This is a genomic window from Flavobacterium sp. 11, assembly GCF_002754315.1.
GTDB lineage: Bacteria > Bacteroidota > Bacteroidia > Flavobacteriales > Flavobacteriaceae > Flavobacterium > Flavobacterium algoritolerans.
In genome coordinates this window covers 3,287,272-3,344,942 of the sequence record NZ_PEFE01000001.1, presented here as the reverse complement: position 1 = coordinate 3,344,942, position 57,671 = coordinate 3,287,272, and the positions used below count along the sequence as shown (strand labels likewise).

Here is a 57,671-nt window from a genome sequence, read left to right as displayed (position 1 = left end):
ACCCGATTATTCGGAAATAAAAATACTACCAATAAACCTTGGGGAACCATTGAAGAAAATGGAGTAGGGAAGTTCAACGATTTTACGGATACAGCATTACGGGAAATAAAGGATTTGGGTGTTACTTATGTTTGGTATACCGGAGTTCCGCATCATGCTTTGATACGGGATTATTCGGATATTGGGATTTCCAATGATGACCCGGAAGTGGTAAAAGGGCGTGCAGGTTCTCCTTATGCCGTAAAAGATTACTACAATGTAAATCCAGATTTAGCCGTAAATCCTGCGAATCGTTTGCAAGAATTTGAAGCTTTGATTGCGCGAACTCACAAAGCGGGATTAAAAGTGATTATTGATATTGTTCCGAATCACATTGCACGTAAGTACGAAGGAAAAAGTAATCCGGCAGGTGTTAGAGATTTTGGAGCTGATGATGATACAACTGTTGAATACAAAAGAGATAATAACTTTTATTATATTCCAAATACGCACTTTGAAATTCCCGATACGGATAAACCGTTAAATGGAGAAAAGAATCCTTTAATTGATGGTAAATTTGAAGAAAGTCCCGCAAAATGGACTGGAAACGGTTCTCGTTTAGCCAAACCTGATAAGAATGACTGGTACGAAACCATAAAAGTAAATTACGGAATTCGTCCGGATGGCTCTAAAGATTTCCCGGAACTTCCGGCTGGTTTTGATACCAAATCGTATCAGGAACATTTCGATTTTTGGAAAGGAAAAGATGTTCCGGATTCTTGGGATAAATTCAAAGACATTGCTTTGTATTGGACCGCAAAAGGGGTTGACGGTTTTAGATTTGATATGGCCGAAATGGTTCCGTATGAATTTTGGAGTTATATGAATTCAGCCATTAAAGTAAATAATCCGGATGCTTTTTTATTAGCCGAAGTCTACAATCCTAAGGAATATAGAAATTACATTCATTTAGGTAAAATGGATTATTTATATGATAAAGTAGAAACCTATGATAAATTAAAAGATATTATTCAAGGAAGATCTTTACCTGATGGATTATCAGACATACAAAACGGAATGGCAGATATTGAGCATCATATGTTGCATTTTTTGGACAATCATGATGAACAGCGTTTGGCTAGCCCGGAATTTGCGGGAACACCGCAAAAAGGAAAACCTCTGATGGTGGTTTCAACAACCATAAGCACTTCGCCTACGATGGTTTATTTTGGTCAGGAAGTAGGAGAGGCCGGAAATGAGAATGCAGGATTTGGAACTCATTCCAGAACATCAATCTTTGATTATATTGGAGTTCCGAATCATCAGCGTTGGATGAATGGAGGGAAATTTGATGGCGGTCAATTATCGCAGGATGAAAAAGAGTTGCGTGATTTTTACAAAAGAGTATTGAATTTTTCTTTGAACAGCCCGGCTTTGATGGGGAAATACCAAGAAATTCAAACATTAAATCGCCAAACTACTCAAGGCTACGATCCTGGAATTTATGCTTTCACACGTTGGTCTGATACTCAAAAACTAATCGTTGTTACTAATTTTTCTTGGCTTACCACTAGCAATTTCGAATTGAAAATTCCTTCAGATATCATTCAAAAATGGAATTTGAAAGATGGAAATTACACATTAACAGATCAGTTATACAATAAAAGTTCCGTTCAACTGAAAGTTTTGAATGGTGAAGGAAAAGTACAAATTACAATCGCACCTTCGGAATCGTTTATTTATCAATTGTAAGACATTCTTTAAAATTAATTTTTAAATCTTTAAACTCATTTTTGATGACAAAAATATTCACAATTTGTTTACTGTTTTTAATTTCCTTGGTAACCTTTGCACAAAAAGATTTTACGCCTAATTGGAGTAAAGGAGTAGTTTGGTATCAAATATTCCCGGATCGGTTTCATAATGGAGATCCTTCAAACGATCCAAAAGTGAATGATCAAGATGGTGCATATCCTTTTGATATAACTTCTGATTTTCAAATTCATCCCTGGACAAGCGATTGGTATGAATTGCAGCCTTACGAAAAGAAAAATGGTAAAGATATTTATTACAATCTTCAACGCAGACGCTATGGTGGAGATTTGCAAGGAGTTATTGATAAGTTGGACTACCTGCAATCATTAGGCATTAATGCTATTTATATGAATCCTGTTTTTTGGGCGCCTTCTTCTCATAAGTATGATGCATTGTGCTACCATCATATTGATCCATCATTTGGACCAGATCCTGAAGGTGATAAAAAATTAATTGCAAATGAAGACCCTTTAAATCCAGAAAAATGGGTTTGGACAAAAGCAGATTTACTGGCGCTAAAACTTATTGATGAAGTGCATAAACGTAAAATGTTTATCATTTTTGATGGCGTTTTCAATCATTTGGGAGTAAACAGTTTTGCTTTTCGTGATGTGGAGGAAAAACAAGAAAAATCAGCCTACAAAGATTGGTTCATGGTTGACAGTTGGAAAGATGCTGTAAAAGGTACCAAGTTTGAATACCAAGGATGGTTTGGTATAAAAACGTTACCAGAGTTTAAAGAGGATAACACAGGAATTGTTTCGGGGCCAAAACAATATATTTTTGACGCTACAAAACGATGGATGAATCCTATGAACAAAGGAGCTCAATACGGAATTGACGGTTGGCGATTAGATGTAGCGTATTGTATTGCACATCCTTTTTGGAAAGATTGGCGAAAATTGGTAAAATCAATTAACAGCGAAGCTTATTTGACGGCGGAATTAGTTGATCCTATTGAAAAAACAAAACCTTATTTAAGCGGTGACGAATTTGACGCTACGATGAATTATAATTTTTCTTTCCTAGTACATGATTTTTTTGTGCAAGATGCAAAAGGGATTTCTGTTACCCAATTTGATACTCAATTGAAGGAATTGCGTGAAGGATTTGGAGAAGGAGTTGCAATGAATATGCAAAATCTGGTTGGAAGCCATGATGCTACTAGAATAGGTAGTGCGGTTGCAAACCCAGATGGGAAGAAATTTAGTGACTGGGGAGCGTATTTTAATTGGAGCCAGAAAAGTAATAATACTAATTATATTGCTCGAAAACCCACTGTACAACAATTGAAAAAGCAAAAACTTATAGCTGCATTTCAAATATTATATTTAGGTTCGCCAATGATTTATTATGGTGATGAAGCAGGTATGTGGGGTGGTAATGACCCTGATTGTCGTAAACCGATGGTATGGAATGACAAAAAGTATAACCCGGAAATATTCAATCCCGACCAAAGTAAACACGAAGCAGATGTAGTAAACTTCGATACGGATTTGTTTAATTGGTATAAAAAAATCATTAGTTTACACAATCAGTACAAAGCTATTAAAGTGGGGAATTACACAACGATTGCAACAAATGATGCCGAAAAAATATATGCATTTAGTCGTAAACTGGGTGATGAAGAAGTAATTGTAATCATTAATCGAAGTGATAAAAATGTTAACTTCACGAATCCTATTTTGAATAAAGGTAAATACAAAGATGTTTTTACTAAAAAAGGAATCAAAAAGTTGACTATAAAACCTATGGATATTGTTGTGCTGAGCAATAGTATTCGTTAATTGTCTGAAATATTTAGTAAGACTCAGTTAAAATAGGAAGTCTAAAAGAATAGTTTATTGTATAAAAAAATGCTGATATAAATTATATCAGCATTTTTTTTAGTTTGAATTTAGTGAGTTATTTGATCAAAGTAGCATCGTAATTTTCTTCTACTTTTTTCCAATTGATTACATTGAAAAATGCATCGATATAATTTTTTCTGCGGTACTGATAATCCAAATAATAAGCATGTTCCCATACATCTAAAGCTAATATTGGAGTTCCCGGAATAAGTGCATTTCGCATCAAAGGATTGTCCTGATTTGAAGTACCGGTCACCTGAAGTTTTCCAGATCTGTCTACAATAAGCCAAGCCCAACCGGAACCAAATTGTTTTGTAGCTTCCTCTTTGAATAAGGTAACAAAGTTTTCAAATGAACCAAAATCTTTACTAATTGCTTCAGCTAGTGCATTTGTTGGTTCGCCTCCTGCTTTTGGAGCCATACATTTCCAATATAAGGAATGATTGTAAAATCCACCGGCATTGTTACGAAGCACAGCATCGTTAGGATCTAATTTTGTCAATACTTCTTCGATTGTCAAATTTTCTAAAGGCGTTCCTAACACTGCTTTATTCAAATTATTGGTATAGGTAAGGTAATGCTTGGAATAATGCATTTCTAAAGTCGTAGCTGATATACTTGGTGCCAAAGCATTGTAAGCGTAAGGCAATTTTTCAAGCTGAAAAGAGCCTTCATCTGCTTTTATGTCATCGGGAGATCCCATGATGGCAACTGTTTGTTCGGTTGTAGGTAAAGGGACTTCAACAACTTCAGTTAATTTCTTATTGTTGCAAGAAAGTAAAGTGATAAATAAAAATAAAACAGAAATTAAAAAATTTAGCTTTTTCATATGAAGACAATATTTTTTTAGCATAATATGGTATCGCCATTCTTCATCCCTGTTTGTGATTTGGAATCAAGGCGATTTCATAATTTGTATTATTTTTTGATCAGTGTGTTAATTATTTCTATGTATTGTTCTTTGGCTTGATCAGGAGTTAGATGACTAATTTGCATCCAGGCATTGGTTTTAAAAGCATCTCTCAAATGGTATGATGATGTTTGTTTTAAATCTAAAGTCCCAAAAGTTGCTTGTTTATAAAAAGCATAAAGCCGCAATTGGACATCTTGAGGTAAAGATGCCTGCGTCATTTCAGAAGCTATTTCTACTGCTTCTAAAAATCGAGTATCTAAATCTTTTTCAATCATGCTTATTTTGTAGCAATAATAGTTTTTCCTCCGATTGCTTTTTGATTCAGTACAACATTTACTTGTGTTCCTAGTGGCAAAAAGATATCGACTCTTGAACCAAATTTTATGAAACCAGCGTCAGTTCCCTGAATTACTTGCATTCCCTCTTCGGCGTAATTTACGATTCTTCGTGCCAAAGCTCCAGCAATTTGACGGTATAAAATCTCACCAAATGTTTTGTTTTCGATGACAACCGTAGTTCTTTCGTTTTCTTCACTTGCTTTAGGATGCCATGCTACCAAGAATTTTCCGGGATGATATTTACTGAACTTTACAATTCCACTTAATCCATAACGCGTAACATGTACGTTTATTGGAGACATAAAAATGGAGATTTGCAAACGTTTATCTTTAAAATATTCGCTTTCAAACACTTCTTCAATAACCACAACTTTCCCGTCTACAGGAGCAAGAATATGATTTTCATTGATTACCACTGTTCTTTTTGGATTTCTGAAAAATTGCAGAATGATAATCAAAAGTAACAAAGTAGCTATTTGTATAGCCATTTTGATCCAGTTGGTATCAATGAAATTATCAGACAATAAAAGGACAACAGCCGTGAAAATAGTGCCTAATAAAATAGATTGGGTTCCTTCTTTATGAAACATAGTTTAAAAATTGATAAAATAAAAATATTATTGGTGCTACAAATATAACACTATCTAGTCGATCTAGTATACCTCCATGACCAGGCATTATACTTCCGCTGTCTTTTACGCCCGCTATACGCTTAAATTTGGATTCAATTAAGTCTCCAATAGTACCTGCGATTCCAACAATAACGGCTATAGAAGTCCAAATCAGGATTGATCTGTCGCTGAATTCAGGATTAGCCTTTATGTAGTATTTAGATATTAAATAACCCGCCAAAATTGCAAAAACGATTCCGCCTAAGAACCCTTCAATTGTTTTTTTAGGAGATATCTTTTCAAATAATTTAGTTCGACCTACAGATTTACCTACAATATAGGCAAAGGTGTCATTTGTCCAGATTAAGATAAATAATCCAATTATGATTTTTGGATTGTAATCATTTATACCAAATGAAATTTTTGTGATAAATACAAATGGGAGTATAATATATCCCAGTAAGTAAAGGTATTTTGATGAAGTACTTATTTTTTGAATGTTATCATAAAATAAAAAAAGGATACATTTTATAGAGACTACTAATGCAATAACCAATAAAACGACATCTAGTTGTTGAATATTGATTGCTATTTCTAAATCGGTGTTGAAGACCTGATTAATAGTATCAGTAGTGATTTTATTGTAATGGCTTACTAAAGTTACGATGGTATATAGAGCCGTTGCAAAAAGAATTGGAAATACTTTATGTATTTGGATTAAATTGCAAAATTCATAAACTGCAATAATGAGAAATATACCAAAAAGGATAAAAAAGCTTTCAGTAGAATATAAAATAGAAGCGAGTAATAGTATAATATAAATAGCTCCTGATATACCTCGTTTTAGAGTTTCATTCATCTTAAAGATCTTCTAAAAGCAATAAATATAGATTTTTTGCTGAACTTCCGTATTGTGTGAAATCTTCTTCTTTAGCTTTCTCGAAATATTTTACTGTAGTAATATTGGTAGGATAATCTCTTTCGTATTTCTTTTTTATAGCACTAAGTCCATCGCTTTTTGCAGCAAGAATTTGACTTGTATTCGCTATAATGATAATATTGGTAGGTAATTCGTTAGGTTTGTTTTGTTTAATTTGTTTTGATGAAAAAAGGATAGAACCTTCCTCAGCAATCAAATTTTCACAGCTTGCAAGAAGAAACTTAGGATTTACAGGTTTGTCGTAGGTAAGTTTGTTATCATCAAGCATTCCAAAAAGATTTGGTTCATAGCATAAAACTTCGCTTTCAAACCAATCATTTTCTTCTAATATGTTTTCAAATTGTTCTTTTACTTCTTCAGAGTTTTCGCAATACAAAAATTTACCACCATTTTTTTTAAAATTGTAGATAAATTTTTCATCTATAGAGGTTGTATTATCAGTATGGGATTTACTAAATTCACTTTCTTGATCTTCATCAGAAGCCGGATTGCTAGAACCAAAAATTTTTCTAAAAAGACTCATATTTTTGTAAAATACTATAATTTGTTATTTGAAAACGTCCAAAGATAAAAAAATCTTAATTCAAAAGTAGTTTTTGAATTAAGATTTTAAAAATAATTAAATATTTTATATGTTTTCTAAGATACTACTTCCTCAAGATTTTTATCAAATGTTCTTTTTCCGAAAATAGCTTCTAAGTCATCTTTAAAAATGACTTCTTTCTCGATTAAGATATTTGCCAGTTGATCTAGTTTATCTTTATTCTCTTCTAATATTTGAATCGCTCTTTGGTATTGACCTTCAATCAGTAATGAAATTTCTTCATCAATAACTCTGGCTGTTTCTTCTGAATAAGGCTTAGAGAAATTGTATTCGCTTTGTCCTGTTGAATCGTAATAGGTAACATTACCAATTTTTTCATTCAAACCATAAACAGTTACCATAGCTCGGGCTTGTTTTGTAACTTTTTCTAAGTCACTTAAAGCACCGGTAGAAATTCTGTTAAAAGTTACTTTTTCAGCAGCTCTTCCACCCATAGTTGCACACATTTCGTCTAGCATTTGATCAGGACGAACAATTAAACGTTCTTCTGGTAAGTACCAAGCGGCTCCTAAACTTTGTCCTCTAGGAACAATGGTTACTTTAATTAATGGAGCAGCATGTTCCAACATCCAACTAACGGTTGCGTGTCCTGCTTCATGGATAGCAATTGCTTTCTTCTCATCAGGAGTTACAATTTTATTTTTCTTTTCAAGACCGCCTACAATTCTATCTACAGCATCAAGGAAATCTTGTTTGTCAACTGCAGTTTTGTTGTTTCTTGCGGCAATCAAAGCAGCTTCATTACATACGTTTGCAATATCAGCACCTGAGAAACCAGGAGTTTGTTTGGCTAAAAAGTCAGTATCCAATCCTTCAATTTTTTTCAAAGGTGCAAGGTGTACTTTGAAAATTTCAGCACGTTCACGAATGTCTGGTAAGTCTACAAAAATTTGTCTGTCAAAACGACCTGCACGCATTAAGGCTTTGTCCAGTACATCAGCTCTGTTTGTCGCAGCTAAAACAATTACATTAGAATTAGTACCAAAACCGTCCATCTCTGTCAGTAATTGGTTTAACGTATTCTCACGTTCGTCATTTCCACCGGACATATTGCTTTTTCCTCTGGCTCTACCTACTGCGTCAATTTCATCAATAAATATAATCGCTGGAGATTTTTCTTTGGCTTGTTTGAATAAATCACGTACACGGGAAGCTCCCACACCTACGAACATTTCAACAAAATCAGATCCTGATAAAGAGAAAAACGGTACTTGCGCTTCACCAGCTACGGCTTTTGCCAATAAGGTTTTTCCAGTTCCTGGAGGCCCTACAAGTAAAGCTCCTTTTGGTATTTTACCACCCAGATTAGTGTATTTTTCAGGATTTTTTAAGAATTCAACAATTTCTTGAATCTCTTCTTTTGCTCCTTCTAAACCAGCTACATCTTTAAAAGTAGTTTTGATATCTGTTTTTTCGTCAAAAAGTTTAGCTTTTGATTTCCCAATGTTAAAAATCTGTCCGCCACCGCCACCAGCGCCACCACCAGACATTTTTCGCATGATGAATATCCAAACAGCTATAATAATGATGATTGGCAATAAACTGATTAAAATATCCGACCAGTTGTTTTTTGGTAAGAAGTTAAAATCTTTCAATTTACCTTCAGCAACAGCTTTTTCCAGTTTGTTTTGGAAAATCTGATCGTTACCAATGTCAAAAGTATAATGAGGACCTTTGTTAGGTCTGTCAAAAACGTCTTTAGAAACTTTTTTGTGGGCTGCATCTTTCAATGCTGTAGCATTAAGAAAAACTTCAGCTTCTGTTTTATTATAAACTATAACTTTCTCGATCTGGCCTTTTTCTAAATAATCGTTAAATTTAGAAGAAGTTAATTGACCTGGTTCGTTTAAACTAGAACCGCCAGTTATAAAACTTATAAACAAGAAAATTAATAATATTGCAGTGTAAATTAACCAAGGGCTTATTTTAAACTTATTCGAATTTGGATTATTATCTTTAGCCATTACTAGGAGTTATGTTTCTTTAGTATTTGTTTTCAATGGTAGTTATTTTTGCATCGCCCCATAAACTTTCGATGTTGTAGTATTCACGGATGTGTTTTTGAAATACATGAACTACAATATTTACATAATCCATTAGTACCCATTCTGCATTATCAGTTCCTTCAACATGCCAAGGCTTGTCTTTTAATTCTTTGGATACTGTTTTTTGAATGGAGTTGACTATAGCGTTAACTTGTGTATTTGAATTACCATTGCAGATGATGAAATAGTCGCAAACTGCGGTGTCTATCTCTCTTAAATCAAGAATATCAATATCATTTCCTTTTACCTCTTCTATCCCCTTAATGATGTTCGCCAATAGAACGTCATTATTTATAGTCTTTTTCGCCATGAATTATTTTTATATATAAGTTTGTAAAGTTACCATTTTTTGTGATTATTTTTGAACCTTAACACAATATTAAATTCTGTTTCACAAAAAACTGTATATGAAACTAATCAAACTCGATGCCATAGATTCTACAAACGAATTCCTTAAAGGGTTATCGAATAAACAAGAGTTAGAAAACTTTACTGTTGTAACTGCTGAGAATCAAACTATGGGGAAAGGCCAAATGGGTGCTGTTTGGGCCTCTGAGACGAGTAAAAACTTAATAATGAGTATTTTGGTCAAGGATTTTTTGGAGGATATTTGTCAGATTTTCAACCTGAATATTGCGGTTTCACTTGCTGTAATTGAAGTTTTGGAATCGTTTAAGATTCCTAATCTTAGTATAAAATGGCCTAACGACATAATGTCATACAACAAAAAAATAGGTGGCATTTTGATTGAAAACAGTATCAAAAGTGACGGAACCATTATTTCTATTGTAGGTTTAGGACTTAATGTGAACCAAACCAATTTCGAAAATTTACCAAAAGCCTCTTCTTTGGCGGTTATTTGTGATGCTAAATTTGATAAAGACGAACTTCTTTTTTCCATTTGTGACGCAATAGAAAAAAATGTGAAGCTATGCAAACACAATGCTGCCGTTTTGTGGTCAGCTTATAGTGATAAATTATATAAAAAAGGGTTGCCAATGCCTTTTTCAAATCAAATGAAACAAAATTTTATGGGAATTATTCAAGGAGTTTCTTCAGTTGGGAAACTGCAGGTTCTTCTGGAAGATGACACTATTGCTGAATTTGATATCAAAGAAATTCAAATGTTATATTAATGGCTTATTGTTGCAATTCAATAAAAAACCCTTTCAGGTTTGTACTGAAAGGGTTTCTTATATTTATTTAATGTAGTTTTTACAATTTAGTCATATTTCCGGCTAAAGTTTCGATAAATTTTCCAATTGGTCCTTTTATCATCATTGCCATCATAGGATTAAAATCACCTTCAAAATCAAGTTTTACATCACTCGAATTGTCCGAAACCGAATCTATGTTTGCTATCAATGTAAATGGAAGTTTATCACTTGCCGCTCCTAGAACAATTTTGTTTGGAGCTACTTTTTCTTTCATTTTAAGCTTAATTTCTGGCATTCCTTTCAATCCAAAAATAAAAGCATCGTCACCTATAACTTCAAATTTAGCAATGTTTTCAGGCATTAATTTTTCAAAATTTTTGACATCACTCAACAAGTCAAATAATTCTTGAGCTGATTTTTGAACACTGACTTTTGGACTTTCTAAGTTCATCTTTGTGGTATTTATTTATTAGGTTGTTTTAAACTTCAATTGTCCAAGTGGACGGACTCACATTCCATTCTCTTAAAGTTTGCTCTTCTTCCTCAGTAATATACCTTTTGGCAACAGCTAAATTTAATAAATTTTGATAATTACTCAATGTAAACAAATCGATATGTGCGTTTTTAAAGTTTTCTTCAGCAACTTCAAAACCATACGTGAATATGGCGGCCATACCTTTTACATTAGCTCCAGCTTCGCGCAAAGCTTCTACAGCAAGTAAACTGCTGCTTCCAGTGCTGATTAAATCTTCTACAACAACTACATTTTGTCCTTTTTGTAAAAAACCTTCCACTTGATTTTGTCTTCCGTGTTTCTTCGGTTCTGGACGAACATACACAAATGGCAATCCCAAACTTTCCGCTACTAGCATTCCAATTCCTATTGCTCCAGTGGCAACACCAGCAATAACATCTGGTTTACCAAATTGTTTCTCAATATTTTTGGAAAATTCATCCCGGACGTAATTCCTTACGGCTGGAAATGAGAGGATTAATCGGTTATCACAATAAATAGGCGATTTCCATCCAGAAGCCCATGTAAAAGGATTTCTTGGATTCAATTTAATTGCATTTATTTGCAAAAGAAATTCGGCTGTTTTTTCGGCTGTATCTTTATTAAAAATCATAGTACAAATGTATAAAGTTTTTGTTAACGACAAACCACTTTTTTTGACAAATCACATCTCTAAGGAGACGGATTTTCAATTGTTTTTATTAGAAAGTATTGACATAGAGCAACTTATAGTAAAAATCTTTCAAAATAAAATTCAAAAAGCCTACCTATATCATCCTGATGAAAGCGTTATTTTGAAGACTTTGAAAGCAAAAATCCCTGTTGCCAAAGCTGGTGGCGGTTTAGTTTACAATAAAAAAGGCGAGGTTTTGTTCATTTTCAGAAATGGAAAATGGGATTTACCAAAGGGCGGAATCGAAAAAGGGGAGGAAATTGATGCCACTGCCATGCGTGAAGTAGAGGAAGAAACTGGAGTAAATGGATTGACAATATCTCATAAACTTCAAAAAACATATCACGTTTTTAGACGTAATGGAAAATATAAATTAAAAATAACGCATTGGTTCGAAATGCAATCTGATTTTGAAGGAACCCCACAAGGGCAATTAGAAGAAGGAATCGAAAAGGTAGCTTGGATGAATCCAGAACAAATAAAAGAGGCGTTAAAAAACTCTTACGAGAACATAAAATTATTATTTGAAGAAGAAAAGCTCCTGAAATAGGAGCTTTTTTTTATTTTAAAATACGATATACCGGATATTGTAAATGTGCCTTTTCATAATAAACAGAATGTTTGTAAATCCAGTCCAGTTGCGCTTCCGGATTATTGATAAAGTTTACGTCACTTTGTTTTTTCAAATCAAATTCGGCTTTTAGTTTTGGATTTTCTTTTAAAATCTGTGTAGCAGAATCTTCAAAAACATAGTCAGAATAGCCTTCTTTTTGCTGTAACATCGTGTCAAAAAAGTTCCAGTTGAAAAAAGAATCTATTGCTTCGGGTTCCAGTGTTTCCAATAAATATTTGATTCCTTTTTGCTGAGTAGGAATAACGTAATCTCCTTTGGCGAAAGCCACTTTCTCCATTTTAGCGGTTACCGAAGTGTTTCGGTGTAAATAATGCCCTTCATAAGCTGAACTTGTTGTTTTAAAGTCGGCAATTTTATAGCTTTCCACTTCAATTATAGTATCATTTTTTAGTTGGCGATAGGAGATAGTATTGCTCTTTAATAATTCAATTACCGGCCAAAATCCTCTTGGAATAATATACGCTTCCGGAATGATTATCTCTTTTACGGATTTGAATTCCTTGCTGTACGGAATATCTTTTTTGTATGGTTTTGTACGGTCATAAAACAAGCGATTTCCTGATGTCACATCACTTTTCTTATAACTGGCTTCATAGCCTAAAAACGAAAAAGGAATCGTTTTTGTACTGTCAATTTCCCATTTTATAGGGTACGCTTTTTTTGGTTTATACTGCTCTTCATTTTTCAATCGTAGTTGTTTGATTTTTTGATAATTTGCATCCGTAAAATCAATTGTGGAACGCATGTATTCGTATGTTACTTTCACACGATCAGCGTATTTTTTCAGCATGTGTGTTTCCACCACAAACCCAATGGTATTGAACAATGAAGTATAGCCCGTAGCAAATCGTGGGCTTTCAAAAAATTGACCAAAACCTTTATCCGGAGTATCCTGAAAAGCATTGACATAAGGTGTGGTCTCAATGTCTTTTTCTTGTAAATCTTTGACCAAAGCAGGCATCATTTCGGTATTTAAAAAATTACCTAAAACGGTTCCTAATTTGTTGTGCTGGGTCATAATGTAGGTAAGTTTATATTGGTAATCTGCGCCATTGCTAACGTGATTATCAATAAAAACATCGGCATTTATTTTATGGAAAATGTCCACAAAACTTTTGGTGTTTCGGGTATCTGACTTGATGAAATCGCGATTCAAATCGTAGTTTCTGGCATTACCCCTAAAACCATAGATTTCCGGTCCATCCTGATTGGCTCTTGAAGTGGAGTTTCTGTTTAAAGCACCTCCAATATTATACACCGGAATACAAACGATAACGGTATTTTTTGGTACTTTTATTTTGCCCAAAGCCAAATCTCTAAACAATTGCATACTGGCATCAATTCCGTCCGGTTCTCCCGCGTGGATACCGTTATTAAGCAGAATTACCGCTTTGTTTTTTTTGATGATTTCAAAATTAAATTGCTTTTCAGGATTAAAAACAACCATATGCAATGGTTCGCCGCTGTCTGTCAAGCCCATTTTTTGCATTTCGATAGTCGGGAATTCATCTGCCAGAAGTTTATAATAAGCGATTGTTTCCTGGTAGGATGCGGATTGATTTCCATTTCCTTTTTCGAAAAAAGTATCGTATTTATTCGTTTTTTGTGCAAATGAGTTGATGGAGAATAGTAAAAAAAGGAATGTGAAAAATCTCATATTTCGGTTTTTAAATTGAATTTCAAATGTAGCTTTTTTTCGATAGGAATAGAAATGATAGTAAGAAAAGGAAGCTCCCGATTTAAAAAAATGAAAATTTAGAATTCAAAATTCATAACTCAGAATTAAAAATTACCTTTGCAAAATGAATAAGAAACACCATTCCAACAATATACTTTTGAATTTAGGCATCGAAAGCCTGAATGAAATGCAGGAAGTAGCACAAGATACGATCCTGAATGACAATAATGTTTTATTGCTTTCGCCAACTGGTTCCGGAAAAACTTTGGCTTTTTTGTTGCCTATTTTAGAAATGTTACAACCTGAAATCCAATCGGTTCAATGTTTGATTTTGGTTCCATCACGCGAATTAGGATTACAGATTGAGCAGGTTTGGAAAAAAATGGGAACTGATTATAAAGTAAATGTGTGCTACGGTGGACATTCCATTGATACTGAAATCAAGAATTTAAGCAATCCTCCAGCAGTTTTAGTGGGAACTCCGGGAAGAATTGCAGATCATATTGACAGAGGAACTTTTCGTGTGGATAAAATTCAAACCTTGATTTTGGATGAATTTGACAAATCATTGCAATTGGGTTTCCATGAGCAAATGTCATTTATCATTGGAAAATTAACGAAACTGAACAAACGCGTTTTAGTTTCGGCCACTTCCGATATTGAGATTCCAAGATATACAAGAGTCGTAAATCCAACTATTTTAGATTTCATTCCAGAAAACGTGGACGAAACGAATCTTTCCATGAAAATGGTCGTTTCAAAAGAAAAAGACAAAATAGGAAGTTTGTTCAACTTGATTTGTTCGTTGAAATCACAGTCGGCAATTGTTTTTTGTAACCATCGTGATGCTGCAGAACGCATCAGCGATACCTTGAACGAAAAAGGTATTTACGCCACGTATTATCATGGCGGAATGGATCAGGACGAAAGAGAACGCGCTTTAATCCAGTTCAGAAACGGAAGTGTAAGCTATCTTATCACTACTGATTTGGCTGCCCGTGGTCTTGATATCCCCGAAATGAATCACGTAATCCATTATCATTTGCCATCTAAAGAAGACGAATTTACCCATAGAAACGGACGTACAGCACGTATGTTAGCTTCTGGTACGGCGTATATTATTGCTCATGAAAGTGAGAAAAAAATGGATTATATCGATTACGGAATGAGCGTTTTGAATGTGGAAAATTCCACTTCATTGCCAAAACCACCTGAATTTCAAACCATTTATATCAGTGGAGGAAAGAAAAACAAACTGAATAAAATTGACATTGTCGGTTTCTTTTCCCAAAAAGGAAAATTAGAAAAAGGTGATTTAGGTTTAATTGAAGTCAAAGATTTTATTTCGTTTGCTGCCGTGAAATTCAATAAAGTAAAAGATTTATTGCACGCCATTAAAGACGAAAAAATGAAAGGCAAGAAGTTTAAAATTGAAGTGGCCAGAAAAGTGATTAAGAAAGAGGAGGAGTAATCAGTTGGCAGTGTTCAGTCGCAGTTCTCAGTTAAAAAAAAAATCGTTAGCAGTAAATTTACTGCTAACGATTTTTTATTGTTGGAATGTTTTTTTATAACTGACTAAAAACTGACCATTGACCACTCCATTTTTTTAACTGATCACTGAACACAGCAAACTGATGACTATATTTTCTTAACGTATTGTGTAATGATAACAATCTGCTGACCATCTACTTTTCCTTCAATGTATTCGGCATTTTCATGGTCCAGTCTGATGTTACGAACTGCAGTTCCTTGTTTGGCCACCATGCTTGAACCTTTTACTTTCAAATCTTTGATTAAAACGACTGAATCTCCGTGTTCCAAAATTACGCCGTTGCTATCGCGGTGAATTACTTTATTTTCATCGTCTTCACCTTCGCCTGTTGCTTGCGCCCAAGCTAAAGTATCCTCGTCTAAATACATTTGGTCCAATAATTCTTGAGGCCATCCCGCAGCACGCATGCGGCTTAACATTCTCCACGCAACCACTTGCACCGCGGTATGTTCGCTCCACATACTGTCATTCAAACATCTCCAATGATTTAAATCTACGTTATCCGGATTTTCGATTTGGTCGATACACGTGCTGCAAGCCATAATACTTTCATCAAGTCCACCTTTTTTGGTTGGTAAAACTTGATATACTTTTAAGTTTTCGGTTGCACCACAAAGTTCACATTTCGATCCGCTACGCTTGCTTAATTCTCTTTCTATACTCATTGTTTGATGGCTTTTATTTTTAGGCGAAATTATGGCTTATTGCCTCGTTTCACAAATTTATATTTGGTTGATGGCAAGTATTATTTTACTCGCACTGCATCTGGAACCAGCATTTCATATTGCCCTCCGTTGCGGATTACATCTCTCACAATACTGGAACTGATATATGAAGTTCTTGCGGCAGTCAATAAAAAGACAGTTTCTATTTTTGATAAACGGCGATTGGTGTGTGCAATTGCTTTTTCAAATTCGAAATCGGCAGGATTACGCAAACCACGAAGGATAAAATCGGCTTTTATTTTATGACACAAATCAATAGTTAAACCTTCATAGGTAATCACCGAAACTTTAGGTTCGTTTTTGAATGTTTCTTCGATAAAACGTTTTCTGTCTTCCAGAGAAAACATGTATTTTTTTTCGGCATTGACACCAATAGCGATTACGATTTCATCAAACAACGAAATGCTTCTTTTGATGATGTCCTCATGTCCTAATGTTATTGGGTCAAAAGAACCCGGAAATATAGCTTTTCTCATTTAGTTTCTTGTTATTGAAAATATTTCGTCTTCTAGATGAAGAATTATTAAATCTTTTTTTGAATATTTTACTTTTCGATTGGTATAATTTTCAGGTTTGTCTATTTCATCAACTTCATATTGCAAATAAGCATCGTAATCATTTTGGGTCGCATAAACACTATCTTTAGTTACTTGATCAATACGCATTGTAGAATAATAGCCATTTGTAAATTTTAAATTATAAACATCTCCCAATATTGGATTTTGAATAAAGACATTTGTTTTATCGTTTGTTTGAATATTAGTATACATCCAAAAAGTAATATAACCCACAAGAATGATAAGTCCAGAAAACATCCAAATAGGTGTTTTTAGTATATTGATTTCCTTTTCACTTTGAAGTTTTATTTTAATGTCTTCAGATAAATTTTCATATCCAAATATTTCTTTACAATTATTACATTCTACATCTATAATTTTACTAACTGGAAATATTGGAATCAAAGTAATATGTGTATACCGTGAATATACGTTATACGTAATTGAAGCTTTTGATTCGCATTTTGGGCATTCAACAGCTATAATTTTTCCGTTTTTTATTTTTGAATCCCTTGTTCCTATAAGTACCATCATAAATAGACTAAATTAGGTTTTTCGAAGTGTTTGTATTGCTTCGACCCATTCAGATTTCTCACAAACTCTACACTCCGCATTTCCTGGTTTGTGGCTTTCAGTATTTCCGCAAAAGGTGCAGGAATAAATACCTTCTGTTGGAATCGTTTTACTTTTTTGTTTAAATAAAAAAGGCAGAATTGGCAATCCTGGTTGAACTTCATGGTCTTCATAATAGAAAACACTGATTTCACCACTGGTTTCCATAAAGGCATTTTTTACCTGTCCTAAATGCTCTACCGATTTCAATCGGAGTTCCGAAAAAAATTCATCTTGTGCCAAACTTTCCTTTTTGAAAGTTGCAATTGAAAATTTCCCTTCGCTGATAATACATTCGGTTTTGCCTTCTATAAATTCTTCAAACCGTTTACTTTTTCCTGTCAGCCACGTTACTAATCGGTATAAAAGTATAATGACAAGAAATACTGTTATAGGAGGGATTATTCCAACTTCTTCATAAAACATGGGATCTCCCGCTGCAGATCCTAAAGCAATAATGATGACTGTTTCAAAAACAGATAATTGCTTCACGCCACGTTTTCCAGCTACTTTTAATGTCAACAATAAAACTGTAAACATTATGGTAGAACGGAAAATGACCTCTAATAGAAAGGATTCTGGTAAATCATTGTATAATAATCGGTTCCATTCAAAGATTTCGGTCATAATGGGAAGTTAGTTATTTAAAGCCAATTCTATCGCATTTGTAAATAAATCTTCCAATGAAATTCCAGCAGCTTTGGCTTGTTGCGGAATCAAACTTTCCGTTGTTAATCCAGGAATGGTGTTCATTTCCAACATGTGGGGTTCTCCGTTTACCAATATAAATTCGCTTCTCGAGAAACCTTTCATTTTGAGTACCTCATAAGCACGTTTGGCTATTTCGCTCACTTTTTGGGTCATTTCATCTGAGATTCTTGCCGGTGTGATTTCTTGTGATTTACCTAAATATTTAGCTTCATAATCGAAGAAATCATTGTCAGAAACGATTTCGGTGATTGGCAAAACGATTACTTTTCCTTTGTAATTGATAACTCCTACAGAAACTTCGGTGCCGTCAAGGAAACTTTCTATGATGATTTCGTTGTCTTCTTTGTAAGCAACTTCTATGGCGATAGGCAATTCATCGATGGTTTTTACTTTGGAAATTCCAAAACTGGAACCTGCTTTATTTGGTTTTACAAAACAAGGCAAACCAACTTTAGCGACAATCTCGTCAGTATTGATAGCATCGCCTTTGTTTAAGTAATAGGAAGTGGCGGTTTTTATTCCGTATGGTTTTAAAACAGATAATAAATCACGTTTGTTGAACGTTAATGCCGCTTGGTAATAATCGCAGGAAGTTTGCGGAATATGTAATAATTCGAAATACGCCTGCATCAATCCGTCTTCGCCGGGAGTTCCGTGAATGGCATTGAAAACGCAATCAAAAGTGATTTTATTACCATCAACAGTTACTGAAAAATCATTTTTATCGATAGGAAATTCAGTGTCATTAGCATCAACATAGACCCATTTTTCTTTGAAAATATGGATTCGGAATCCTTTGTATTTCGTTTTGTCCAGAAATTGATATACGACGTTTCCGCTGATAAGTGAGATTTTATACTCGCTGGAATATCCGCCCATGATGATGGCAATGTTTTTCATTTTGTATCGTTTTAATCTTAGTTGTTTGAATAAATAATAAGGTGTTTTTAGCACTAGATTCTAGCCCCGATAGTCCCGAATCTTCGGGAGAAATCCTTTTTATCAGCCTTTTTGGCGGATAAAAAGTTATAACGAATAGCGGGAAATAGCTTCAAAAAGCATTAAACAAAATTATCATTTTTTTTGAAACGAAATAGCTTTATCTTTGCCACATATAAAAATAAATTTATGAGTTTACGTAAGTATCTTACAAGCCGCGTCTTTTTAGTACAAGTATTAATTGCTCTTGCCATTATTGCCGCTTTGGGCTATTTGTTTATGCATTGGTTGACTTTTACAACAGATCATGGTCATGAAATTGCAGTTCCAAATTTGAGTAAATTGACTGAAGAGCAAGTAGAAGAAAAGCTGGATGAGTTGGATTTAGATTATGTGCTTTTGGATAGTGTGGATTATAGAAGTGATTTTCCGCAATTTAGCGTGGTTGAGCAAGATCCGACGCCAGGTACGAAGGTAAAAGTTGGTAGAAAAATATATATCAAAATAAATACTTCAGGATTTTCATCTGTGCGAATTCCTGATTTGATAGAAAAAACATATCGTGAAGCGGTGCCAACCTTGAAAGCGTTAGGTCTTGAGGAAGGAACGGTTACGTATGTTCCAAATCTTGGAAAAGATATGGTGTTGGAAATGCGTTTTAAAGGAAGAAACCTGAAAGTAGGGGACAGAGTCTTGAAATCATCCAAAATTGATTTGGTTTTAGGAGACGGAAAAATGAGTTATGAAGAAGAAGAAAGTGCTGCGGATACTCTGGTTGCACCAATAGAAGAAACACCAGTTGATGAACAATAATATAGATACAATAGATTTAGAAGACGAGTTATTTGAACATTTCAGGTTTGAAGTTCCTAAAGGCCAAACGCCTTTGCGAATTGATAAATACTTGATGAGCCTGATTCAAAATGCAACTCGCAATAAAATACAAACCGCTGCTACCGAAGGGAATATTTTTGTAAACGACGCTACGGTAAAGTCGAATTACAAGGTCAAAGCCAATGATGTGGTTCGGGTTATGTTATCTCATCCTCCTTTTGAAAATAGGGTAGATCCCGAAGATATTCCGTTAGATATTGTCTATGAAGATGCTACGCTTTTATTGATTAATAAACCGCCAGGATTGGTGGTGCATCCCGGTCACGGGAATTATACGGGAACATTAGTGAATGCGTTGGCTTTTCATTTTGAGAATTTACCCATGAACAGCAGTGAACGTCCCGGATTAGTGCATCGAATTGATAAAGACACTTCGGGTTTATTGGTAATTGCCAAAACCGAAGCGGCTATGACGCATCTTGCCAAGCAATTTGAAGCCAAAACTTCTGAAAGAGAGTATGTGGCTTTGGTTTGGGGAAATGTAGCCGAAGAGAAAGGGACCATTGAAGGAAACTTAGCAAGACACTTGAAAGATCGCATGCAAATGGCGGTTTTTGCTGATCCGGAAATAGGGAAACCTGCCGTGACGCATTATAAAGTTTTGGAGCGTTTTGGATACGTAACGTTGATTTCGTGCCAATTGGAAACTGGAAGAACGCACCAGATTCGTGCGCACTTGAAACACATAGGTCATCCGCTTTTTAATGACGAGCGTTATGGCGGTCATTTGATTTTGAAAGGAACTACATTTACGAAATACAAACAGTTTATTGACAACTGTTTCAAAGCTTTGCCAAGACAGGCTTTGCATGCCAAAACATTAGGTTTTGTGCATCCTACGACCAAAGAGATGATGCGTTTTGATACGGAACTTCCACAGGATTTTCAGGATTGTATTGAGAAATGGAGAGGCTATTCAAAATCCCATGGCACTGATCAAGAAGAAGAATAAAAATATGAAAAGCCCCGGATTGGGGCTTTTTTTGTGGGTTTATGTTTGTTTTGCTTATTGTTGTGGGCGTAAAGTCAGAGACATTTGCGTAGCGTATAGAAGGAAATACTTTGCGGATTAGGGCGAGATTTTTTTATTGAATTATTATTGTATTGACAATTTTTTTAAACAATTCTGTGTTATTGTCTTCTTCGGTATCCATTAATGTAACTTGATAAAATTGATCCTTTACTGGAATGGCATATACTATAATTTTGACTTTCGCACTTCCTCCTTTACCAGTTAGTGTGTAAATACAAGAGGCAGTTAAACATTTTTTACCATCGACTACGCTCTCATTAGGTTCACTTGTATATTTAAAATCAGGGAATACTTTTTTTATTCCAATTAAACTTTCTTCAATACTTTTTCTAAAATCTGCAAAATTTTTATGAGGATTACTTCTTAAGTTAACTTTAATAGTTGGTATAATTCCAACTGTTGTTTCGATTGGATATTTGAAAAAACTAACAACTTCAATTGTTCCTTTATTTTGCTCTAATAATTTAATGAGAACTTTATCATCTAATTTTACGTTGCTTTTTAAATTTTCAATAGTTTGCCCTTCTTTTGCTTTTATCCATTTGCTTGGTTGTTCAATACTAAATCCAATACTTTCATTTTTGAAAACATTCTGACTAAAACTAATATTTGTTACAAATACTAAAACCAAAAAATTTAATTTTTTCATCATTTTTATTATGTTATTTTTTTTAAAATATCGCCTAACGTTCTCTCGCTACAAGCAGTTTGGGATTAAATTAAGCCTATTACCAAAATACGTTATAGAAGCTGCCGTGTTGAGTATTTTCAGTAACTCCAAATAGCTAGCGTAAGTGTAATAAGAAAATACGAAAGCACCAATGCAAAAAAACATTTCCAGTCTTTAAAAACATCTACAGACGAATTATTACAAATCCGATTAACAATGGTTATAACAATCAAATTTAAAAATGTAAACACAAAAAAATATGCAGGAATCAACATTCCCATATAGATTTTGTAATTTGCCACGTATAAAAAGCTCAATATCCCTAACGGAATCGAAATGTAATTCACCCATTTTAGTATTTTGAGGAAGTTGTTCATGTTTTTCAATTTGTGGGGTTATAAAGCGGTTGCTGCTAAATTTTCATATGTCTGACACTGTTAGACATATACACCCAAAATTTGGTAACTATATCTGATAACCGTCAGTATTCATTTCTCAAATATAATCAAATTATTCTCACAAATATATTTGTTTCTTAAAACTAAATCCGTCCTGTAAAATCATTTCAGGGAAAACATTACTACTAATTCCAGTATGAAATGTACAACAAGAAATAGAACGGTTGTTAATTAAAAGTTAAACCAATGAATACTATTCAATTTACTGGCACTAAAATTTATTTTTGATATTGATTAACCATTAAAAAACCACTAAATGAAGAAACTTTTCATTTTAACCGCAATCGCTGCAGCGATGCTTGTGCCCACCACGCAATTTGCACAGTCCAAAAAGAAAAAAGATAAAAATGCCGCTGTCGTTCCTCCTCCGGAAAAGAAACCGGAAACCACTATCAAGGAATACAGCAAGGTAATTACTAAAGACGCCGTTTCTGACCAAGGATTGTTTACGGTACATAAAGTAGATAAAAAATATTTCTTCGAAATCCCTAATAAATACTTGGATAAAGACATGCTTTTGGTGAGCCGTTTATCTAAACTGCCTTCTAATTTAGGTGGCGGATATGTAAATGCTGGCTCCGAAACCAACGAGCAATTGATAGTTTGGCAGCGTTTTCAGGATAAAATCCTTATCAAGTTAAAATCATTCAGTGCGGTTGCCAATGACAGTTTGCCTATCAGCATTTCGGTGAAATCCAATAATTATGAGCCTACATTATTTGCTTTTGATATCGTGGCATTCAGCAAAGATTCTGCAAATACGGTAATTGATGTGACTAAATTTTATGGTACTGATGTGAGAGCCATCAGCGGTTTATCGGCAGAAATGAGAGAAACCTACAAAGTCAAAGGAATGGATGATTCCCGCAGTTTTATCAATACGATGAAAAGTTTCCCCATGAACATTGAAGTGATTCAGGATTTCACCTATAACGCTTCTAAACCACCCGTTCAGGAAGATTCAGAAACGATAAGCATCCAAATGAATCAGTCGATGATTTTATTGCCTGAAAAACCAATGCAACCTCGATTAGCTGATCCACGTGTGGGATGGTTTACGATGAATCAAATCGATTACGGAAGCAACGAATTGAAATCAGACAGCAAAACTTATATCCGTCGTTGGAAATTGGAGCCTAAAGATCCTGTCGCTTACGCAAAAGGCGAACTGGTAGAACCAATAAAACCTATTGTGTATTATTTAGATCCTGCTACGCCTGAAAAATTGCGCAAGTACATCAAACAAGGAATTGAAGATTGGCAAAAGCCTTTTGAAACTGCTGGTTTTAAAAATGCAATTATCGCCAAAGACGCACCAACGAAAGAACAAGATCCTGATTTTAGCCCGGAAGACATCCGTTATTCCGTAATTCGTTATGTGGCGAGTACGACTCGTAATGCCGTTGGGCCCAGCGTTTCTGATCCCAGAACGGGAGAAATTATCGAGAGTGATGTAATTTGGTACCACAACCATTTGCGTTCGTACAGAAATCGCTATTTGTTAGAAACTGGAGCTGCAAATCCTACAGCAAGAACATTAAATACAAGTGATGAAGAAATGGGTGAAATGATGCGTATGGTTATCGCTCACGAAGTAGGTCATGCTCTTGGTTTTCCTCATAATATGGGTGCAAGTTGCGCTTATGACACTGAAAATTATAGAAATGGTGATTTTACACAGAAAAACGGAATCGCAGCCAGTTTGATGGATTATGCCCGTTTTAATTACATCGCACAACCTGGAGATAAAAACGTTCGTTTTATACGCCAAATGGGACCTTACGATCATTATGCTACTAATTGGGGATACAGAGTTATTCCAAATGCGACTTCACCAGAAGTTGAAGTGCCTACATTAGACAAATGGATTATGGAAAAAGCTGGAAATCCTATTTACAAATTCGGGAAACAAAGCAGTAGTTTTGACCCGTCTTCACAAACGGAAGATATTGGGAATAATTCAATGAAAGCGGGTACTTACGGACTTAAAAACTTGCAATATGTAGCGGCACATTTACCAGAATGGACGAGTGATGTGACTAACAATTACGAGGATTTAGATGAGTTGTACAAAGAGATGATGGATGTATGGAGCAGGTATGTAGGGCATGTGGTGACCAATGTTGGAGGTGTTTATGAAGCTACTAAAAAGCCAAACCAAAAAGGAAGTATTTACGATATTGTACCAAAAGCAAAGCAACAAGAAGCAATGCAATGGTTGCAGGCCAATGCTTTTGCATCTCCAACATGGTTGGTAAATGTGAGCACATTGAAAAATATTGATTACTCCGGTTACACAGAGCGTTTTAGAAATTTACAAGCCAGACATTTGAATAGTGTAATGAGTTTTGAGCGCATTGGCCGATTGATGGATGCCGAAATAATGGGTACTGCTAATTATAAAGCGTTGGATTTATTGGGTGATATGCGAAGAGGAATTTGGAAAGAAGCCGGTTTAGGTTCGAATGTGACTATTTACAGAAGAAATTTACAGCGTGCTTATATAGAAAGAATGAGTTACCTGATGAAAGAAGAAATTAAATCAGGTCGTCCTTCTGACTATTATAATGTGGCGCAATCAGATGTGAGAGGATTGGTTAGAGGCGAATTGACAACTTTAAAAGCTACTTTATCAGTTGCTAAAACCAAAGCTGTAAATGCAGAAACGAAATACCATTATGAAGATGCGATTAAAAGAATCGACTTGATATTAAATCCAAAATAATACGATTTAGTATCCTATTATAATGAAGAATCCGCTTTCGAGCGGATTTTTTATTGCTATAACTTGAGATAAGTGATGCAATATATTTATTAATGGACAGGAAACTCAAAAAAATAACTTTTTCCAATAAGAAACAGCAAGCCATGAATGAAAGCTACTGGCATGAATTTTAGTGTATTTAGATAAGAATCATAGGTTTTATTGTGATAATTTGTAATCACAAAAGGAGAAGAATTAGATGTAAGATATAAATTGGTTATCCTTTTATTGTCCATCATATTTTTTTCGTTAAAACTGGAAAAGTAAATTTCTTGGTTTTCCTTTTTTAAATGGATAAGATCAAAAACAGAGAGCGGAACGGTTTTATTTGTGGAATAAAAAAGTATTGATTTAGAAACATCAATTAAAATCCATTTTTTTAATTCCTTGGAATAGATTTCATTAAAAGCATGTCCACCTTTAATACATGGGTCGTCTGACGCTATTTTTAATCCCCATTCTTTTACTTTTAAATCGTTTATGACACAGAAGTTATTATAGACTTGAGAAAAATCACTGCAAACGCCACCTTCGCCATTTATCATTTTTCTTAAGGTTGAATCGGAGGATTTACCTAATCCGGGACCACCTTTTATATAGTTTCTCAACCAAACGGCTATTTGTTTTGCTTTATCAAGATCGCTTATTGCAGTTTCATTCTTCCCAAAAATTAACGGATTTAGTTCAAAATAAATTTCGGGAATTTCAGTAGTCTTGTTTAAGTTATTGTAACAAAAACTTTCAATCCTATCAAAAGTGACTTTTTTAGAAAGTAAACTAAACCGTATTTTGTACAATAAGGGATGTCTTCGGAAATACCAGATTAAAGATCTACTCATTTTTCAATAATTTATCATGTTAGTAAACAATTAAAATAAAGAAATGCCATTTACAAACATTTTGCATTTAATAGTTTGTAAATCAAGTAGGTAGTGTCAAATATAAGAAAAAAATAATTCAAAAGCATAAAAAAAGCCCCAATATGGGACTTTTTTTTAGAAAGAAAAAATTTCAATCAGTTCATTGTAAATGACTTATTTCATTGGAAAATTAGCTTCGAAAGCCTTAAATCGGATGTCTAAATCTTTAAGCAATTGCTTTTTTACGGAAGTCTCTTTTATAAAACTGTAATTAATACTGTTGTAAACAAATTGCTTGATATCCGTATACGAAACGTCTTTGTATCTTTTGGCTAACAAAACATATTGCTCAGTCATATTGGTACGCAAAATCCCCGCATCATCTGTGCTGATTACGATGGGAACGCCAAATTCTTTATACAAGGTCAACGGGTGACGGCTTTCTTTCACTTTCAAAATGAACTCGTTACTCACTAAGTTGATTTCGATAGGAATGCTTTTCTTCGCCATGTAGCGCAATAAATTATAGGAATCTTTCTCGTACGCCATAGCTACTCCGTGACCAATACGGTTAGCTCCTGCGGTATAAACGGCTGCGCCAATGTGCCACGTCAGCTCTTCCGGTTGCACCAATCCAAGAGTCAGCTCGCCAGCATGCATCGTGTATTTCACATTTGGATAACGGGAATGACAGTATTTAAACATCATCATGTGCAACCAATAATCTTTCATCGAGGTTTCACCATCTTCCGGAGAAACAATGTTAACTCCCGCCATCAGCGGACTTTCATCGGCCGAAATGAATGCGATTACCAGATTTTTAAATAAATCTACTGGTTCCATGAATCGCAATACAAAATTTTGATACCGCATCGTAAATTGTTTATCATCAATTTTAAGGTCTTTGTGAAGCTTAGCTACAAAATTTGTGTTGAACGCTGTGGCATAGGACTCAGCATCTTTTTTCAGGAATGAATTGTATAACAAATCAAGCGACTTAGTAATGGCTTTTTCATCTTTTGCCAAAGCCAATTTTCGCAATCTGGAATTGAATTGTGTCAAATCATCGGTAATCATCGTAGTTGGAATCGTAGATAATTGCGTTTCAATATAACTTACATTTTCTGAAATTGCTCTGTTTTTTAGTTCCAATAAACCTTGTCCAAAATTCCCTTTGATGGCCGGTTCAAACTTCATAAAGGATTCAAAAAACAACTTATCGGATGGGTAATCCACATAATTATAGTCTTTTACAGACCATTTTTGCATGATTTTTTGTTTGTAAGCGTCTAATGTTCCGTTGCTTTTTAATGTCGAAAATTGTTCCCAGTTTCCGTTTGAAGGTCTTTCTTTTAGAACATCCATCGTTTCGGTATTGAGATAAAAATCATCAGCAATAGCGTGTTGTAATAACGGCTCGGCATAAATAGAACCAGAATAATGGTGGTGTAAATCACCTCCTTTTGGCATTTGGGAAAAGAAAGCGGTTAGTTCCGCTTCGTTGTTTCTAATCTTTTCAAAATAGTCATTTGGAGCTTGAGAATAAGCACTACTCAATACTGTTATAAAAAGGAAAATATATATTAATTTCATGTTTTAAATTTTTATCGAAAGGGTGGTTTGCTAAATCTTTCAATTAATAAGTGAGTATTTTTTAACCAATGTATGAGTTTCAAAATCAATTTATTATAATTTATGCTACTTATTTAGGGTACAAAATCATAAATTTTAAGGAACATTTCAAGTAAAGGTAAATTTTTGCCAAATTTACGCAATTCCGATTTCTATTTTACACATCGAATAAAAAGTTTTATTTTTGCCACTCTCTGAAAAAGGAGTTTGATTTTTTTTCTTAGTCATACTACTTGGATTTAATCCTATTGCACCAATTTATTGATACAGTTTTGTATTATTTTTATTGACTTCTATCGGGATTTTTATTTTAGAAATTCCAATACCACTATTGATTTACCCACTTATCTAAAGCATGAAAAAATATTTTAAATTATTTGATTTTAAGCAAGTTGTTGATTATAAAACAGAAATCTTAGCAGGATTAACTGTCGCCATGACTATGATTCCAGAGTCGCTTTCTTTTGCGATATTGGCTGGATTTCCGCCATTAGTAGGTTTATATGCCGCTTTTATAATGGGGCTGGTTACCGCAATATTGGGAGGTAGACCCGGAATGGTTTCTGGAGGAGCAGGAGCAACCGTGATTGTTTTAATCGCTTTAATGAAATCAAATGGGTTAGAATATGTTTTTGCAGCAGTTGCTTTAGCGGGGATTTTACAAATTTTAGTGGGCGTTTTTAAACTCGGAAAATTCATCCGTTTAGTGCCGCAACCCGTAATGTTTGGATTTGTGAATGGATTAGCGGTTGTTATTTTTATGTCACAATTGGAACAATTCAAAACCATTGTCAACGGAAAAAGCGAGTGGCTTTCTGGAAGTCCCATGTTGATTATGCTGGGTTTAGTTGCGTTGACAATAGGGATTGTATTTTTTTTTCCAAAAGTTACCAAAGCAGTTCCAGCGTCATTAGTGGCAATTATTGTGGTTTTTGCATTGGTTTTTTTCTTTGGAATCGAGACCAAAACCGTACGTGATATTGCTTCAGTAAGTGGTGGTTTTCCGCCATTTCATATTCCGAATATTCCAATAAATTTTGAAACGCTGCAAATTATATTTCCGTACGCTTTAATCATGGCTTCCGTTGGATTAACGGAAGGCTTATTGACATTGAATCTTGTGGACGAAATTACGGAGACAAAAGGAAACGGAAATCGAGAATGCATTGCACAAGGAAGTGCGAATATTTTGAATGGTTTTTTCTTCGGGATGGGCGGTTGTCCTATGATTGCTCAAACTTTAGTGAATCTTTCGGCTGGTTCCAGAGCGCGATTGTCGGGAATTATTGCTGCGTTGACGATATTAGGAATTATTTTATTTGGTGCTCCAATAATTGAGCAATTACCTATGGCGGCTTTGGTTGGCGTGATGATCATGGTGGCAATTGGAACATTTGAATGGGCGAGTTTTAGAATCATCAATAAAATGCCAAAGCACGATATTTTTGTTGGAGTATTGGTTGCATTGATAACTGTTGTATTGCATAATTTGGCTTTAGCCGTTTTAATTGGAGTAATTATTTCTGCTTTGGTTTTTGCTTGGGAAAGTGCCAAAAGAATTCGGGCTAAGAAATATATGGATGAAAAAGGAGTGAAGCATTATGAAATATATGGTCCTTTATTTTTTGGATCGACAACTGCTTTTTTAGAAAAATTTGATGTTGCAAATGACCCAAATGAAGTTATTATTGATTTTAAAGAAAGTAAAATTACCGATATGAGTGCGATTGATGCCGTGAATAAAATTACGGAACGGTATGCCAAGCTCAATAAAACAGTTCATTTACGATATTTAAGTGCTGATTGCAGAACGTTATTGAAAAATGCTGATACCGTAATTGAAGTAAATATTCTAGAAGATCCTACTTATAAAATTGTTGCCGATTAGTCTTTAAGATTTGTTGTTATTCCTTTATTTTTTTAGACTTGTTTAAATTATCATTCATTCTCGCTTGAATGATTTTTTTTAAAAGTGCTTCAGGAATTGGTTTTTCAGTAGTAAAACGGATGGTACCGCTGGCTAAACTGAAATCTTTTAATTCATCTTTAAATTGTTCAACAGTGGTTGCATTCCAAGGATAAAAACTACAATGATTTTTGAATGCCGCAAAGCTACATAACATGCCATGAAATTTATAAGCAGGCATTTTATAACTAATGAATTCTTCCGCTTCTGGCGCTGTTGTTTTAATGATTTTTCGTAAGTTTTCTAAAGTAACTCTTTGTTCTTCGGGTAAGTTAATTAAATAGTTGTCAACAGCATTACCTTTATTATTGTCAGTGAAATTAGTCATAGCTATTTTATTTTCATTCTTAAATTAGTAAACGGATTGATTGGCAAAAATCATTTTTTAGGATTAGATAATTCCCATAATCAACAAAACGGCAAATAGGATAAGCATGAAAGTCACTATATTCTGAATGGTTGTTAGCGTAACTTTTTTTAGTAATTTATTGCCAAAATATGCTCCAATAAATGCCGAAAGTGTTGCTAGAATCAGTAAAGTGTAATCAAATTGAGTTTGATTGTTCAGTATTTGTTTGGAATAAACGGTTAGTCTGGAAATGTCCACTAAACAAGCGATTACTACGCCGGTTGCAATGAAGGATTGTTTGGATAAATTGGCTCTTATTAAAAAAGCAGCTCTCAAAGCACCTTGATTCCCGGAAAGACCACCAAAAAAACCACTCAAAATTCCTCCTATAGGAAGGTATTTCTTGTCAAACTGTAAGTTGGTCAAACTAGGAACGACTTCAAATAGAGAGAAAAACAGCAGCACAATTCCAATAATCAGTTTGATTGGCATAATTTCAAAAGTGTGATTTCCTATTTGATAATCCGTTAGCGGTTGCATATCTGTCAATAAGGAAAGCACATAAGCGCCAAGAATTGCAAAAATAATTGCAGGAATACCAAAGCGTAAAACAACATTTAGATTAGCACTTTTACCCAATAAAAACAATTTAAAAAGATTGTTTAGAAAATGTACTATTGCAGTAAGTAAAATAGCCATTTCGATAGGAAAAAATAGTCCAAAGACTGGAACAAGTAGCGTTCCAAGACCAAATCCGGAAAATAATGTCAAACCGGAACCTATTAATGCAGCAAGACAAATGATGATATATTCCATTTCATTTTAGATTTAAAAATAAGAAAGCTACACGAAAGGTTGGGTTTCGTTTTCGGAATAATTTAAATCCGTATGGAAGGTTTCTTTTAGTTTCCAAAGTGCCAAAATTGAAATTACCGATAATAGTGTTCCAACAATCATTGCCGATTTTAAGATGTCGCCTTCAAAAACAGTGTCTCTGAAAAAGCCATAAATAATAATAATCAGTGGCAACGAACCCCGAACAAAATTTGGAACCGTTGTAGTTACTGTTGCACGAATATTTGTTCCAAACTGCTCTGCTGCAATAGTGACAAACAAGACCCAATATCCTACGGAGAAGCCCATTATAAAACAAAGGAGATAAAAAGTGGATACTGAAATTCCAAAAGCATTTAGGAAAATAAAAACCATAATCAGATTAAAAGTCAGAAACAAGTACATTACTTTTTTTCGACTTTTCAGCCACTGACTTAATAATCCGCTGGCAATGTCTCCAAAAACCAATCCGCCGTAACACCAAGCGATTGCTTTTCCTGCGGCAATCGTTTCGAAGCCTTGAACGCCTAATGCTTTGGCAAATTCTGGGGAGAAAGTAATCAATACGCCAACTAAAAACCACAACGGAATTCCGATAAGAATACATTGGATGTATTTTGAAAAACGTTTTTTATCGGTAAATAATGAAAGGAAGTCGCCTTTTTTCTCGTCGCTTTCCTGTACTTTTTTGAACATACCCGATTCAGAAATACTAATTCGTAAGAATAATAAAAGAAGACCTAAAACGCCACCAGCGTAATAACACAAACGCCAATCCTGAAAAATCTGATAGACTAAATAAGCTACCACCGCACCCGAAACACCTACAGATGCTACAATCATAGTTCCGTAACCTCGTTTTTCTTTGGGCAAAGATTCTGTTACCAAAGTAATTCCGGCGCCTAATTCTCCTGCAAGACCAATTCCCGCTATCAATCTCCAGAACGCATATCCATCAACGGTGGTCACCATTCCGTTAGCAATATTGGCCACCGAATAAATTAAGATAGAACCAAATAAAACTGAAATTCGTCCTTTTTTATCACCTAAAATTCCCCAAAGAATACCGCCAAAAAGCATCCCGAACATTTGCATACTAATCAAAAATTCTCCCTGATTCCTGATGGCATCACCGGTTATTCCTAAATCTTTTAGACTGTCGGTACGAACGATTCCAAAAAGCAATAAGTCATAGATATCAACAAAATAACCCAGTGCGGCCACGATTACTGCAGCATTCAGGATTCGGACTGGCTTTTCAGTTTCAGGGGATAAAGTTGTACTCATCATTATTTGATTAAAAGTTGCATCAACAAGTCGGTTTGTTCGTCATTTCCTAATGTAAAAACGTGTTTGTCAAATACAACAAATCCATTTTTAGCATAAAATCGAAGTGCTCTGTGATTTTCTTCCCAGACACCCAGCCAAATATATTCAACGTTAGTACTTTGTGCAATATTTTTTACTTCGTCAAGCAACAGCTGACCAATGTTTTTTCCATGAAAAGTTTGCAAAACATAAATCCGTTGTACTTCTAAAGCATTTTTGTTAATGGTTTCAGTTTGAGCATCACCAAAGTTTATTTTTAAATATCCAACAGCTTCTGTATTCGAATACGCTACATAAAACTGAGAATTAGCATTGTTCAATTCAGCCGTTAATTGTTCCGTATTTAAGCTGTCTTTTATATAATTGGCAATATTTTCGGGTGTATTTACAGCAGCAAAAGTCTCTATAAAAGTTTGGATACTTATCTTTTGAATTGTTTCCAAATCGGATAATGTTGCTTTTTTAATTTCAATTGGGTTCATAGCTAAAGAAAGGTTGTTTGGTTTATTTACAACTCAAAAATAATTAAATTAGGGAACAATTTTCATTATCTATGGCACTATTAAACAAATCAATTTAAAGATTCTTGATTTCTTGATTTCAATTAGTACTTTTGAAAGAATTAATAAAAAGAGCTCGAAAGAGCATTGTGTATGAAAATTGTAATATCGCCAGCCAAGTCTTTAAATTTTGAAAAAGAGTTACCCACTCAATTGCACACCGAACCTTTATTTTTAAAAGAATCGCGACAAGTTCACAAAGTTTTAAAAGAAAAAAAGCCTACTGATTTATCGGATTTAATGAGTATTTCAGATAAACTGGCTGATTTGAACTGGAAGCGAAATCAAGATTGGAAAACACCTTTTACAACTTCAAATGCACGTCCGGCAGTGTATGCTTTTGATGGTGATGTCTACATTGGATTAGACGCGTATTCGATTCCTGAAAAAAAGATAGAAGCTTTACAAGATCGTTTGAAAATATTATCCGGTTTGTATGGCTTGCTAAAACCATTGGACTTGATTCAAGCATATCGACTGGAAATGGGAACCAAATTACCCATTGGCGAAAGCAAAAACTTATATGAGTTTTGGAAACCAATTGTTACTAAAGCATTAAATAAAGAGCTTGAAAAGGGCGAGTTATTTGTCAATTTGGCGAGTAATGAATATTTTTCGGCAATTGATGTTAAGGCGTTGAAAGTTCCTGTAATTACTCCGGAGTTCAAAGATTATAAAAATGGAAAACTTAAAATAATCAGTTTTTTTGCCAAAAAGGCGAGGGGTATGATGGTGCGTTATATTATTGATACCAACGCTCAAACGATAGATGATTTAAAAGGTTTCAATTACGATGGCTATCAATTTGACGCTAATTTATCGGAAGGAAATCATTTGGTTTTTACCCGCTAATATATTTTAACAAATAAAAAAAAACGCCGTTCTCATAATGATAACGGCGTTTTTTTATGTTTGGATTTTAATGCATTGCATCGGCAGGATTGATTTTGTTTTTCCCTTTTTTTATCAAAAGTATAAAAGGAATACAAAATAAAAATAACGCGCCTAAGTATAAAAAGATGTCCATATAAGAGAGTACAGAGCTTTGTACCATTACTTTGTATTCAATGGCTTTGTAGGCTTTTGCCAAAGCTTCATTCTCAGAATAGCCTTTGGACATGAATCCCATTTTCAGTTGTTGCACCGTTTTTTGTACTTCATAAGAAGTCACATTAAGATGCGAAATAAGATTTACACGGTGTTCCTGATTGAATCGGGCAATAAAAGTGGTGATAATGGCAATACCAAAAGAACCACCCAATTGTCGCATCATTCCCGTAAAAGCAGCTCCTTCACCAATACTTTTTCCTTTTAAAGTGGACAATGAAAGTGTAGAAATAGGAACAAATAACAATCCCAATCCAATTCCTCTTAATATCAACGGCCAATATAAATGTTCTTCTCCAGAATCTGGTGTGATAACTTGTTGCATCCAATACGTAAAAAAGAAAAACAACAAAAACCCAGCAGCTACCATATACGCTTGCGGTACACCACGCTGAATCATTTTACCAATGAATGGCATCATAATCCCGGTCGTAATGGAACTTGGAATTAACAACAAACCGGCATCCAAAGCACTCCAACCTAAAACGGATTGGGTGTAAATAGGAATGATAAAGGTAGAACCGTACAATCCGAAACCTAGAATAAAACACATAATGGTTCCTATTCTCAAGTTGGTATCTTTTAAAACCCTTAAGTTTACGATGGGATGTTTATAAGTGAGTTCTCTCCAAATAAAGAGCAATAAACCAAAAACTGAAATAACAGATAACAATACAATCGTACTATTATTGAACCAATCGTCTTGCTGACCGTGTTCCAAAACATATTGTAACGACCCAATAAAAGCCGTTAAGAGAAAGATTCCCCACCAATCGACCTGACTGGCTTTTAGTTTGTCACCATATTTAGGACTTTTTACAAAAGATAAAGTCAATAAAGTAGCTATAATTCCGATAGGAATGTTGATATAAAAGATATACGGCCATGAAAAATGATCTACAATATAACCTCCCAAAGGCGGTCCAAGAGTAGGTCCTACAATAACTCCCATTCCGTAAATAGCTTGCGCCATTCCTCTTTTGGCAACAGGATAACTTTCGGTAATTATGGTTTGCGCAGTTACTAATAAAGCGCCACCGCCTAATCCTTGAATGAATCTAAAAGCAACTAATTCCCAAATATTATTGGCATTACCACATAAAAAGGAAGCGACTGTGAAAATAATGATGGAAACCGCAAAATAATTCCGACGTCCAAATTGTTGTGACAACCAACTCGTCATAGGAATCACAATCACATTTGCAATAGCATAAGCTGTGATTACCCAGGCCACATCAGTAAGTGACGCACCAAGGCTGCCTCGCATATTGTTTAATGCCACATTTACGATTGTAGTATCTACAATTTCAAGCATAGCACAAAGAACGGCTGTAATCGTAATTATGACTCTTCTAAAGCCATATTCTACTAAATCATCTTCTCCTGTTTGTACCATTTTATACTAAAGTGTAAACTATCATTTTCTTAAAAATATTGCCATTTTTACCATTTTGGAAATCACCAAAAGGGTGAATTTATTTTAAATGTACATCTACATCCACGTTCATTCCCGGGCGAAGTAATTTTATTTTCTCAGGATCATTGGATGTGTTCAAACTTATTTTAACGGGCAATCTTTGGATTGTTTTCACAAAGTTTCCTGTAGCATTATCAGGAGGAAGTAATGAAAAACGAGAACCTGTAGCAGGTGAGAACGAAGTGATTGAACCCTGGAAATCGTAACCGGGATACGCATCCACTTTTACGGTAACTTTTTGACCAATTACCATTTTGTTCAATTGCGTTTCTTTGAAATTAGCAATTACCCAAGCTTCTTTGTTATTGATAATATAAAATAACGATTGTCCCGGTTGCACTAATTGTCCCGGTTGAATGTCAATTTTAGAAACCTGACCATCAATCGCAGCTGTTACAGCGGTGTAAGTCAAATTTAATTTTGCTGCATCAAGTAATGCTTTAGCTCTTTTGATATTGGCAGCAGCCACTTCCGTTTGTTTGTCTGAAACTTTAGATTTAGCTACAATTACTGATTTTTGAAAAGCACTCGCTCTTTGTTGTTGTTGTAAAACGCGTACTTGGCTTTCTGCTTCCAATTTTGCAGCCAGAGCTTGCTCGTATTGTTGTTTTGTAATCGAATGACTTTTGTATAAATTGTTATATCTGTTGTAATCACTCGTAATACGATCCAATCTGATTTTTGCCGATTCGATATTTCCACCCGCTGATTGCACATTAGCATCAGAAACTGAAATGTTAGCCAAAGCACTTCCAATATCCGCTTTAGAAACTTCAAAACTGCCTTCAGCGCCAACCATTGCAGCATTAGCTTCTTCAATTTTCAGTTGGTAATCTCTTTTATCGATAGTAAAAAGGGTATCGCCTTTCTTTACAAAATCATTGTCTTTGATGTACACTTTATCCACATATCCTGAAACTCTTGGAATAATAGGATTCATATTTTTTTCAATTTGCGCATCGTCTGTTTCTTCGTGCGCCAAGGAATGCATGTATTTATAAGTTCCGTAAGTTCCACCTAAAACTACCAAAGCCACTAGGATAATAATAAATTTTGTATTTGTTTTTTTCTTTTCCATGGTAGGTATGATTAGTTTTTTGAAATAGTAAAGGTTTGAGATAATTGTCCAGTTACCGACAGTAACTCGTAGTATTTTTGAATGGTATTTGCTTGCGCCAATGCTTTATTGATTTTTGAACTTAGTTGCTCTACATCAGCTTCCAGTAAATCATTCGTATCCGAAAGTCCGTTGTCATATTTGTCTTTTATGATTCGGTAATTTTCCGAAGATTGTTCTACTGCTTGTCCGTAAACTACATTTTGTTTCAAAGCCAAATCGTAATCTTCAATTGCTTTTTGAACCTGAACTTTAATATAATCCGTTAATATAGCTTCCGAATTTTGTACTTCAAGGAATTTATTTTCAGCCAGTTTTACCAATGTTCCATTTTTAAGAATGGCGCTTAAGTCATAGGAAATACCCACGCCAATATTCATCGCATTTTGTACGGTGATGACATTGCTTAAGTCTAATGTAGTATAACCGCCAATGATTGCAATTGCAGGATAATAGGAACCTTTAGCTATTTTGATATTGGCTTCGCTTGCTTTTCCCTGAAACCGAATTGCTTCTAAATCTTTACGATTTTCTAATGCCGGCAACTCATTTGTTGGGACATTCGTCATTTGGAAATCGGCAAAATCACTTTCACGAATCTCTAGTTTGGTATCTGGATTTAATTTTAAAAGCGTTACCAAATAAAAGTTGATAATTTTCAAATTATTATTCGTCTCGTCTAATGACAATTGAATTTTAGAGGCTTGTAATTGTGATTTTAAAAGGTCGTTTTTAGGAATAATTCCATTTTTTTCGAGCTCAATAAAATCAGTTACACGTTGTTGTGCACTTTTTTGATTTTCTTTCAGCAGTTCAATTGTTTTTTGCGCTTTGTACAAACCAGCATAATAATCAATTACGCGCAAAGCGATTTCTTCTTTGGTTTGTGATGCTGTTGCCATTTCAGCTTCATAAAGATTCTCATAAACCTTGATACTGTTTTGGATTTTAAAACCAGAAAATACAGGAACACTGGCGTTCAACTGTCCAATCATCAATTGATTTACTATAGGAAGCGGTTCTTGTGAACCGGAATTATTTTGATTTATTTTAAAATCTACCGATGCATTCGCCAATCTTTGGTATTGACCAGATAGTTTCAAATCAGGATATTGATTGTTTTTTGTGGATTGCAGCTCGTACTTTTTAGTTTTCACTTTTGTATTGGCCAGAGTAACTTCATTGCTCTTGGTCCAAGCCAAATTAATGGCTTCGTTCAATGTTAAACTTGTTTTTTCTTGTGCTGCTACGGATGAAATTCCAATAAAGAAAATCCCAAAGAGCATGAGTTGACTAACTTTCATAAATCAGAAGTGCTTTTATAGTTTGTTGAATGTGCTTTGTCAAATTGGTTTTGATGTAATTGTTGTATAAATCTTCGGTTTTCAAGTTTAATAAATTTTCGAAGAAAGGTTTATTCATGTGAAAATGAAAGAAAGTCCCAAGAATGGTAGGTGTGATAAGCGGAATAATAACGTCTTTTCTGAAAATGCCTTTTTTCTGGCCTTCCTCGATAATGGTTTCAAGGGATTTTAAATTTCCTTTTTTTAATTCAGAAAAAGCTTGGAGATTTTGTTCTCTCTTTTTGGAGGTAAATTCGAAGTGTAAAATTCTATATATTCCTCGGTTGCTATTGATTCTATTGATGTACAGTTCAATCAGCTTATTGATTTTTTCAATAGGTTCCAGATCTTCCTGCAATAAATTGTCTAATTGGTTTTTAAGATCTGAAGTTCTGTAAACTATAAGCGATTCCAGTAATCGCTCTTTGGAACCAAAGTAGTAGGAAACCATGGCAATGTTGATTTTTGCCACTTTTGCTATGTTTCGGATGGAAGTACCGTCAAATCCTTTCTCTGCAAAAAGTGTTTCTGCAACCTCAAGAATTTGAATTTGTTTGTCGTTAAAATTACTTTTCAATGGAATCTAATTTTTTCAAAAAACAAAACTAAACAAGTGTTTAATTTAAACAACTGTTTAGTTTTTATTTAACATTGTTTTAACATTTTATATAGGGCCAGAATAAAGTTTATAACAACACTAATCTTCTTCCGAAATTGTGAATATCTATTTTAGGAATGCTACTTTTTTTAACCTCTAAAATCTATCTTTGACATCCTTAAAAAAAAGAGATGAGCACAATTTGGTACGAATGCAAGGTAAAATATAGAAAAACGGATGAAACTGGCGGACAAAAGATTACGACAGAACCGTATTTGGTAGACGCGTTATCCTACACAGAAGCCGAAAGCAGAATCAATGAAGAAATGTCGGCGTATATCAGTGAAGAATTCAAAATCACGAATATAAAAGTGGCCAATTATGCAGAGATTCATCCTTTCGAAAATGCGGATCGTTGGTTTAGATCTAAAGTTTCATTATTGGCGTATGACGAAGAAAGCGGTAAAGAGCGCAAGACCAATATGTATTTATTAGTGCAGGCTAATGATGTAAAAGAGGCCTATGATAACACCACTAGTGTAATGAAAGGCACGATGGGCGATTATACCATTCCTGCTATTTCGGAATCACCTATTATGGATGTTTTTCCTTATTTCAGTGGGGAAGAAGGGGAACTGGAACAATTAGAACGATTCAATGCGCTTAAAGGTTCTAAACCGGAAGCAGCAGTAGAAATTGTGGATCACATGGAATTTGAAACGGTTCCAGAAGAAGAAGTTGCAGTTTAAGATAAGTTGTTATCAAAAAAAACACCGCAAATTCGCACAGTATAGAAACAGTTACCAACTATTTTTATCTGCGAATTTGCGGTTTTTTTTATTGTCACCTTAAGTTTTCAAAATTTCAATTAGTCCAGTTTCGCTAAGACTTTTTCGTATGCTTTTCTAGGACTTCCTCTAAAATATACTTCGCCACAGTACGTATAACCCGAACTTTCAAAAATTTTCATCATGGCGATATTGTCAAAATTGGTGTCTGCTTTTATGCTGTAAATGTTGTTGCTTACCGCAAATTCTTCTATGTATTTGAGAATCATTTTTGCCAAGCCTTTACCCAAGTACTTTTCAGAAATAGCAACGCGGTGCAGTACTACAAAATCACCATTCGTTAGCCACTCTCCTTCAATTTTCTCATAGGCAGGTTCGTCATTGATTAGTACCGCACTATAACCGATGATAGTTTCTCCATCAACCAAAACAAATCCTTCTCCTTTTTCAATATCTTTTTGTATGACTTCCGGATTTGGATAGCCGTCTTGCCATTGATTGCTCCCGTCTTCTTTTCTTCGTTGTATAGCTTGTTGTAAAATTTCCCATATTGGAGCTATTTCAGATAGTTCCGCTTTTCTAAAGTGATAATTCATTCTTGTAATTTGAGTTTTTTCGGTTAATGAGTATGTTTTAAAAGTACAAAACAAACTTTAAATTTTGCACAATCCACATTGTAGAATGTATTTATTTTTTAGAAGATTATTTTGTGAGCAGAAGTGTTTGTTGTGTATGCTGCGCAAATGTCTCTGACTTTGCGCAATTTTCAGCATCTGTTTAAATTAGTAGCGTCATAAAAGTCTCTGACTTTTGAATACTTTTTTTAAAAGAACATGTTGTAGAGCAGAAGTGTTTGTTATGTATGCTGCGCAAATGTCTCTGACTTTGCGTAATTTTCAGCATCTGTTTAAATTAGGTAGTGTCATAAAAGTCTCTGACTTTTGTACTATTTCATTGCTGATTGTATTTTACAAAAGCATTCGAATCTAAAACATTAATTATAGGATTATCTGCTTTTTCTATTTTTAATAATCCGGAATCATTTATGTAATTGCTTGCGCTGGAATAAATATAGTGTGAAGCCTTTTCAACTAAACCGGCTCTTACTGGATTCAGATGAATGTAATCTAATTTAGACCACATAAATTTATTTGTATAAATTTCTTCTGCATGATTACCGTATTGCCAAAATTGATAATTTTTGTTTCTTGTATGCTTTTCTGCTGCTAGTTTGAAGCGTTCTAGCATCCATTCTTTTCGGCTTTCTGGTACAGCTTGGATTTTATCCAAAATGTTTTTCGCAGTGAATTTTTTGAAATCTCTTATCAAATCTGATAATTTCCCGTCCTCCGATTGAATAATTAAATGAATGTGATTGCTCATAATAACATAACCATACATAATCATTCCTTTGTTTTTTATGCAGTAATCCAAAGATTCTATTATACTATCTCTGTAAGTTTGCCTGGTAAAAATATCGATCCAATCGACAACAGTTGCCGTAATATAATATGGTAAAGTTTGGTCCCGAATTATATAGCCTTCTTTCATTTTGACGTATTTTTACTATAAAAATAACGATTTTAATGACTTGTTTGTGTTTTTTTAATTTAAGACGATGAAAGTCAGAGACTTTATGGCGTTTTGTTTTAATGGCAAGTTCCTAAAATTGCGCAAAGTCAGAGACATTTGCGCAGCATTAACGAGAAATTTATTTTTCAGAAGAACACTTTGCGGAGCGGGGAACACTTTGCGGAGCTGGCAATTACCGCCCAACTTTCGTCATAAATATTCTAATTTTTTCTATTATTTCTTCTCCATTTTCTTCTAATGCAAAATGCCCAGTATCATAAATATTATAGTCGATTTCCTTTACATCTTTTTTGAAAGCAACTGCTCCGCTTTCAGGAAAAAACTCATCATTTTTCCCCCAAACTATTAATAAAGGTGGCTGATTATCTCTTAAATACTGCTGCCATTTTGGATAAAGTTTTAAGTTGTTTTGATAATCGTAAAATAAATCCATATTGACTTTATGTGCATTTGGTCTTGAAATTCTTAAATAATCTAAATGCCAAGTGTCGGGATTTATTGTTTCAACATTTCTTGTTCCGTGTGTGTATTGCCATTTCAAACCGTCTAATGAAAATGCTGGTAGTATTGCTTTTTCGGTTTCAGGATTTCGGTCTTTCCAAAGCGCTCTAATTCCAGCCCAAGCACCACCCAAACCTTCTAAATATGCGTTTCCGTTTTGATTTATTATTGCCGTAACCCTTTCTGGGTGAGCTGTCGCTATTCTGAAGCCAATAGGTGCTCCATAATCTTGTATCATTAATGCATAAGACTCAATTTTTTTCTTTTCTAGAAAGGCATCTATAGTTTTTGCAATATTATCAAAAGTGTATTCATATTCACTTGCCAATGGAAAATCGCTATTTCCAAAAGAGGGATAATCTGGTGCAATCAAATGAAAGTCATCAGATAACTGTGATAAAACTTTTCGGTATTGATGTGAAGATGAAGGAAAACCATGTAATAGCACTATTGTAGGATTTTTGGGATTTCCTGCCTCTCTGTAAGCAATATTAATTCCGTCAATTTCGATGGTTTTAAATAATGTGGGGTGTTTGTGTGTCATACTTTTTGATTTATCGATAGTTTTACTACTTGTTTTGCTTTTACATCCAAATAATGTGAATAGGATAATTAGTTGTAATAGGATAATTTTTTTCATATTCTAATTGTTTATAACCTTCTTTCTGTTTCTTTAATTTTTAAGTCATTTATGCTTGCGAACCTTTTTTTCATTAATCCATTTTCATCAAATTCCCAATTCTCGTTTCCGTAAGCTCTATACCATTGACCATTTTTATCTCGATATTCGTACTCAAATCGTACAGCAATACGGTTGTCGTTAAATGTCCAAAGTTGTTTTTTTAGTTTATAATCCAATTCATTTTTCCATTTGTTAGCAAGAAAATCTTGTACTTCTTTTCTTCCATTAATGAATTGATTTCGATTACGCCATTCTGTATCAAGTGTATATGCTTTTGAAATTTGAATTGGGTCTTTGCTGTTCCAAGCATCTTCTGCCTTTTGAATTTTTTGTATCGCTGTTTCTTTGTTAAAAGGAGGTAGTGGATGTAATTGTATCATAATTTACCGAACGTTTGTTAATTTATTAATTCAAATTTTTTTACTCTATTGAATATCGCTTTTCAATATTTTTTAAAGTATTTTTAAAAATACTTGTATCAGCTAACCCTTTTGTTACAATTAGACTGCCTTGCAATTCTATTAAGGTCTGAATAGCGTTTTGTTGAGATTGTGTGGAAGTTAATTTTAAGGCAATACCAAATGCATTAAAAGCGGTAATCCATTTATCCATACCAGATTTTACCTGTTGCTCAAATAGCGATAATCCGCTATGCATAGAAAAGGCTCTTAAAACACACGTTTCTTTTCCGCTATCATAAAGAATTTCAATATTTTTTAGAGAATCTTTTAATCTCAATTTTGTTGATTTATTTTCGTCCAAAAGAGGAAAGAAAATATTATCATCAACCCACTGATCTATATCTCTTAATACAGATTCTGCCATCTCTTGTTTTCCATTTGGAAATCGATGATAGAGGCTTGCTTTTTTTAATCCAGTTACTTTTGCTAAATCATTTAAACTCGTTCCTTCATAGCCTTTATCTCTAAAAACTTTGGTAAGTCCGGCTATCATATCTGTATCTAAAATTTTCTGTGGTCTCATAGTGCAAATATAAGTAAAATTTATTAATTACCTAACGTTCGTTAAAATATTTTTTCTTCTCGATTATACACGTTGTTTCTTTTGCTTGTTGCTAACGTTCTGGTACTACAGCGGGTTTTTTAATTTAAGTTGATGAAAGTCAGAGACTTTATGGCGTTTTGTTTTAATGGCAAGTTCTTAAAATTGCGCAAAGTCAGAGACATTTGCGCAGCATTAACGAGAAATTTATTTTTCAGAAGAACACTTTGCGAAGCGGGGGGCATTGTTCGTGCTGCGCACGCAACGAATCTCTAACTGTTAGCAGATGTTTTTTCTATTTATTTATGGTTCTATATTTTTCGAATATTTGATGGTAAAAAACTCTCGTTATTCTTTTTTCATTTAATGTAGTTTCATTTTCTATAAATTGATATTTGGATATTTTATCTTTAAAAATATATTCAAATACACAACAATATAAGTCTAAAATAATTAGAAGATCTACTGCGGTTTCCATTGAATATTGAAGTGACCTCAAAATAATTTGCCCTTCTCCATTTTCGTCCACATAAAAAAATCTTTCTATTTGGCTTTTATCAATATGAGTTTTTGAACTTAATAATCCATAAAACTTTCCTGAATATGGATAAAAGTCTTTTAATGAACTAATACATTTAGTTGGTGAAATAAATTCTTCAAAATTGTCTTTTCCTGAAATGTTATATGCAAATGCAATTTGTTCTAACATTTGTCTTATTAATGAATATGTTTCAAAATAAAAACCTTGTTTTATTAGATTTCTTGAAGCGTCAAAACTACTTATTAATCGTTTAAAAATTAACCCACAAAATGATATTGATTCTGAATCATCTACAAAATTATATTTTAAAAGTTTTCGAGACATTTTTTCAAATGTCTGCTTTTGAAATTTTAAAATTTCATTAATTAAAGAATCATACTTATAATTAATATTATCTTTTGAATTTGAAAATCTTATTTTTTCATTTTTTTCAAAGTCTTTAAAATAAGTCTTCAAGGTATTATCAACTGATACATTTCCATATTGAATTGTTGTCAAAGCTGCTTTTAAGTATTTTTCTTGTTCAATTGAAAAATTTACTGGAACAATAATTGGAATTCCATAATTCCAGATTGTTTTAGTTTCTCCGAAGTCAACAGAAAATCTATCTTGGTTAATATTCATTTGCGTATTTTTTTCTAAAATATCTGCCAACTAGTCTATAGGTCTGACATTTTTCGACCTGTCACCCCAAGTATAGAGAAATAAATTTGATAAAGATAAGTCTTATTAGTTGCGCTAATATATAAAAATAATCTTATAAATTACTAAACTTATAATTGTTTAAACCACAAAAAAACGACGTTTAAATGAACTTTAAACGCCGTTTGATTTTATATAAAAGAAGTTGTTTATCGAATCGCTTTTACAAATTCTTCAATTTTCCCAGTTCCATTTTCGGTTAAATGCGTAATGAAAGCACTACCTATAATCGCGCCTTTGGCAAATTGTGTAGCTTGATTGAAGGTTTCAGCATTGTTGATTCCAAAACCAATTACTTGAGGATTTTTTAGATTCATTGCGGCAATGCGTTTGAAATAGTCTTCTTGAACGCTTCCAAAACCAGTTTGTGATCCTGTAACACTCGCGGAACTTACCATATAGATAAATCCATCAGATACGCTGTCAATAAAACGAATACGCTCGTCAGAAGTTTGTGGCGTAATCAAGAATATATTTTTCAAGCCATATTTTTCGAAAGTGGCTTTGTATTCATCGGCATATACATCAACCGGAAGATCAGGAATGATTAATCCATCAATGCCAATCTCGGCACATTTCTGGCAGAAATTCTCTATTCCGTATTGCAACATTGGGTTGAAATATCCCATAATGACTAAAGGAATAGCAACCGTTTTGCGAATGTCTTTTAATTGGTCAAACAAAACTTGTGTGGTCATTCCGTTATGCAACGCTTGGGTTGAACTGGCTTGAATCGTTGGTCCATCAGCCAATGGATCGCTGAACGGCAATCCAATTTCTATCATATCAATACCGCTTTTTTCTAAATCCTGAATGATTTGTACGGTATCATTTAAGTTAGGATATCCCGCAGAGAAATAGATGGAAAGTATCTTTTTGTCTTCTTGTAATTTTTGATTTATTCTGTTCATTGTTTTATTTTTTGTCCTGCAAGGTTTTCAAGACCTTGTAGGTGTATGTTTTTATATTTACAATTATTAATTTTCCAGATAAATCCATGCAACTATTCCAGATTTCAATGTTATTTGAACCCTTTTATACGCATTAGATTCGAATTGATCTGCTTTAGTTAGATCTTCACTGGAAACAGTAAAAACAATACCATTTATTTCATCCGAAGGATTTTCGCTTGGTGTTGCTACAAAATAATCTGCCATTCCAAATTCTTCTTCTATTTTTAGATCTTTTAGTTTATAGCCTTTGAGTTGGTCTAGTGTTCCAGTCAATAGCTTGTTAAAAACCTGCATTTGAATTTCTTTAGATTGTAATGTTCCGTAAGAGAATATATTTTCCATAATATTATTTTTTCTCGTTATTTATTTGCGTTAGGCATAGTAACGGCATCCTTTTTTGTGGTTTTTTCTACCACAAAAAAGATATAGTGTACAGCCCGACCCGACTTTTTTTGGGAGGGTAACGCCCAAATTATTCTTCTGTTATAATTTAAAATAATCGATATAGGTATTCAAATCTTTGTCACCGCGACCGGAAAGATTGATGACTACAATATCCTCTGGTTTGAATTTCATTTCGTCCAGAACGGCAAAGGCGTGCGCACTTTCGATAGCGGGAATAAGTCCTTCCATTTTAGATAATTTTAATCCCCATTGCATGGCTTGTTCATCAGTAATCGAGATGAATTGCGCTCTTCCAGTGGCATATAAATTAGCGTGCATAGGGCCAACTCCAGGATAATCCAGTCCTGCCGAGATAGAATACGGCTCGGTTATTTGACCATCTGTAGTTTGCATCAACAGGGTTTTACTACCGTGAATGACACCCACTTTTCCTAAGGCAGAAGTTGCGGCACTTTCGCCAGAGTCAACTCCTAATCCCGCTGCTTCGACTGCAATTATATTCACGTCTTTTTCATCCAAAAAATGATAATAAGCTCCGGCTGCATTGCTACCACCACCTACGCAAGCAATCACATAATCAGGGTTTTCACGACCTTCTTTTTCCAGTAATTGTTCTTTAATTTCCTTAGAAATAACACTTTGGAAACGCGCCACCATATCCGGATAAGGATGCGGACCAACTACAGAACCGATGATGTAATAGGTATCAACGGGATTGTTGATCCAGTCGCGAATGGCTTCGTTTGTGGCATCTTTTAAGGTCTTTGAACCTGACATTGCCGGACGAACTTCGGCACCTAACATTTTCATGCGGGCTACATTTGGCGCTTGACGTTTGATGTCGATTTCACCCATATACACAATGCATTCCAGTCCCATTAACGCACAAACGGTTGCTGTAGCAACGCCATGTTGACCCGCACCGGTTTCGGCAATGATTCGTTTTTTACCCAAGCGTTTGGCTAATAAAATTTGCCCAATCGTGTTGTTGACTTTGTGCGCACCAGTGTGGCATAAATCTTCTCTTTTTAAGTAGATTTTGGTGTTGTATTGTTCTGATAGACGTTTTGCAAAATAAAGAGGTGTTGGGCGACCTACATAATCTTTTAGCAACGCATCAAACTCAGCTTGAAATTCTGGTTCGGCCGTTATTTTTAAATACTGTTGACGTAATTCTTCCACATTTGGATATAACATTTCAGGAATGTAGGCGCCTCCAAATTCTCCGTAATAGCCTTTTTCGTTAACGTTGTATGACATAATTTTATTTTTTTATTTTGTTATCTGTAGAGATGCACATTGTAGAGACGCACTGCAGTGCGTCTCTACATAATTCTATGTTTTTTAATCCTGGTTCTATTTCAAATTTACTGTTTACATCAATGGCATAAAGGGGTAAATTTGTTTTCAAAATTTCATTCACCGCTTCCATTTCCTCCATTCCGATTCCTCCACTCAAGAAAAACGGTTTGCTCGACGGGTACTTTTCTAATACTTTCCAGTCAAATGTGGTTCCGTTTCCGCCTGGTAATTTTCCTTTGGTATCAAAAAGGAAATAATCACAAACGGCTTCAAACGGTTTGAGTACTTCAAAATCAAAAGCGTCATCAACAGAGAATACTTTGATAATTTCAATCTGGACTTGTTTCAGATTCTCTCTCAAATCCAAACAAAATTCAACCGATTCCTGTCCGTGTAATTGAACGGCTTGCAAATCGTATTTTACTATTTTTTCAAGAATTTCTTCTTGTGTTGCATTTACAAAAACGCCTACTTTTTTAATTGATTTTGGTAAATCTGGAATCACACCATCAAAATATCGAGACGATTTCTCCCAGAAAATAAATCCCATATAATCGGGTAGGAGCGCGCCCACTTCGAGAATATTATCGGGATATTTCATACCGCAGATCTTGAGTTTCATCTTTATAATTTTGATATAAATTCCGTTGCTGCTTTACCGGCATTATCCGTTTTCATAAAGTTTTCTCCAATTAAAAATCCTTTATAACCAAAAGGTTTTAATTCGTTAATAGCTTCTATGGATGAAATTCCGCTTTCAGAAACTTTTACAAAATCATCTGGAATTTGTGCTGCCAATTGCTTGCTGAAATCCAAACTCACTTCGAATGTTTTTAGGTTTCTATTGTTCACACCAATCATGTCTAATGTGGGCATAATCGATTTTTCCAGTTCTTCCTGATTGTGCACTTCCAGTAAAACTTCGAGGCCTAAATTTTTGGCAAATTCAGATAATGATTTGATTTCTTCTCTCGTTAAAACCGCTGCAATTAGTAAAATTAAATCGGCTCCATGGGCTTTTGCTTCTAATATTTGGTATTCATCGACAATGAATTCCTTTCTCAATAATGGAATGTTTACAGTGGCTCTTGCCAAAAGCAAGTCGTCTAATGAACCACCAAAATATTTTCCATCTGTCAAAACCGAAATTCCACAAGCACCAGCATTTTCATATCCTTTAGTAACTTCTTCTACCGTAAAGCTGTAATTGATTTCTGCTTTAGAAGGCGAACGGCGTTTGTGTTCCGCAATAATTCCTGATGTGCTGTTTCTTAAATTATCACTCAAAGAAATAGTCTTTTTCTCAAAGAAAACAGAAGCTTCCAATTGTGAAACCGGAATGATTGATTTCTTGAGAATCACTTCTCTTTTTTTGTCAACTATGATTTTGTCTAAAATATTCATTTATTTTTTTGTTTCAAGTTTTCTTTGTTTCAAGTTTAAAGTTGTTCGAAATTCCAACAACTTTAAGCCTTGAACTTTAAACTATTTTTATTTACTTAAATCTTTCAATTTGTTCAAAGCTACAAGTCCTTTTCCGGATAATAAACTTTCTTTCGCTATTTGAAATCCTTCTAAAGGAGAACATTTTGTAACGGTAGCAATTGCCATTGCAGCATTGGCACAAACCACATTATTCTGGGCTTCATTTCCTTTTCCTGAAATAATGTCGGTAAACATTTGAGCCGATTCTTCGATGGTTGTTCCTCCTTCGATTTCGCTTTGCAGCAAAAGACGAACACCAAAATCTTCCGGATGAAGCATTCCTTCCATGGAACTGGTAATTGTTTTTGTAGGACCCGTCAAGGAAACTTCGTCATAACCGTCAAGCGAATGTAGGATAGTGAAATTAGTATTTGTGTTTTGATACAAATACGCATACATTCTGGCCAGTTCTAAGTTGAAAACACCAACCAACTGATTTTGTGGAAATGATGGATTTACCATTGGTCCCAACATATTGAAAAAGGTTTTTACTGCCAATTCTTTTCTAATTGGTCCCACATTTTTCATAGCGGGGTGAAATAATGGCGCGTGTAAAACACAAATTCCTGCTTTGTCCATGCATTTTTCCAAGAAATCAGTATCATTACTGAACTTGATTCCTAGTTTCTCCATTACATTACTTGATCCAGAAATTGAAGATACTCCGTAATTTCCGTGTTTAGCTACTTTTATTCCAGCTCCGGCAGCTACAAATGAAGCCAAAGTTGAGATATTGAAAGTATCTTTTCCATCACCACCGGTTCCGCACAAATCAATAGTATTGTAAGCTGATAAATCAACTCGGATGCACAATTCTAACAAGGCTTCACGAAAACCCGAAAGTTCATCTATGCTTATGCTGCGCATCATATAAACGGTCAGAAAAGAAGCAATTTGGCTCGTGTTGTAACTCCCGTTTGATATATTAACCAATACCTCTTTTGCTTCTGCCGCCGAAAGCATTTCGTGATTGATTAATCTGTTTAATATATTTTTCATTTTTATAATATGTCTTAAAGTTTAAAGTTGAAGGTCTTAAAAGTCTTTCGACATTATGACATTTGACTTTATGACTAATTTTTCACCCAATTTTCTAATATCTTTTTCCCGTTTGGAGTTAACACACTTTCAGGATGAAATTGTACACCGCGCACATCATACGTTTTGTGGCGTAACGACATTACCTGTCCGTTTTCGTCGAATGAAGTCGCTTCAAGAACATCTGGTAAATTGGTGTCTACCACCCAAGAATGGTAACGACCTACTTCAAACTCACTTCCTAACCCTTCGAATAAAAGCTCATCATTTACTGCTGTTTTTACATTGGTGGCAACACCATGATATACTTTATCTAAGTTTGAAAGCGTTCCTCCATATACTTCGCCTATAGCTTGTTGTCCCAGACATACTCCAAAAATACTTTTGGTAGGCCCATATTTTCGGATTACCTCTTTCAGTAATCCTGCTTCATCCGGAATTCCAGGTCCCGGAGAAAGAAGAATTTTGTCGAAGATTGCTATTTCGTCAATGTCAAATTCATCGTTTCTGTAAACGGTTACTTCGCAATCTAAATCTTCAAGATAATGCACCAAATTATAAGTGAAACTATCGTAATTGTCTATGACTAGTATTTTTTTCATGTTCTTTATCTTTAGTATTTTTCTAAATTGTTTCCGCTAAATCTAAAGCTGCATTCAAAGCTCTTAACTTATTGTATACTTCCTGCATTTCGCTTTCTTCATCGGAACTGGCAACAATCCCGGCTCCCGCTTGAGAATGCAATTGGTGATTTTTACTCAGAAAAGTTCGAATCATAATGGCGTGATTAAAATTACCTTCAAAATCCATAAAACCGATAGCACCACCATAGAAATTCCTATTGGTTTTTTCATACTCTTCAATCAGTTGCATTGCTCTGTGTTTTGGCGCACCGCTCAATGTTCCCGCTGGAAAAGTATCGGCTACAACCTGCATTGTAGAGGCTTTTTCATGTAAATGTCCGGTAACTTTTGAAACCAAGTGAATTACGTGCGAGAAAAACTGTACTTCTCGATATTTCTCCACATTGACATTATGACCGTTTCTACTCAAATCATTTCGGGCTAAATCTACTAACATCACGTGCTCACTGTTTTCTTTTTTATCCTCAGATAATTGCTTGGCAAGAATGGCGTCTTTTTCATCATCACCCGTTCGTTTGAAAGTCCCTGCAATAGGATGAATTTCGGCTTTACGGTTTTTGACAATAATTTGGGCTTCGGGTGAAGAACCAAATATTTTAAAATCCCCGTAATCAAAAAAGAATAGGTAAGGAGATGGATTGATGCTTCTCAACGCTCTGTACACATTAAACTCATCGCCTTTGAAGCCTTGGGTAAACCTTCTGGATAAAACCAATTGGAACACATCACCTCTAAAGCAATGCTTTTTGGCCAAAGCCACATTATGTTTGAATTCTTCGTCAGTTAGATTCGAAAAACCTTCACCTTCTTTAAAGAATTTATAAGAAGCAATATTTCGGGATTGTAATAATTGTTCGATTTCTGAAATGTTATTTTTTCCATCCAAACTGTGACAGAAAATATACGCTTGATTTTTGAAATGATTGATGGCAATTATATTTTGGTACACAGCATAATACACATCGGGAATGGTATTGCTATTTTCTTTTTTGGCAATAGACACTTTTTCGAAATAACGAACGGCATCATATGAAATATATCCAAAAAGTCCATTATTGATGAATTTGAAATCGTTTTTCTCGGATTTAAATTGACCTGAAAATTCTTGAATTACTGCTGGAATATCAGTAGTAGAATCAATTGTAATTTTTTCAAAACTGCCGTCGGGAAAAGTCTTATGAATGGTTTCGTTTTCTATTTTTATGGAAGCAATCGGGTTGCAACAGATGTATGAAAAACTGTTGTCATTTCCATGATAATCACTACTTTCCAGTAATAAACTATTGGGAAATTTATCACGAATTTTGAGATATACACTCACAGGAGTAATAGTATCTGCAAGGATTTGTTTGTAATTTGTATTTAGTAAGTATGGTTTCAAAATATAATTTTTTAATATTATTGGATAGCGAATAAATGAAGCATAAAAAAAAGGCTTGTCGTGATGACAAGCCTTTTATATTTATAGTTTAATAATACTATAGGAAGCTTTGTTCACGACGACTGACGTAAATTGTTCCACCACCAAGTATTGTTTAAAATTGTTTTCATGTTTTATTTTGTTGCAACAAATGTAGAAATGAATTTCGATTATTCAAAAATATAACGCGTTAAAAAACTTAAAAATTAAAGATTTTTTGTTAAATAAATTTATAGGTTGTAATTTATGAAAAATCAAATGCCAAAAAAATCATATTAAGCTTATTGAAAAAAGGGATGCTTCATCTCAGGATTATTGAAATTATGATAATTTGACCATTCAAAAATTGATTGCACGTTAGACTTTAATTATCACTGACTAGTATGGGTTCTGCTTTTGTTCTAAAATCAAACGTTTTTTTAGGATTGGACTCTTTAAATAGTGCCAAATGACTTGTTTTAGAATATTCAATAGAAAAGGATTTATTGCTGTACCAATTTTTTATTTCGGCATCATAAGCAGGTATTTCGCTCTGAATCCCTCCATCGCAATTATTAATTAGTACAGTTTGTAAATTAATTTTAGACAAATTAGCTGAGAGATTAGCTATTTTACCTTCTAATAAAATACAGCTTTTAAATCCTGAAACGACACTGTTATTTAAACTAAAATAACTTTTATCTTTAATGTAAATAGCTTCCCGAACCAAGCCTTGATTGTTTTCTTCTAAATTTGCCAAAGTAATATTTGTAGCAGTTATTTTGGTTAGTTTTTTACTTATATCTGTGTTTTCAATTTTATCAAAAGAGTCTATTTCAATACATCTGGAACCAGAAATATCGGATGAATACGGATAACGAATTGCGAGACTATTGCTAATATTGCATTGTGCGCCTTGTGTAAAATCAAAATCATCGTCAGTTGCCCTAAATGAAATGATATTATCAAAATTTACATCTCCGCCATAACATTCATAAGAATCATCATTCGAATAACTGATTTGAATAAAATTAAATTTAGTTTTTCGACCAACACCTGCTAAGGACAACCCATTAAGCTCTTTGAGAGCATTGAGTTTTCTTCCTGAGAATTCGATGCGTACATATTTTAATATACCGGAATTGCTGTCCTGATTTTGTCCACCGTAATGATTTACCATTGGATCTAAATTAAATTCCAAAAATCCGACTCCGCCAATTCTATTTATTGGAGCTTCTCCCATTATAATAATGCCGCCCCAATCTCCTGGTTTTCTGGCTGAAATTTCTCTATTAGAAGTAAAAACAATGGGATCTGTTTGTTCACCTTCGGCCATTATTTTTGAACCTTTAGATATAACCAGTGTACCGCATGTTTCTACATCACCACGTATAACAGTTCCGGGCTCAATGGTTAATACAGCATTGTTTGTTATGTATACAACCCCAATTAATCGGTAAGTATTTTTTTTATACAGTGTTAGGTCACTATCAATAATGCCGGTCAAAATGTTTGTAGTCTCTGGATATTCTGCGGCAGTAGGTCTAAAATTAGTCCAGTTTCCCATCCAATTGGCGTCCCCGATAATCCCTTTTATTTGTTGGGCATTTATAGTTATGCCATTTAGCAAGCAGATTATAGAAATAAGTAATGTTCTTTTCATAATTAAATTTTATCAATGAAATATTGAAGGATATTTGTTTATTGGGATTTACATTATGTTTTTTGGTGAACAAAAACATAGTATTCATTATAAAGTTGCATCTTTTATTTTTCAAAAATAGGCAGTACGTGTTAACTGAATAATCATTGAATATTAACGATATGTTACTATAGAATCTATTATGTAATTTTGATATCACTGCTAAATCAAGAGTTAAAATCTAAAATTCTATTATTTCTAAACCAAATTCATTCTGTTTTTTAGGTTAGATTTTTAAATAAAAAAAGCCCTTGTTTTACACAAGGGCTTGATTTTAATTAAACCCCAACAATTGCTTGTTAGGGTTTTAAGATATTTTTTCTGAGATGAAATTAGAATTTCAAGTCTACAGCTAAATTGAAATCATCATTGATTGCTTTGTCTCCTAAGCTGTCAAAGAAACTTCCAGAACCATATTTAATATCGTATTTTGTTCTGTCAATTTTTACATTAGTTGTAGCTGTATTAGCAGTTGTAGTTAAATCAAAAGTAACTGGTTTAGTTATTCCTTTAATTGTTAAATCTCCAGTTACAGTGTATGCATTAGGGGCTTTAGTAACTAATTTTTTGAAAACTAAAGTTGCTGTTGCAAATTTGTCAGTTCCAAAAAAGTCATCAGCTTTCAAGTGACCTTCTAGTTTTTCTTTACCTTGACCTGCTTTTAAGTCAGTAACTACAATTGAATTCATGTCTACATTGAATGTACCACCAACTAATTTTTTTCCTTTGAAAACTAATGCACCATCTTTAAGATTGATTGTACCTTCATGTTGTCCAGTTACTTTTTTCCCAGTCCAGTTGATAGAACTTTTTGTAGCATCAACTTTTTTAGTTTGTGCTGTTACTGATAAAGTAGATAAAACTACTACTAATGCCAATGCGATTGTTTTTAAATTTTTCATGTGTTTGAATTTGAATTTAGATTAATATTTGAATTAGTTATTTATAATGTAATGAATAAGTCTTCGTTTGATTTTCTGACTTTTTTATAATGTTGTGTAGCGTCTTCATCATGTCTGTACCCTAGAGTTGCGATTAGAGTTGCGTTCAATCCTAACTTGTCAAGCCCTAGTATTTCATTAACCTGAGCAGGCACAAAACCTTCCATTGGAGTAGCATCAATCTTAAGTTCTGCTGCTATATTCAATAGATTTCCCAAAGCTAAATAAGTTTGTTTTGCTGTCCAAATATTTTTTTCTTCCTCTGTAAGAGAAATGATTTTAGACTTCATAAAGTCACCATAACCTGCTAATGCTTCAATTGGAGTATTTCTGGTAAGGCTTATGTTTTTAATATACTCATCTATAGCTACCTCATCAAGTTTAGTTTCATTTGCAAAAATGATCAAGTGTGATGCTTCTACAATTTGAGATTGTCCCCATGCCGCCGGTTGAAGATTTGCTCTTAATTCTGGATTTTCAACGATAATAACTTTATACGGTTGTAATCCATAAGATGAAGAACTCAAACGAATGGCTTCTTTTAAAGTATTTAAATCTTCTGTAGTTATTTTTTTTGTTGCATCAAATTTCTTTGTTGCATATCTCCAATTTTGATTTTCTAGGAAAGTACTCATAATGTGTTTTATTTATTGATTTCTATATTTTTCTAATAATTGATTTAATTGATCTATTTCTTCAGCATTTAAGTTTTTTGAAAAAAACTCTTCGTGTGCAATTACTTTTGGATCTAATTCTTTTAAAACATCCAGTCCTTTTTGTGTAATCAGAACTTCTATTTTTCGTCTGTTTTCTGGGCAGACTTTTCGAGTTACAAAATCTTTCAGCAGTAATTTATCTACTAATCGAGTTGTGTTACTCGTCTTGGCCAACATTCGTTCTTGAATTACGCACATGTTTGCCGGGTTTCCTTTTTGGCCTCTTAATATGCGCAAAACATTATATTGTTCTCCGGATAGGTCATAAGGCTTTAATAATTCATTAAAATTATCTGTTATCACGTTTTGCGTATACAGAACGTTCAGAATAATTTTTTTCGAATTATCCATAGGTACAGTTGATTTTATTATTTCCTCAATTTTCATATTTGTATATATGTAATTTGTTGGTACAAATGTAACACATTTTTTATTTGTATATACAAATGTGAGTTATTTTTTTGTTAAATAAATTTTACGAGATGTTTAAGAACTGTTTTTGGGCAAAAAATAAAAATCAGTTTCTTGATTCGGAATAAATAGTCACCAAAAATTAAGCCGAAATTTACTTGTGTCTAATCTTTTTAGAGGTAATATTTATTTTAATTTTTTCAGTAATGATTTTGAAACAATTAGATTTTTTAAATAATCATGGAAAAATAAAATTGAAAGTATAATTTATATTAAAACAATAGTACTGAATGCATTTGAGTGATTTTTTAAAAGCAAAGCCTTTTTGTTTATAATTAAAATTTGTTATATTTAACACTTATTTGAAATTAATGAGTATGAATAAAGATAAACTTTCCTATGACGATTTACTCAATAAAATTCAATACCAAGAGTCAGAAATAAATCGCTTACTAAAAAAAGAAAAATCCAATAGTAATTTTGATTTCTACCTGAAAGGATCTCAGGATTTAGTCTGTATTGCTGGTTTTGATGGTTTCTTTAAAGAGATTAATCCCGCTTTTATAAAAATATTAGGATATTCTGAGGAAGAGTTACTGACTAATCCTATCTTAACATTTATTCATCCGGATGATATTGAGAAAACAAATCAGGAAGTCGTATTGTTATCTCAATCGCAATCATCGGTTAATTTTGAAAACCGATACGTAAACAAAAACATGGATGTTGTAACCATACAATGGACAATTACGGTATCTCCTACACAAGAATTTGTTTATGGAATAGGTAGAGATATTTCGGAAATAAAAAAAAATCAAGAGCATTTAATTACGAATGAAAAATTATTAAATGAAGCCCAAAAAATTGCCAAGATGGGGAGTTGGGAATTTAATTTAATAACTAAAAAAATGATTTGGTCTAAGGAATTGTATTCGATCTATGAAATTGAAATGAAACCTGACCAAAATTTGTTTCAAGAATTTTTAAATCTTTTTTCTAAAGAAGATGTGGCATTTTTTCTAAATAAAATTGATCAATCCATTACAGATAAAAAGCAATTTGAAGTAGAACAAAGTGTCATTTTATCAAATAATAGAAAAAAATGGATATATGCTATTGTAATTCCATTGATTGACAATAATGGAAATGTTTTTGCATTAAGAGGAAATACGCAAGATATCACTCTAAAAAAACAAATTGAGGAATCTATAAAAGATCAAGAAGCCGCAGTAATAGATTATAAGTTGCAATTGATTGAAGAAGAAAGTAATGCTAAATTTAAGAATTATATAGAAAATGCTCCTGATGGAGTTTTTGTAATTGATGGACAGAGAAATTATATAGAAGTCAATGAAGCGGCAGTTCAGTTAACCGGTTATTCCGAAGAGGAGCTTTTAAAAATGAAATTTGGAGATTTATCTTTAAATGACCAAGTTGAGCAAACAATTTATAAATTCCAATTGCTCCAAACGACAGGAATTATTAAAGGAGAAATAAAAATTCGTCATAAGAGCGGAGAAGCGATATGGTGTTTTGTTGATGCAGTAAAACTTTCTGAAAACAGATTTCTTGGATTTGTTAAAAATATAACTGAAAAGAAAAATTCAGAAGAAAAAATTGCACAAAATGAAAGACGTTTTAGAGCCTTATTAGAAAACAATCAGGATATTGTGTCATTAGTGGACGAAAAGTTAAATGTTCTTTTTCGAAGCGAATCAGCAAAGAGAATTACCGGTTGGTCTCATGATGAGTTTCAAATAACATCAGCAATCGATTTTGTTCATCCGGACCATATAGAAAATGTACATAGATTTATGGAGCAAGCTATTGCTACTCCAGGTGTTCCTTTTCCTATTTCACTTCAGGTAAAGCATAAAAAGGGACATTATATTTGGATGGAAGGGTTTGTTAATAATTTGTTGCATGATCCTGAAGTAGGAGGCATTGTAACAAATATGCGAGACGTTACTGAGACTAAAAAGGCACAAGAACTACTTAAATCCGAAAGAGATAAGTTTTCTAAAATCGCTGAAACCTCGCCTGGATTAATCTATTCCATGCGTCAAAATAAAGATGGTAGCTTATGTTACCCTTATGCCAGTAATGCTGTTGAGGAAATATTTGGTTTTGGTTTTGAAGAGATTGAGAATGATGCAGATAAAATTTTTAAACTCATTCATCCGGAGGATATAGATTTTGTCATGAAAAGTATTGTCATAACTAAATCAAAATTAATTCCGCTCAAAAGCGAATACCGTTATTTTCATCCAAAAAAAGGAATGGTTTGGCATGAAGTAAATTCTTTGCCCGTGATTGAGCCGGAAGGAACAGTAATTTGCCATGGAATTATTACAGATGTTACCGAAAGAATTTTGGCAGAACAGAAAATTATTAAAGCCAATCGACTTTATTTATTTATCAGTCAGATAAACCAGATGATTGTTCGCACTACTGATCAAGAAACCTTGTTTAGAGAAGCATGTACTATTGCTGTTGATTTAGGAAAGTTTAGAATGGCATGGATAGGATTAATAGACGAAAGTACTCATAATGTATTACCAGCTATGATTGCAGGAGATGATAATGGTTATTTTTCTAAAATTAAAACGATTTCAATAGAGGATAAACCGGAAGGAAGAGGCCCGACAGGTGTAGCAATGAGAGAAGGCAGATCAGTCATTTGTAATGATATAGAAAACGATTCTATAATGCAGCCTTGGAGGAAAGAAGCTTTAATGCGTGGCTTTTTTTCTTCAATGTCAGTTCCAATAAAAAAATTCGGAAAGGTTATAGGTGCTTTTTCTTTTTATGCAAATGAAAAAAACTTTTTTGACGAAGAGGAAATTGCTTTATTGGAGGAAGCTACCGGTGATGTGGCTTTTGCATTAGAAATTTTTGAAAAAGAAGCTTTGCGCAAAAAAGCGGAGGAGGATATATTTGAAAGTGAGCAAAGATATCACACACTTACAGAAGTTTCTCCCGTAGGAATCTTTCGTACGGACGCAACAGGTTATACTACGTATGTTAA

At 34.0% G+C, this 57,671-nt stretch carries 56 protein-coding genes (2 of these 56 only partly in view); 12 read left to right on the top strand and 44 right to left on the bottom strand.

Annotation, left to right across the window (positions count from 1 at the left end; translation table 11 throughout):
- A protein-coding gene (locus CLV00_RS14505; protein ID WP_369800970.1) for an alpha-amylase family protein crosses the window boundary here: on the top strand, positions 1-1,731 show its 3' portion. Its footprint begins 135 nt before the window's first position; only the last 1,731 of its 1,866 coding nucleotides appear in the window; the start codon falls outside the window, past its left edge; it ends in the stop codon at positions 1,729-1,731.
- 44 nt (positions 1,732-1,775) lie between these two features.
- Entirely contained in the window at positions 1,776-3,581 is a 1,806-nt protein-coding gene (locus CLV00_RS14500) for a glycoside hydrolase family 13 protein (RefSeq protein WP_099715853.1), read from the top strand.
- A gap of 118 nt (positions 3,582-3,699) precedes the next feature.
- Here CLV00_RS14500 and CLV00_RS14495 read toward each other — a convergent pair whose 3' ends face one another.
- The 7 genes from CLV00_RS14495 to rsfS form a co-directional block, all read right to left on the bottom strand.
- Entirely contained in the window at positions 3,700-4,473 is a 774-nt protein-coding gene (locus tag CLV00_RS14495) for a superoxide dismutase (protein WP_099715852.1), read from the bottom strand.
- Between the two features lie 89 nt (positions 4,474-4,562).
- Positions 4,563-4,832 (bottom strand): acyl-CoA-binding protein, encoded by a 270-nt coding sequence (locus tag CLV00_RS14490; protein WP_099715851.1) that lies wholly within the window; start codon positions 4,830-4,832, stop codon positions 4,563-4,565.
- 2 nt (positions 4,833-4,834) lie between these two features.
- Complete coding sequence (locus CLV00_RS14485) at positions 4,835-5,485, bottom strand: phosphatidylserine decarboxylase family protein (RefSeq protein WP_099715850.1); 651 nt, start codon at positions 5,483-5,485, stop codon at positions 4,835-4,837.
- Positions 5,475-6,365 (bottom strand): phosphatidate cytidylyltransferase, encoded by an 891-nt coding sequence (locus CLV00_RS14480; RefSeq protein ID WP_099715849.1) that lies wholly within the window; start codon positions 6,363-6,365, stop codon positions 5,475-5,477. Before CLV00_RS14480 ends, CLV00_RS14485 begins: the two co-directional genes overlap by 11 nt.
- A 1-nt stretch (position 6,366) precedes the next feature.
- Positions 6,367-6,969, bottom strand: coding sequence for an LUD domain-containing protein (locus tag CLV00_RS14475; RefSeq protein WP_099715848.1), 603 nt, complete (start codon positions 6,967-6,969; stop codon positions 6,367-6,369).
- 116 nt (positions 6,970-7,085) lie between these two features.
- The gene (ftsH, locus tag CLV00_RS14470; RefSeq protein ID WP_099715847.1) at positions 7,086-9,014 is read right to left on the bottom strand and encodes an ATP-dependent zinc metalloprotease FtsH; all 1,929 of its coding nucleotides are present in this window, start codon (positions 9,012-9,014) and stop codon (positions 7,086-7,088) included.
- A gap of 19 nt (positions 9,015-9,033) precedes the next feature.
- Positions 9,034-9,405: a ribosome silencing factor gene (gene rsfS, locus CLV00_RS14465; RefSeq protein ID WP_039109645.1), complete on the bottom strand. Its 372-nt coding sequence runs from the start codon at positions 9,403-9,405 to the stop codon at positions 9,034-9,036.
- 97 nt (positions 9,406-9,502) lie between these two features.
- Here rsfS and CLV00_RS14460 point away from each other — a divergent pair, with 97 nt between their 5' ends.
- Positions 9,503-10,231: a biotin--[acetyl-CoA-carboxylase] ligase gene (locus CLV00_RS14460; RefSeq protein WP_099715846.1), complete on the top strand. Its 729-nt coding sequence runs from the start codon at positions 9,503-9,505 to the stop codon at positions 10,229-10,231.
- Between the two features lie 79 nt (positions 10,232-10,310).
- Here CLV00_RS14460 and CLV00_RS14455 read toward each other — a convergent pair whose 3' ends face one another.
- Together CLV00_RS14455 and pyrE are read right to left on the bottom strand one after the other, a co-directional pair.
- A complete protein-coding gene (locus CLV00_RS14455; RefSeq protein ID WP_099715845.1) occupies positions 10,311-10,703 on the bottom strand; it encodes an SRPBCC family protein in 393 nt (130 codons plus the stop codon).
- Positions 10,704-10,731: 28 nt separating this feature from the next.
- Positions 10,732-11,379: an orotate phosphoribosyltransferase gene (gene pyrE, locus CLV00_RS14450; protein WP_099715844.1), complete on the bottom strand. Its 648-nt coding sequence runs from the start codon at positions 11,377-11,379 to the stop codon at positions 10,732-10,734.
- 7 nt (positions 11,380-11,386) lie between these two features.
- Between pyrE and CLV00_RS14445 the strand changes: the two genes are divergently transcribed.
- Complete coding sequence (locus tag CLV00_RS14445; protein ID WP_099715843.1) at positions 11,387-11,989, top strand: NUDIX hydrolase; 603 nt, start codon at positions 11,387-11,389, stop codon at positions 11,987-11,989.
- 10 nt (positions 11,990-11,999) lie between these two features.
- Here CLV00_RS14445 and CLV00_RS14440 read toward each other — a convergent pair whose 3' ends face one another.
- Positions 12,000-13,730 carry a M14 family metallopeptidase gene (locus tag CLV00_RS14440; protein WP_099715842.1) on the bottom strand — a complete coding sequence of 577 codons (1,731 nt, stop codon included), beginning with the start codon at positions 13,728-13,730 and terminating at the stop codon, positions 12,000-12,002.
- Positions 13,731-13,875: 145 nt separating this feature from the next.
- Here CLV00_RS14440 and CLV00_RS14435 point away from each other — a divergent pair, with 145 nt between their 5' ends.
- Positions 13,876-15,222 carry a DEAD/DEAH box helicase gene (locus CLV00_RS14435; RefSeq protein WP_099715841.1) on the top strand — a complete coding sequence of 449 codons (1,347 nt, stop codon included), beginning with the start codon at positions 13,876-13,878 and terminating at the stop codon, positions 15,220-15,222.
- Between the two features lie 167 nt (positions 15,223-15,389).
- Here the strand turns inward: CLV00_RS14435 and CLV00_RS14430 are convergent, their stop codons facing one another.
- From CLV00_RS14430 to CLV00_RS14410, 5 genes are all read right to left on the bottom strand, one after another.
- A complete protein-coding gene (locus CLV00_RS14430; RefSeq protein ID WP_099715840.1) occupies positions 15,390-15,968 on the bottom strand; it encodes an alkylphosphonate utilization protein in 579 nt (192 codons plus the stop codon).
- Between the two features lie 80 nt (positions 15,969-16,048).
- Positions 16,049-16,504, bottom strand: a complete 456-nt coding sequence (gene coaD, locus CLV00_RS14425) for a pantetheine-phosphate adenylyltransferase (protein WP_099715839.1) — start codon at positions 16,502-16,504, stop codon at positions 16,049-16,051.
- Positions 16,505-17,119 (bottom strand): zinc-ribbon domain-containing protein, encoded by a 615-nt coding sequence (locus tag CLV00_RS14420; protein ID WP_099715838.1) that lies wholly within the window; start codon positions 17,117-17,119, stop codon positions 16,505-16,507. It lies immediately after the preceding gene.
- 12 nt (positions 17,120-17,131) lie between these two features.
- Positions 17,132-17,824: a DUF421 domain-containing protein gene (locus CLV00_RS14415; protein ID WP_099715837.1), complete on the bottom strand. Its 693-nt coding sequence runs from the start codon at positions 17,822-17,824 to the stop codon at positions 17,132-17,134.
- Positions 17,825-17,833: 9 nt separating this feature from the next.
- Positions 17,834-18,808 carry a D-alanine--D-alanine ligase gene (locus CLV00_RS14410; RefSeq protein ID WP_099715836.1) on the bottom strand — a complete coding sequence of 325 codons (975 nt, stop codon included), beginning with the start codon at positions 18,806-18,808 and terminating at the stop codon, positions 17,834-17,836.
- A gap of 228 nt (positions 18,809-19,036) precedes the next feature.
- Here CLV00_RS14410 and CLV00_RS14405 point away from each other — a divergent pair, with 228 nt between their 5' ends.
- Both CLV00_RS14405 and CLV00_RS14400 read left to right on the top strand, forming a co-directional pair.
- On the top strand, positions 19,037-19,660 hold the full coding sequence (locus CLV00_RS14405; RefSeq protein ID WP_099715835.1) for a PASTA domain-containing protein: 624 nt from the start codon (positions 19,037-19,039) through the stop codon (positions 19,658-19,660).
- Positions 19,650-20,693: an RluA family pseudouridine synthase gene (locus CLV00_RS14400; protein WP_099715834.1), complete on the top strand. Its 1,044-nt coding sequence runs from the start codon at positions 19,650-19,652 to the stop codon at positions 20,691-20,693. The genes CLV00_RS14405 and CLV00_RS14400 overlap by 11 nt, the downstream gene beginning before the upstream one ends.
- 133 nt (positions 20,694-20,826) lie before the next feature.
- Here the strand turns inward: CLV00_RS14400 and CLV00_RS14395 are convergent, their stop codons facing one another.
- Positions 20,827-21,426, bottom strand: a complete 600-nt coding sequence (locus CLV00_RS14395; protein WP_099715833.1) for a hypothetical protein — start codon at positions 21,424-21,426, stop codon at positions 20,827-20,829.
- Positions 21,427-22,158: 732 nt separating this feature from the next.
- Between CLV00_RS14395 and CLV00_RS14385 the strand changes: the two genes are divergently transcribed.
- Positions 22,159-24,627 carry a zinc-dependent metalloprotease gene (locus CLV00_RS14385; RefSeq protein WP_099715831.1) on the top strand — a complete coding sequence of 823 codons (2,469 nt, stop codon included), beginning with the start codon at positions 22,159-22,161 and terminating at the stop codon, positions 24,625-24,627.
- A gap of 89 nt (positions 24,628-24,716) precedes the next feature.
- On the opposite strand, the gene CLV00_RS14380 is transcribed toward CLV00_RS14385, so the two are convergent.
- Both CLV00_RS14380 and CLV00_RS14375 read right to left on the bottom strand, forming a co-directional pair.
- Positions 24,717-25,505: a transglutaminase domain-containing protein gene (locus CLV00_RS14380; protein ID WP_099715830.1), complete on the bottom strand. Its 789-nt coding sequence runs from the start codon at positions 25,503-25,505 to the stop codon at positions 24,717-24,719.
- 195 nt (positions 25,506-25,700) lie between these two features.
- Entirely contained in the window at positions 25,701-27,119 is a 1,419-nt protein-coding gene (locus CLV00_RS14375) for an adenosine deaminase (RefSeq protein ID WP_099715829.1), read from the bottom strand.
- A 394-nt stretch (positions 27,120-27,513) separates the two neighbouring features.
- Here CLV00_RS14375 and CLV00_RS14370 point away from each other — a divergent pair, with 394 nt between their 5' ends.
- Positions 27,514-29,046 (top strand): SulP family inorganic anion transporter, encoded by a 1,533-nt coding sequence (locus CLV00_RS14370; RefSeq protein WP_099715828.1) that lies wholly within the window; start codon positions 27,514-27,516, stop codon positions 29,044-29,046.
- 16 nt (positions 29,047-29,062) lie between these two features.
- Here CLV00_RS14370 and CLV00_RS14365 read toward each other — a convergent pair whose 3' ends face one another.
- The 4 genes from CLV00_RS14365 to CLV00_RS14350 all read right to left on the bottom strand — a co-directional run bounded on the left by CLV00_RS14365 (position 29,063) and on the right by CLV00_RS14350 (position 32,118).
- A complete protein-coding gene (locus CLV00_RS14365; RefSeq protein WP_099715827.1) occupies positions 29,063-29,452 on the bottom strand; it encodes an iron chaperone in 390 nt (129 codons plus the stop codon).
- Positions 29,453-29,515: 63 nt separating this feature from the next.
- Entirely contained in the window at positions 29,516-30,289 is a 774-nt protein-coding gene (locus CLV00_RS14360) for a sulfite exporter TauE/SafE family protein (protein WP_099715826.1), read from the bottom strand.
- Positions 30,290-30,316: 27 nt separating this feature from the next.
- Positions 30,317-31,597, bottom strand: a complete 1,281-nt coding sequence (locus tag CLV00_RS14355) for an MFS transporter (protein ID WP_233206911.1) — start codon at positions 31,595-31,597, stop codon at positions 30,317-30,319.
- The gene (locus CLV00_RS14350) at positions 31,597-32,118 is read right to left on the bottom strand and encodes a GNAT family N-acetyltransferase (protein WP_099715824.1); all 522 of its coding nucleotides are present in this window, start codon (positions 32,116-32,118) and stop codon (positions 31,597-31,599) included. Before CLV00_RS14350 ends, CLV00_RS14355 begins: the two co-directional genes overlap by 1 nt.
- Before the next feature lie 171 nt (positions 32,119-32,289).
- On the opposite strand from CLV00_RS14350, the gene yaaA reads away from it, so the two are divergent.
- Positions 32,290-33,048 (top strand): peroxide stress protein YaaA, encoded by a 759-nt coding sequence (gene yaaA, locus CLV00_RS14345; RefSeq protein WP_099715823.1) that lies wholly within the window; start codon positions 32,290-32,292, stop codon positions 33,046-33,048.
- A 67-nt stretch (positions 33,049-33,115) separates the two neighbouring features.
- Here yaaA and CLV00_RS14340 read toward each other — a convergent pair whose 3' ends face one another.
- The 4 genes from CLV00_RS14340 to CLV00_RS14325 all read right to left on the bottom strand — a co-directional run bounded on the left by CLV00_RS14340 (position 33,116) and on the right by CLV00_RS14325 (position 37,817).
- On the bottom strand, positions 33,116-34,699 hold the full coding sequence (locus tag CLV00_RS14340; RefSeq protein ID WP_099715822.1) for a DHA2 family efflux MFS transporter permease subunit: 1,584 nt from the start codon (positions 34,697-34,699) through the stop codon (positions 33,116-33,118).
- 79 nt (positions 34,700-34,778) lie between these two features.
- Positions 34,779-35,858, bottom strand: a complete 1,080-nt coding sequence (locus tag CLV00_RS14335; RefSeq protein ID WP_099715821.1) for an HlyD family secretion protein — start codon at positions 35,856-35,858, stop codon at positions 34,779-34,781.
- A gap of 11 nt (positions 35,859-35,869) precedes the next feature.
- Positions 35,870-37,201, bottom strand: a complete 1,332-nt coding sequence (locus tag CLV00_RS14330; protein ID WP_099715820.1) for a TolC family protein — start codon at positions 37,199-37,201, stop codon at positions 35,870-35,872.
- Entirely contained in the window at positions 37,191-37,817 is a 627-nt protein-coding gene (locus CLV00_RS14325; RefSeq protein WP_369800954.1) for a TetR/AcrR family transcriptional regulator, read from the bottom strand. Before CLV00_RS14325 ends, CLV00_RS14330 begins: the two co-directional genes overlap by 11 nt.
- A gap of 212 nt (positions 37,818-38,029) precedes the next feature.
- Between CLV00_RS14325 and CLV00_RS14320 the strand changes: the two genes are divergently transcribed.
- A complete protein-coding gene (locus CLV00_RS14320) occupies positions 38,030-38,587 on the top strand; it encodes a DUF4494 domain-containing protein (RefSeq protein WP_099715818.1) in 558 nt (185 codons plus the stop codon).
- A 119-nt stretch (positions 38,588-38,706) separates the two neighbouring features.
- Here the strand turns inward: CLV00_RS14320 and CLV00_RS14315 are convergent, their stop codons facing one another.
- The 18 genes from CLV00_RS14315 to CLV00_RS14230 form a co-directional block, all read right to left on the bottom strand.
- On the bottom strand, positions 38,707-39,222 hold the full coding sequence (locus CLV00_RS14315; protein ID WP_099716365.1) for a GNAT family N-acetyltransferase: 516 nt from the start codon (positions 39,220-39,222) through the stop codon (positions 38,707-38,709).
- A 355-nt stretch (positions 39,223-39,577) separates the two neighbouring features.
- Positions 39,578-40,177 carry a transposase gene (locus CLV00_RS14310; protein ID WP_099715817.1) on the bottom strand — a complete coding sequence of 200 codons (600 nt, stop codon included), beginning with the start codon at positions 40,175-40,177 and terminating at the stop codon, positions 39,578-39,580.
- A gap of 214 nt (positions 40,178-40,391) precedes the next feature.
- Complete coding sequence (locus CLV00_RS14305; RefSeq protein ID WP_099715816.1) at positions 40,392-41,360, bottom strand: alpha/beta fold hydrolase; 969 nt, start codon at positions 41,358-41,360, stop codon at positions 40,392-40,394.
- 11 nt (positions 41,361-41,371) lie between these two features.
- Positions 41,372-41,782 carry a nuclear transport factor 2 family protein gene (locus tag CLV00_RS14300; RefSeq protein ID WP_099715815.1) on the bottom strand — a complete coding sequence of 137 codons (411 nt, stop codon included), beginning with the start codon at positions 41,780-41,782 and terminating at the stop codon, positions 41,372-41,374.
- A gap of 40 nt (positions 41,783-41,822) precedes the next feature.
- A complete protein-coding gene (locus CLV00_RS14295) occupies positions 41,823-42,386 on the bottom strand; it encodes a TetR/AcrR family transcriptional regulator (protein WP_099715814.1) in 564 nt (187 codons plus the stop codon).
- A 313-nt stretch (positions 42,387-42,699) separates the two neighbouring features.
- Positions 42,700-43,599: a hypothetical protein gene (locus tag CLV00_RS14290; RefSeq protein WP_099715813.1), complete on the bottom strand. Its 900-nt coding sequence runs from the start codon at positions 43,597-43,599 to the stop codon at positions 42,700-42,702.
- 197 nt (positions 43,600-43,796) lie between these two features.
- Complete coding sequence (gene trpA / locus CLV00_RS14285; RefSeq protein WP_099715812.1) at positions 43,797-44,558, bottom strand: tryptophan synthase subunit alpha; 762 nt, start codon at positions 44,556-44,558, stop codon at positions 43,797-43,799.
- Positions 44,559-44,624: 66 nt separating this feature from the next.
- Positions 44,625-44,942 carry a gamma-glutamylcyclotransferase family protein gene (locus CLV00_RS14280; RefSeq protein WP_099715811.1) on the bottom strand — a complete coding sequence of 106 codons (318 nt, stop codon included), beginning with the start codon at positions 44,940-44,942 and terminating at the stop codon, positions 44,625-44,627.
- A 141-nt stretch (positions 44,943-45,083) separates the two neighbouring features.
- On the bottom strand, positions 45,084-46,265 hold the full coding sequence (trpB, locus tag CLV00_RS14275) for a tryptophan synthase subunit beta (RefSeq protein WP_099715810.1): 1,182 nt from the start codon (positions 46,263-46,265) through the stop codon (positions 45,084-45,086).
- Positions 46,266-46,269: 4 nt separating this feature from the next.
- Entirely contained in the window at positions 46,270-46,929 is a 660-nt protein-coding gene (locus CLV00_RS14270; RefSeq protein WP_099715809.1) for a phosphoribosylanthranilate isomerase, read from the bottom strand.
- A gap of 2 nt (positions 46,930-46,931) precedes the next feature.
- Entirely contained in the window at positions 46,932-47,711 is a 780-nt protein-coding gene (gene trpC / locus CLV00_RS14265; RefSeq protein ID WP_099715808.1) for an indole-3-glycerol phosphate synthase TrpC, read from the bottom strand.
- 87 nt (positions 47,712-47,798) lie between these two features.
- Entirely contained in the window at positions 47,799-48,791 is a 993-nt protein-coding gene (gene trpD, locus CLV00_RS14260; protein WP_099715807.1) for an anthranilate phosphoribosyltransferase, read from the bottom strand.
- Between the two features lie 74 nt (positions 48,792-48,865).
- Entirely contained in the window at positions 48,866-49,432 is a 567-nt protein-coding gene (locus CLV00_RS14255) for an aminodeoxychorismate/anthranilate synthase component II (RefSeq protein ID WP_099715806.1), read from the bottom strand.
- A 22-nt stretch (positions 49,433-49,454) separates the two neighbouring features.
- Positions 49,455-50,855: an anthranilate synthase component I family protein gene (locus CLV00_RS14250; protein WP_099715805.1), complete on the bottom strand. Its 1,401-nt coding sequence runs from the start codon at positions 50,853-50,855 to the stop codon at positions 49,455-49,457.
- A gap of 403 nt (positions 50,856-51,258) precedes the next feature.
- Positions 51,259-52,536: a hypothetical protein gene (locus CLV00_RS14245; RefSeq protein WP_099715804.1), complete on the bottom strand. Its 1,278-nt coding sequence runs from the start codon at positions 52,534-52,536 to the stop codon at positions 51,259-51,261.
- Positions 52,537-52,907: 371 nt separating this feature from the next.
- Complete coding sequence (locus tag CLV00_RS14240) at positions 52,908-53,477, bottom strand: YceI family protein (protein ID WP_099715803.1); 570 nt, start codon at positions 53,475-53,477, stop codon at positions 52,908-52,910.
- A gap of 41 nt (positions 53,478-53,518) precedes the next feature.
- On the bottom strand, positions 53,519-54,151 hold the full coding sequence (locus CLV00_RS14235; RefSeq protein WP_099715802.1) for an NAD(P)H-dependent oxidoreductase: 633 nt from the start codon (positions 54,149-54,151) through the stop codon (positions 53,519-53,521).
- 12 nt (positions 54,152-54,163) lie between these two features.
- A complete protein-coding gene (locus CLV00_RS14230; protein WP_099715801.1) occupies positions 54,164-54,619 on the bottom strand; it encodes a MarR family winged helix-turn-helix transcriptional regulator in 456 nt (151 codons plus the stop codon).
- A gap of 401 nt (positions 54,620-55,020) precedes the next feature.
- Here CLV00_RS14230 and CLV00_RS14225 point away from each other — a divergent pair, with 401 nt between their 5' ends.
- On the top strand, positions 55,021-57,671 hold the start of the coding sequence (locus tag CLV00_RS14225; RefSeq protein ID WP_158234605.1) for a PAS domain S-box protein. Its footprint extends 3,367 nt past the window's final position; 2,651 of the gene's 6,018 nt are visible here — the first part of the coding sequence; its start codon is at positions 55,021-55,023; its stop codon lies beyond the right edge, outside the window.

What these genes read in the sequence shown, in the direction of transcription:
- CLV00_RS14455 (WP_099715845.1), bottom strand. Translation starts at nt 10,703, where the DNA reads ATGAACTTAGAAAGTCCAAAAGTCAGTGTTCAAAAATCAGCTCAAGAA.
- CLV00_RS14315 (WP_099716365.1), bottom strand. Translation starts at nt 39,222, where the DNA reads ATGAATTATCACTTTAGAAAAGCGGAACTATCTGAAATAGCTCCAATA.
- trpB (WP_099715810.1), bottom strand. Translation starts at nt 46,265, where the DNA reads ATGTCATACAACGTTAACGAAAAAGGCTATTACGGAGAATTTGGAGGC.
- CLV00_RS14405 (WP_099715835.1), top strand. Translation starts at nt 19,037, where the DNA reads ATGAGTTTACGTAAGTATCTTACAAGCCGCGTCTTTTTAGTACAAGTA.
- CLV00_RS14370 (WP_099715828.1), top strand. Translation starts at nt 27,514, where the DNA reads ATGAAAAAATATTTTAAATTATTTGATTTTAAGCAAGTTGTTGATTAT.
- CLV00_RS14355 (WP_233206911.1), bottom strand. Translation starts at nt 31,597, where the DNA reads ATGATGAGTACAACTTTATCCCCTGAAACTGAAAAGCCAGTCCGAATC.
- CLV00_RS14335 (WP_099715821.1), bottom strand. Translation starts at nt 35,858, where the DNA reads ATGGAAAAGAAAAAAACAAATACAAAATTTATTATTATCCTAGTGGCT.
- CLV00_RS14415 (WP_099715837.1), bottom strand. Translation starts at nt 17,824, where the DNA reads ATGACCGAAATCTTTGAATGGAACCGATTATTATACAATGATTTACCA.
- CLV00_RS14375 (WP_099715829.1), bottom strand. Translation starts at nt 27,119, where the DNA reads ATGAAATTAATATATATTTTCCTTTTTATAACAGTATTGAGTAGTGCT.
- CLV00_RS14435 (WP_099715841.1), top strand. Translation starts at nt 13,876, where the DNA reads ATGAATAAGAAACACCATTCCAACAATATACTTTTGAATTTAGGCATC.
- rsfS (WP_039109645.1), bottom strand. Translation starts at nt 9,405, where the DNA reads ATGGCGAAAAAGACTATAAATAATGACGTTCTATTGGCGAACATCATT.
- CLV00_RS14380 (WP_099715830.1), bottom strand. Translation starts at nt 25,505, where the DNA reads ATGAGTAGATCTTTAATCTGGTATTTCCGAAGACATCCCTTATTGTAC.
- CLV00_RS14350 (WP_099715824.1), bottom strand. Translation starts at nt 32,118, where the DNA reads ATGAACCCAATTGAAATTAAAAAAGCAACATTATCCGATTTGGAAACA.
- CLV00_RS14255 (WP_099715806.1), bottom strand. Translation starts at nt 49,432, where the DNA reads ATGAAAAAAATACTAGTCATAGACAATTACGATAGTTTCACTTATAAT.
- CLV00_RS14490 (WP_099715851.1), bottom strand. Translation starts at nt 4,832, where the DNA reads ATGATTGAAAAAGATTTAGATACTCGATTTTTAGAAGCAGTAGAAATA.
- CLV00_RS14280 (WP_099715811.1), bottom strand. Translation starts at nt 44,942, where the DNA reads ATGGAAAATATATTCTCTTACGGAACATTACAATCTAAAGAAATTCAA.
- CLV00_RS14485 (WP_099715850.1), bottom strand. Translation starts at nt 5,485, where the DNA reads ATGTTTCATAAAGAAGGAACCCAATCTATTTTATTAGGCACTATTTTC.
- CLV00_RS14400 (WP_099715834.1), top strand. Translation starts at nt 19,650, where the DNA reads ATGAACAATAATATAGATACAATAGATTTAGAAGACGAGTTATTTGAA.
- CLV00_RS14395 (WP_099715833.1), bottom strand. Translation starts at nt 21,426, where the DNA reads ATGATGAAAAAATTAAATTTTTTGGTTTTAGTATTTGTAACAAATATT.
- CLV00_RS14235 (WP_099715802.1), bottom strand. Translation starts at nt 54,151, where the DNA reads ATGAGTACTTTCCTAGAAAATCAAAATTGGAGATATGCAACAAAGAAA.
- CLV00_RS14230 (WP_099715801.1), bottom strand. Translation starts at nt 54,619, where the DNA reads ATGAAAATTGAGGAAATAATAAAATCAACTGTACCTATGGATAATTCG.
- CLV00_RS14340 (WP_099715822.1), bottom strand. Translation starts at nt 34,699, where the DNA reads ATGGTACAAACAGGAGAAGATGATTTAGTAGAATATGGCTTTAGAAGA.
- yaaA (WP_099715823.1), top strand. Translation starts at nt 32,290, where the DNA reads ATGAAAATTGTAATATCGCCAGCCAAGTCTTTAAATTTTGAAAAAGAG.
- CLV00_RS14495 (WP_099715852.1), bottom strand. Translation starts at nt 4,473, where the DNA reads ATGAAAAAGCTAAATTTTTTAATTTCTGTTTTATTTTTATTTATCACT.
- CLV00_RS14295 (WP_099715814.1), bottom strand. Translation starts at nt 42,386, where the DNA reads ATGAGACCACAGAAAATTTTAGATACAGATATGATAGCCGGACTTACC.
- CLV00_RS14460 (WP_099715846.1), top strand. Translation starts at nt 9,503, where the DNA reads ATGAAACTAATCAAACTCGATGCCATAGATTCTACAAACGAATTCCTT.
- CLV00_RS14475 (WP_099715848.1), bottom strand. Translation starts at nt 6,969, where the DNA reads ATGAGTCTTTTTAGAAAAATTTTTGGTTCTAGCAATCCGGCTTCTGAT.
- CLV00_RS14300 (WP_099715815.1), bottom strand. Translation starts at nt 41,782, where the DNA reads ATGATACAATTACATCCACTACCTCCTTTTAACAAAGAAACAGCGATA.
- CLV00_RS14420 (WP_099715838.1), bottom strand. Translation starts at nt 17,119, where the DNA reads ATGATGGTACTTATAGGAACAAGGGATTCAAAAATAAAAAACGGAAAA.
- CLV00_RS14480 (WP_099715849.1), bottom strand. Translation starts at nt 6,365, where the DNA reads ATGAATGAAACTCTAAAACGAGGTATATCAGGAGCTATTTATATTATA.
- CLV00_RS14245 (WP_099715804.1), bottom strand. Translation starts at nt 52,536, where the DNA reads ATGAAAAGAACATTACTTATTTCTATAATCTGCTTGCTAAATGGCATA.
- CLV00_RS14385 (WP_099715831.1), top strand. Translation starts at nt 22,159, where the DNA reads ATGAAGAAACTTTTCATTTTAACCGCAATCGCTGCAGCGATGCTTGTG.
- CLV00_RS14320 (WP_099715818.1), top strand. Translation starts at nt 38,030, where the DNA reads ATGAGCACAATTTGGTACGAATGCAAGGTAAAATATAGAAAAACGGAT.
- trpC (WP_099715808.1), bottom strand. Translation starts at nt 47,711, where the DNA reads ATGAATATTTTAGACAAAATCATAGTTGACAAAAAAAGAGAAGTGATT.
- CLV00_RS14365 (WP_099715827.1), bottom strand. Translation starts at nt 29,452, where the DNA reads ATGACTAATTTCACTGACAATAATAAAGGTAATGCTGTTGACAACTAT.
- CLV00_RS14330 (WP_099715820.1), bottom strand. Translation starts at nt 37,201, where the DNA reads ATGAAAGTTAGTCAACTCATGCTCTTTGGGATTTTCTTTATTGGAATT.
- CLV00_RS14240 (WP_099715803.1), bottom strand. Translation starts at nt 53,477, where the DNA reads ATGAAAAATTTAAAAACAATCGCATTGGCATTAGTAGTAGTTTTATCT.
- CLV00_RS14270 (WP_099715809.1), bottom strand. Translation starts at nt 46,929, where the DNA reads ATGAAACTCAAGATCTGCGGTATGAAATATCCCGATAATATTCTCGAA.
- CLV00_RS14440 (WP_099715842.1), bottom strand. Translation starts at nt 13,730, where the DNA reads ATGAGATTTTTCACATTCCTTTTTTTACTATTCTCCATCAACTCATTT.
- CLV00_RS14410 (WP_099715836.1), bottom strand. Translation starts at nt 18,808, where the DNA reads ATGAAAAACATTGCCATCATCATGGGCGGATATTCCAGCGAGTATAAA.
- ftsH (WP_099715847.1), bottom strand. Translation starts at nt 9,014, where the DNA reads ATGGCTAAAGATAATAATCCAAATTCGAATAAGTTTAAAATAAGCCCT.
- CLV00_RS14500 (WP_099715853.1), top strand. Translation starts at nt 1,776, where the DNA reads ATGACAAAAATATTCACAATTTGTTTACTGTTTTTAATTTCCTTGGTA.
- CLV00_RS14430 (WP_099715840.1), bottom strand. Translation starts at nt 15,968, where the DNA reads ATGAGTATAGAAAGAGAATTAAGCAAGCGTAGCGGATCGAAATGTGAA.
- CLV00_RS14305 (WP_099715816.1), bottom strand. Translation starts at nt 41,360, where the DNA reads ATGAAAAAAATTATCCTATTACAACTAATTATCCTATTCACATTATTT.
- trpA (WP_099715812.1), bottom strand. Translation starts at nt 44,558, where the DNA reads ATGAACAGAATAAATCAAAAATTACAAGAAGACAAAAAGATACTTTCC.
- CLV00_RS14360 (WP_099715826.1), bottom strand. Translation starts at nt 30,289, where the DNA reads ATGGAATATATCATCATTTGTCTTGCTGCATTAATAGGTTCCGGTTTG.
- pyrE (WP_099715844.1), bottom strand. Translation starts at nt 11,379, where the DNA reads ATGATTTTTAATAAAGATACAGCCGAAAAAACAGCCGAATTTCTTTTG.
- coaD (WP_099715839.1), bottom strand. Translation starts at nt 16,504, where the DNA reads ATGAGAAAAGCTATATTTCCGGGTTCTTTTGACCCAATAACATTAGGA.
- trpD (WP_099715807.1), bottom strand. Translation starts at nt 48,791, where the DNA reads ATGAAAAATATATTAAACAGATTAATCAATCACGAAATGCTTTCGGCG.
- CLV00_RS14445 (WP_099715843.1), top strand. Translation starts at nt 11,387, where the DNA reads ATGTATAAAGTTTTTGTTAACGACAAACCACTTTTTTTGACAAATCAC.
- CLV00_RS14310 (WP_099715817.1), bottom strand. Translation starts at nt 40,177, where the DNA reads ATGAAAGAAGGCTATATAATTCGGGACCAAACTTTACCATATTATATT.